Source organism: Mucilaginibacter pallidiroseus, assembly GCF_007846085.1.
In the GTDB taxonomy this organism is placed as follows: Bacteria; Bacteroidota; Bacteroidia; order Sphingobacteriales; family Sphingobacteriaceae; genus Mucilaginibacter; species Mucilaginibacter pallidiroseus.
On sequence record NZ_VOEJ01000002.1, the window covers coordinates 461,373 to 519,043 of the forward strand.

General features: G+C 43.8%; 45 protein-coding genes (2 of these 45 cut by a window edge). 14 read left to right on the top strand and 31 right to left on the bottom strand.

The features are described 5' to 3' along the window. On the top strand, positions 1 to 280 hold the end of the coding sequence (locus tag FPZ43_RS06530) for an aspartyl protease family protein (RefSeq protein WP_146381048.1). 959 nt of this gene lie to the left of the window's left edge; the window shows 280 of its 1,239 coding nt (coding positions 960–1,239); its start codon lies beyond the left edge, outside the window; it ends in the stop codon at positions 278 to 280. Positions 281 to 368: 88 nt separating this feature from the next. Then, on the top strand, positions 369 to 2,969 hold the full coding sequence (locus FPZ43_RS06535; protein ID WP_146381049.1) for a zinc-dependent metalloprotease: 2,601 nt from the start codon (positions 369 to 371) through the stop codon (positions 2,967 to 2,969). Positions 2,970 to 3,043: 74 nt separating this feature from the next. Here the strand turns inward: FPZ43_RS06535 and FPZ43_RS06540 are convergent, their stop codons facing one another. Continuing rightward, complete coding sequence (locus tag FPZ43_RS06540; protein ID WP_146381050.1) at positions 3,044 to 3,316, bottom strand: hypothetical protein; 273 nt, start codon at positions 3,314 to 3,316, stop codon at positions 3,044 to 3,046. Positions 3,317 to 3,513: 197 nt separating this feature from the next. On the opposite strand from FPZ43_RS06540, the gene FPZ43_RS19235 reads away from it, so the two are divergent. The 3 genes from FPZ43_RS19235 (at position 3,514) to FPZ43_RS06555 (ending at position 8,100) form a co-directional block, all read left to right on the top strand. Then, positions 3,514 to 4,227 (top strand): collagen-like domain-containing protein, encoded by a 714-nt coding sequence (locus tag FPZ43_RS19235; RefSeq protein WP_222430941.1) that lies wholly within the window; start codon positions 3,514 to 3,516, stop codon positions 4,225 to 4,227. Positions 4,228 to 4,433: 206 nt separating this feature from the next. Beyond that, positions 4,434 to 7,370, top strand: coding sequence for an outer membrane beta-barrel protein (locus FPZ43_RS06550; protein WP_146381051.1), 2,937 nt, complete (start codon positions 4,434 to 4,436; stop codon positions 7,368 to 7,370). A 172-nt stretch (positions 7,371 to 7,542) separates the two neighbouring features. Beyond that, positions 7,543 to 8,100: a hypothetical protein gene (locus FPZ43_RS06555; protein WP_146381052.1), complete on the top strand. Its 558-nt coding sequence runs from the start codon at positions 7,543 to 7,545 to the stop codon at positions 8,098 to 8,100. A gap of 56 nt (positions 8,101 to 8,156) precedes the next feature. On the opposite strand, the gene pgl is transcribed toward FPZ43_RS06555, so the two are convergent. From pgl to FPZ43_RS06600, 9 genes are all read right to left on the bottom strand, one after another. Continuing rightward, positions 8,157 to 8,885 carry a 6-phosphogluconolactonase gene (gene pgl, locus FPZ43_RS06560; RefSeq protein ID WP_146381053.1) on the bottom strand — a complete coding sequence of 243 codons (729 nt, stop codon included), beginning with the start codon at positions 8,883 to 8,885 and terminating at the stop codon, positions 8,157 to 8,159. A 5-nt stretch (positions 8,886 to 8,890) separates the two neighbouring features. Next, entirely contained in the window at positions 8,891 to 10,408 is a 1,518-nt protein-coding gene (zwf, locus tag FPZ43_RS06565; protein WP_146381054.1) for a glucose-6-phosphate dehydrogenase, read from the bottom strand. 82 nt (positions 10,409 to 10,490) lie between these two features. Continuing rightward, positions 10,491 to 11,915 carry an NADP-dependent phosphogluconate dehydrogenase gene (gene gndA / locus FPZ43_RS06570; protein ID WP_146381055.1) on the bottom strand — a complete coding sequence of 475 codons (1,425 nt, stop codon included), beginning with the start codon at positions 11,913 to 11,915 and terminating at the stop codon, positions 10,491 to 10,493. A 1-nt stretch (position 11,916) separates the two neighbouring features. After that, a complete protein-coding gene (locus FPZ43_RS06575) occupies positions 11,917 to 12,540 on the bottom strand; it encodes an HAD family hydrolase (RefSeq protein ID WP_146381056.1) in 624 nt (207 codons plus the stop codon). A 21-nt stretch (positions 12,541 to 12,561) separates the two neighbouring features. Beyond that, positions 12,562 to 13,656 carry a transaldolase gene (gene tal / locus FPZ43_RS06580; RefSeq protein WP_146381057.1) on the bottom strand — a complete coding sequence of 365 codons (1,095 nt, stop codon included), beginning with the start codon at positions 13,654 to 13,656 and terminating at the stop codon, positions 12,562 to 12,564. 93 nt (positions 13,657 to 13,749) lie between these two features. Beyond that, the gene (gene rpiA / locus FPZ43_RS06585; protein WP_146381058.1) at positions 13,750 to 14,445 is read right to left on the bottom strand and encodes a ribose 5-phosphate isomerase A; all 696 of its coding nucleotides are present in this window, start codon (positions 14,443 to 14,445) and stop codon (positions 13,750 to 13,752) included. 88 nt (positions 14,446 to 14,533) lie between these two features. Further along, positions 14,534 to 16,540, bottom strand: a complete 2,007-nt coding sequence (tkt, locus tag FPZ43_RS06590) for a transketolase (RefSeq protein WP_146381059.1) — start codon at positions 16,538 to 16,540, stop codon at positions 14,534 to 14,536. Between the two features lie 17 nt (positions 16,541 to 16,557). Then, complete coding sequence (locus FPZ43_RS06595; RefSeq protein ID WP_146381060.1) at positions 16,558 to 17,316, bottom strand: ROK family protein; 759 nt, start codon at positions 17,314 to 17,316, stop codon at positions 16,558 to 16,560. Positions 17,317 to 17,654: 338 nt separating this feature from the next. Further along, positions 17,655 to 19,862, bottom strand: a complete 2,208-nt coding sequence (locus FPZ43_RS06600) for an ATP-binding protein (protein ID WP_261381001.1) — start codon at positions 19,860 to 19,862, stop codon at positions 17,655 to 17,657. A 272-nt stretch (positions 19,863 to 20,134) separates the two neighbouring features. On the opposite strand from FPZ43_RS06600, the gene FPZ43_RS06605 reads away from it, so the two are divergent. The 3 genes from FPZ43_RS06605 to FPZ43_RS06615 all read left to right on the top strand — a co-directional run bounded on the left by FPZ43_RS06605 (position 20,135) and on the right by FPZ43_RS06615 (position 23,625). Then, complete coding sequence (locus FPZ43_RS06605) at positions 20,135 to 20,551, top strand: VOC family protein (protein ID WP_146381062.1); 417 nt, start codon at positions 20,135 to 20,137, stop codon at positions 20,549 to 20,551. A 6-nt stretch (positions 20,552 to 20,557) separates the two neighbouring features. Continuing rightward, positions 20,558 to 20,863, top strand: a complete 306-nt coding sequence (locus FPZ43_RS06610; RefSeq protein WP_222430942.1) for an iron chaperone — start codon at positions 20,558 to 20,560, stop codon at positions 20,861 to 20,863. Positions 20,864 to 21,009: 146 nt separating this feature from the next. Next, positions 21,010 to 23,625 carry a DUF3857 domain-containing protein gene (locus FPZ43_RS06615; protein WP_146381063.1) on the top strand — a complete coding sequence of 872 codons (2,616 nt, stop codon included), beginning with the start codon at positions 21,010 to 21,012 and terminating at the stop codon, positions 23,623 to 23,625. A 572-nt stretch (positions 23,626 to 24,197) separates the two neighbouring features. Here the strand turns inward: FPZ43_RS06615 and FPZ43_RS06620 are convergent. From FPZ43_RS06620 to FPZ43_RS06630, 3 genes are all read right to left on the bottom strand, one after another. After that, positions 24,198 to 26,177 carry a beta-galactosidase trimerization domain-containing protein gene (locus FPZ43_RS06620; RefSeq protein ID WP_146381064.1) on the bottom strand — a complete coding sequence of 660 codons (1,980 nt, stop codon included), beginning with the start codon at positions 26,175 to 26,177 and terminating at the stop codon, positions 24,198 to 24,200. A gap of 32 nt (positions 26,178 to 26,209) precedes the next feature. Continuing rightward, a complete protein-coding gene (locus tag FPZ43_RS06625) occupies positions 26,210 to 27,670 on the bottom strand; it encodes a TonB-dependent receptor (RefSeq protein WP_146381065.1) in 1,461 nt (486 codons plus the stop codon). A gap of 148 nt (positions 27,671 to 27,818) precedes the next feature. Further along, positions 27,819 to 28,796, bottom strand: a complete 978-nt coding sequence (locus FPZ43_RS06630) for an alpha/beta fold hydrolase (protein ID WP_146381066.1) — start codon at positions 28,794 to 28,796, stop codon at positions 27,819 to 27,821. A 100-nt stretch (positions 28,797 to 28,896) separates the two neighbouring features. On the opposite strand from FPZ43_RS06630, the gene FPZ43_RS06635 reads away from it, so the two are divergent. Then, positions 28,897 to 29,487: a hypothetical protein gene (locus tag FPZ43_RS06635; RefSeq protein ID WP_146381067.1), complete on the top strand. Its 591-nt coding sequence runs from the start codon at positions 28,897 to 28,899 to the stop codon at positions 29,485 to 29,487. Here FPZ43_RS06635 and FPZ43_RS06640 read toward each other — a convergent pair. Continuing rightward, positions 29,484 to 30,500: a dipeptide epimerase gene (locus FPZ43_RS06640; RefSeq protein WP_146381068.1), complete on the bottom strand. Its 1,017-nt coding sequence runs from the start codon at positions 30,498 to 30,500 to the stop codon at positions 29,484 to 29,486. The two genes, FPZ43_RS06635 and FPZ43_RS06640, sit on opposite strands and share 4 nt — an antisense overlap. 36 nt (positions 30,501 to 30,536) lie before the next feature. Between FPZ43_RS06640 and FPZ43_RS06645 the strand changes: the two genes are divergently transcribed. After that, complete coding sequence (locus tag FPZ43_RS06645) at positions 30,537 to 31,544, top strand: hypothetical protein (protein ID WP_261381002.1); 1,008 nt, start codon at positions 30,537 to 30,539, stop codon at positions 31,542 to 31,544. Here the strand turns inward: FPZ43_RS06645 and FPZ43_RS06650 are convergent. Genes FPZ43_RS06650 through FPZ43_RS06665 form a run of 4 tightly spaced genes read right to left on the bottom strand, consistent with a single transcriptional unit; the run spans position 31,537 to position 34,999 of the window. Beyond that, positions 31,537 to 32,148, bottom strand: coding sequence for a rhomboid family intramembrane serine protease (locus FPZ43_RS06650; RefSeq protein WP_315897960.1), 612 nt, complete (start codon positions 32,146 to 32,148; stop codon positions 31,537 to 31,539). The two genes, FPZ43_RS06645 and FPZ43_RS06650, sit on opposite strands and share 8 nt — an antisense overlap. Beyond that, complete coding sequence (locus tag FPZ43_RS06655) at positions 32,145 to 33,890, bottom strand: M14 family zinc carboxypeptidase (protein ID WP_146381069.1); 1,746 nt, start codon at positions 33,888 to 33,890, stop codon at positions 32,145 to 32,147. The genes FPZ43_RS06650 and FPZ43_RS06655 overlap by 4 nt, the downstream gene beginning before the upstream one ends. A gap of 36 nt (positions 33,891 to 33,926) precedes the next feature. After that, positions 33,927 to 34,283, bottom strand: coding sequence for an MmcQ/YjbR family DNA-binding protein (locus FPZ43_RS06660; RefSeq protein WP_315897961.1), 357 nt, complete (start codon positions 34,281 to 34,283; stop codon positions 33,927 to 33,929). Next, on the bottom strand, positions 34,283 to 34,999 hold the full coding sequence (locus tag FPZ43_RS06665; RefSeq protein WP_146381070.1) for a hypothetical protein: 717 nt from the start codon (positions 34,997 to 34,999) through the stop codon (positions 34,283 to 34,285). The genes FPZ43_RS06660 and FPZ43_RS06665 overlap by 1 nt, the downstream gene beginning before the upstream one ends. 91 nt (positions 35,000 to 35,090) lie before the next feature. Here FPZ43_RS06665 and pepT point away from each other — a divergent pair, with 91 nt between their 5' ends. Further along, positions 35,091 to 36,344, top strand: coding sequence for a peptidase T (pepT, locus tag FPZ43_RS06670; protein WP_146381071.1), 1,254 nt, complete (start codon positions 35,091 to 35,093; stop codon positions 36,342 to 36,344). Here the strand turns inward: pepT and FPZ43_RS06675 are convergent. From FPZ43_RS06675 to FPZ43_RS06690, 4 genes are all read right to left on the bottom strand, one after another. Then, positions 36,341 to 37,579 carry a GAF domain-containing SpoIIE family protein phosphatase gene (locus FPZ43_RS06675; RefSeq protein ID WP_146381072.1) on the bottom strand — a complete coding sequence of 413 codons (1,239 nt, stop codon included), beginning with the start codon at positions 37,577 to 37,579 and terminating at the stop codon, positions 36,341 to 36,343. The genes pepT and FPZ43_RS06675 overlap by 4 nt on opposite strands. 72 nt (positions 37,580 to 37,651) lie before the next feature. Next, the gene (locus tag FPZ43_RS06680) at positions 37,652 to 38,782 is read right to left on the bottom strand and encodes a glycosyltransferase (protein ID WP_146381073.1); all 1,131 of its coding nucleotides are present in this window, start codon (positions 38,780 to 38,782) and stop codon (positions 37,652 to 37,654) included. Then, positions 38,766 to 39,740 carry a lysylphosphatidylglycerol synthase transmembrane domain-containing protein gene (locus FPZ43_RS06685; protein ID WP_146381074.1) on the bottom strand — a complete coding sequence of 325 codons (975 nt, stop codon included), beginning with the start codon at positions 39,738 to 39,740 and terminating at the stop codon, positions 38,766 to 38,768. Before FPZ43_RS06685 ends, FPZ43_RS06680 begins: the two co-directional genes overlap by 17 nt. Positions 39,741 to 39,774: 34 nt before the next feature. Then, the gene (locus FPZ43_RS06690) at positions 39,775 to 40,614 is read right to left on the bottom strand and encodes a dienelactone hydrolase family protein (RefSeq protein ID WP_146381075.1); all 840 of its coding nucleotides are present in this window, start codon (positions 40,612 to 40,614) and stop codon (positions 39,775 to 39,777) included. A gap of 124 nt (positions 40,615 to 40,738) precedes the next feature. Here FPZ43_RS06690 and FPZ43_RS06695 point away from each other — a divergent pair, with 124 nt between their 5' ends. Continuing rightward, a complete protein-coding gene (locus FPZ43_RS06695; protein ID WP_146381076.1) occupies positions 40,739 to 41,965 on the top strand; it encodes a PQQ-dependent sugar dehydrogenase in 1,227 nt (408 codons plus the stop codon). A gap of 46 nt (positions 41,966 to 42,011) precedes the next feature. Here FPZ43_RS06695 and FPZ43_RS06700 read toward each other — a convergent pair whose 3' ends face one another. The 3 genes from FPZ43_RS06700 to dapF form a co-directional block, all read right to left on the bottom strand. Then, positions 42,012 to 44,912, bottom strand: a complete 2,901-nt coding sequence (locus FPZ43_RS06700) for a DEAD/DEAH box helicase (protein WP_146381077.1) — start codon at positions 44,910 to 44,912, stop codon at positions 42,012 to 42,014. 136 nt (positions 44,913 to 45,048) lie between these two features. Beyond that, positions 45,049 to 46,029, bottom strand: coding sequence for an acyltransferase family protein (locus FPZ43_RS06705; protein ID WP_146381078.1), 981 nt, complete (start codon positions 46,027 to 46,029; stop codon positions 45,049 to 45,051). 2 nt (positions 46,030 to 46,031) lie between these two features. Continuing rightward, entirely contained in the window at positions 46,032 to 46,829 is a 798-nt protein-coding gene (gene dapF, locus FPZ43_RS06710; RefSeq protein WP_146381079.1) for a diaminopimelate epimerase, read from the bottom strand. A gap of 183 nt (positions 46,830 to 47,012) precedes the next feature. Between dapF and FPZ43_RS06715 the strand changes: the two genes are divergently transcribed. After that, positions 47,013 to 48,545, top strand: a complete 1,533-nt coding sequence (locus FPZ43_RS06715; RefSeq protein WP_146381080.1) for a Do family serine endopeptidase — start codon at positions 47,013 to 47,015, stop codon at positions 48,543 to 48,545. A gap of 374 nt (positions 48,546 to 48,919) precedes the next feature. Here the strand turns inward: FPZ43_RS06715 and infB are convergent, their stop codons facing one another. The 5 genes from infB to FPZ43_RS06740 form a co-directional block, all read right to left on the bottom strand. Then, positions 48,920 to 51,865: a translation initiation factor IF-2 gene (gene infB, locus FPZ43_RS06720; RefSeq protein ID WP_146381081.1), complete on the bottom strand. Its 2,946-nt coding sequence runs from the start codon at positions 51,863 to 51,865 to the stop codon at positions 48,920 to 48,922. Positions 51,866 to 51,925: 60 nt separating this feature from the next. Beyond that, positions 51,926 to 53,161 (bottom strand): transcription termination factor NusA, encoded by a 1,236-nt coding sequence (gene nusA, locus FPZ43_RS06725; protein WP_146381082.1) that lies wholly within the window; start codon positions 53,159 to 53,161, stop codon positions 51,926 to 51,928. A 4-nt stretch (positions 53,162 to 53,165) separates the two neighbouring features. After that, complete coding sequence (gene rimP, locus FPZ43_RS06730; RefSeq protein ID WP_146381083.1) at positions 53,166 to 53,630, bottom strand: ribosome assembly cofactor RimP; 465 nt, start codon at positions 53,628 to 53,630, stop codon at positions 53,166 to 53,168. A 105-nt stretch (positions 53,631 to 53,735) separates the two neighbouring features. After that, positions 53,736 to 54,155: a hypothetical protein gene (locus tag FPZ43_RS06735; RefSeq protein WP_146381084.1), complete on the bottom strand. Its 420-nt coding sequence runs from the start codon at positions 54,153 to 54,155 to the stop codon at positions 53,736 to 53,738. After that, positions 54,152 to 54,646 carry an Lrp/AsnC family transcriptional regulator gene (locus tag FPZ43_RS06740; RefSeq protein ID WP_146381085.1) on the bottom strand — a complete coding sequence of 165 codons (495 nt, stop codon included), beginning with the start codon at positions 54,644 to 54,646 and terminating at the stop codon, positions 54,152 to 54,154. The genes FPZ43_RS06735 and FPZ43_RS06740 overlap by 4 nt, the downstream gene beginning before the upstream one ends. Positions 54,647 to 54,728: 82 nt before the next feature. Here FPZ43_RS06740 and FPZ43_RS06745 point away from each other — a divergent pair, with 82 nt between their 5' ends. Then, positions 54,729 to 55,634 (top strand): DMT family transporter, encoded by a 906-nt coding sequence (locus tag FPZ43_RS06745; RefSeq protein ID WP_146381086.1) that lies wholly within the window; start codon positions 54,729 to 54,731, stop codon positions 55,632 to 55,634. Positions 55,635 to 55,686: 52 nt separating this feature from the next. On the opposite strand, the gene FPZ43_RS06750 is transcribed toward FPZ43_RS06745, so the two are convergent. Then, positions 55,687 to 57,671, bottom strand: partial view of a S9 family peptidase gene (locus tag FPZ43_RS06750; protein WP_146381087.1) — the 3' portion only. 388 nt of this gene lie beyond the right edge of the window; the window shows 1,985 of its 2,373 coding nt (coding positions 389–2,373); its start codon lies off the right edge, out of view — the gene reads right to left on this strand; it ends in the stop codon at positions 55,687 to 55,689.

Below are 57,671 nucleotides of genomic sequence, written 5' to 3' on the forward strand. Positions count from 1 at the left end.
AGCCTATGAGTATGATATGAGCGGGCTTGAATACTTTGCTACGGGCAAAGATTACAGTCATGTAGTAATTAGCCGGGTTGCTCCGGGCTCTCCAGCTTTTGACGCCGGGCTCGAAAAAGGCGACGAGATCATGTCGATCAATCTTAAACCTGTTTCAAAGATGAGTATTGAGGAGATTGACAATTTTTTCAAGTCTCGGAACGAACGCACCTTATTGCTGGATATATTTCACGATAACCGCTACGACAAAGTTATAATCACTTTAAAGCGCAGGATATAAGGTGGCTGTAACAGAAATATTGCATTGGGCAATACTGTAATTTTCCATATTTTTAGCCTTTACTAATTAATTTAATAACTAACCCAAAATGACTAAAAACACACGGGTAAGCAAATGCTTACACGCGGCGCTTTTTTCGCTTGCTGTTTTAGCGGCAAGTTCATGCGCAACCAAAAAACAAACCGCCCAAACGGTTACCTTAAAAACAACCAACACCGCCACCGGTACCACATCAACCGCTACTGTGGGCCCGTCAAAAAAAGAAGGCATCAAGAAGTTTAGCGACCTGGTTGGCAAAACCAAAGCCGATGAGGGCCTTTTTAACACTTACAAGGTTGATGGTAAATATTACTTTGAGATACCGGATAGCTTGCTTAACCGCGAAATGCTGGTGGTTACACGTTTTGTAAAAACACCGGCCGGCTTAAAATCATTTGGGCAACAATATGGCGGCGAGCAAATAAATGACCAGGTTTGGAAATGGCAGCGCCGCGACAAACAGGTTTTTGTACGCGTGCCAAGCTACTCGGTTATTGCCGACAGCACAAGCGACATGTATCAATCGGTTAAAAACTCCAACCTTGATGCAGTACTGGCTTCTTTTGATATCAAGGCTTACAACAAAGATACCACAGGCGTATTGGTAGATGTTACCGACCTTTACAACGGTGACTTGGCTGCGCTCAGCATCCCGGATAACATAAAAAAGATGTACAAGGTATCATCTATTGATGCCAGCCGGTCATACATTGATACCATTAAAAGCTTCCCCGTAAATGTTGAAACCCGTACTTTAAAAACATACCGTGCAGGCGAGTCGCCAACCGATAATACTAATGCGGCGTTAACATTCGAGTTAAATACATCGATGGTGCTATTGCCGAAAACGCCAATGAAGGCCCGCATTATGGATAACCGTGTTGGCTTTTTTGGGCAGGGCCAAACCGATTATGGCACAGACGCACAAAAAGCCGAGCAAACTGCTTACATACACCGTTGGAGGCTCGAGCCAAAAGACGAAGCGGCTTATGCACGCGGCGAGCTGGTTGAGCCTAAAAAACAAATTGTTTACTACGTTGACCCCGCCACCCCTAAAAAATGGATACCTTATCTTATTGCAGGTATAAATGATTGGAACAAGGCTTTTGAAGCTGCCGGCTTTAAAAATGCAATTGTTGGTAAAGAAGCACCTACAGCAAAGCAAGATCCGGAGTTTAGCACAGAGGACGCCCGGTACAGCGTTGTCAGATACTTTGCATCTGATGTACAGAACGCTTATGGCCCGCATATATCTGACCCACGCAGCGGCGAAATCATTGAAAGCCACGTAGGCTGGTACCACAACGTAATGACACTGTTGCGCAACTGGTACTTTATACAAACTGCTGCTGTTAACCCTAACGTACGCATGGCGAAGTTTACAGATGCGCAAATGGGCGAATTGATTCGTTTTGTGTCATCACATGAAATTGGCCACACACTTGGTTTACCGCATAACTTCGGTTCGAGCTACGCTTACCCGGTAGATTCGTTACGTTCAAAGTCATTTACCGACAAGCACGGTACAGCACCATCTATAATGGACTATGCTCGTTTTAACTACATTGCACAACCCGGCGATAACGTAACCCGCTTGTACCCGCAAATTGGTGAGTACGATGAGTGGTCGGTTAAATGGGGCTATAGTTATTTCCCTGGTAACAAAACAGCCAAACAGGAAAAAGAAATGCTTGATGTTTGGACAAAAGCAAAAGCCGGCAACCCGCTTTATTACTTTGGCCGTCAGGGTACCTCAATTGATCCGCGCCTGCAAAATGAAGACTTAGGCGATAACGCGATGAAGGCAAGCACTTATGGCATTGCTAATCTGAAGAGAATATTGCCGAACATCGAAAAATGGACGTACCAAAAAGGTGAAGATTTTGATGATCTGCGCGATTTATACAACGAAGTTATAGGCCAGTACAACCGTTACATAGGCCATGTTACCATGAATATTGGTGGCATGAACGAGAACTATAAAACATACGACCAAAAAGGCCCTGTTTATGGTTTTGTAAGCAAGTCGTTACAGCACGATGCCGTTGAGTTTTTAAACAAGCAGGTGTTTACTACACCTTATTGGCTAATAAACAATAACGAGTTAAGCAAATTTGATAATGGTGTTGTGATAAATCGTATCAAGGCTTTGCAAGTGTCTGCTTTAGGTAACGTACTGAACGCATCTCGCATGGCACGTATGTTTGATAACGAAACGCGTAACGGCGCTAGTGCCTACACCGTTGCAAACATGTTTAATGATTTGCGCAGCGGTATTTTTGGAGCAGGTAAGGCAGATCAGTTTAAACGTAACTTGCAGCGCGGTTATGTTGACAACCTGAAGAGTTTGTTGAATGATGATTTTACCCGCGCGTTCCCGGGTGCAACATCTGCTCAACTGGCAAACATGGGTTTAACGCCAATGAATATTGCGCTGTCTGATATTCGCCCGATGGTACGCACCGAATTGAGCAAAATAAGCGCGAGCCTGCCAAAAGGTGGTGATGCTATAACAGCTGCACATTATGCTGATTTGCGTTTACGCATCAAAGAAGCTTTGTATCCAACAAGGCCTGTTATAAATGTAGCTGCCGGTATGCCTGGGCGTTTAGCCGATGGCGCAGCAGATACGCAGGATATCAATTACTAAAATAAAAAAGCATCAAACTAAAGGGCTCAGTAATCATTTACGGGGCCTTTTCTTTTAAACAACCAGCCGGTTTATTATTTTAATTGGCTGATATTTTCAAAAAAAGCTGACTGTAAATCGAGCAGGCTTTTCACATTCATTTTTTCGCCATAGGTATCAAAGCATAAAAATGTGCTTTTACCGGTATCATTATTTTTAATTTTCTCGAAAAAATTAAAGGTTTCAAAAAAATAGTGCTTTGTAGTGATTTTACTACGACCATTTGTTTGTGAAGTATTGAGCCTGAAGCCAATAGCATCAATCCACTTGTGCACTTTCGAGTGGAGATTTACAGTTATATTATCCATAGGTTAATTGTTTTTAATTTTTAACGAAATAATGGCAACAAAAGTTATGCCTTATTTTAAGTTAACTTTTAACGAATGTTAACGACTTGCGCCGAATGTATCGCCGTCTCCCTTATAATATAATTGCCTTGTGCGAAAAAAAATTGCAACCAAATGGTTTCGCCCTCGTAAAAGCAAGCAAAACACACAACTACTATATGCTAAAATTTAGACATTTACCTATACTTTTATTGGCTGCTGCTTTAACAGCATCATCATGCGGTAAAAAAGGCGACCCGGGTCCGCAAGGCGTTCAGGGCGAACAAGGTGTTAAAGGAGATACCGGTGCAACAGGTGCAACCGGCGCTACCGGGCCGCAAGGTCCACAGGGTGCAACCGGCGCTACTGGTGCAAATGGCGCCACGGGTGCCACAGGAGCAACCGGTGCTACCGGCCAAACTGGTGCAACCGGCGCTACAGGTGCACAAGGCCCGCAGGGACCAGCAGGGCCGGCAGGTGCTAACGGAAAAGATGGCCAGAACGGCCAAAATGGGAAAGACGGTGAGTCAACCAACATCAGCAGCTACATATTTACCAATAAGAACGTACTGCTTACCGGTTTTACAACTTTTGCAGTGCCTGCCATTACACAGGATATTGTTAACAAAGGTATTGTGCTGGCTTACTTCCGCACCACGGGCTCAACAGCAAGCTACTACTCGTTACCATATTTCGAAAATGATCGCAGTATGTACCTGTCATCATACGGTGTAGGTTATGTTAATATTAAATCCAACTTTAATGAAAGCGGCCTCGATTTCAGGATAGTTGTTATTCCGGGCACATCATTAGGATCATTGGGAGCGGCACACCCGGGACTTGACCTTAAAAACTATAGCCAGGTTGCTGCTGCTTTGCACCTAAGCAATTAATACAGCAATACAACATATTGATTTATTAAACAAGTAAGCCCCGCTTTTGCGGGGCTTACTTGTTTAATATGTAACAATCACATTGAGGCAACGGCTAAATAATGTAACAATGATATGATTAATAAATATTTAACAATCATAAGTTGAACATTTGCACAACATATGTGTCTTACTACTCAACATAATACACATACCCCAAAAAAATTATGAAATATATACTTTTACTTATCGCACTGGTATCATTTGGTGCGCTTGATGCAAAAGCTCAGAATGGGCGCATTGTACGAGGCACTATAGTTGATACCACGAACCTATCGCTGCCGGGCAGCAACATCAAACTAACTTCAGACAAAGGCGACAGTGTTATTACCATTGCCGATGTGAACGGCAAGTTTACCTTCCCTACAGTTAAAGGCACCAAAATTAATCTGGCTATAACTTCAATAGGTTTTCAGGCTATTATAAGGCACTATACCTTACCTGCAGGAAATGATGCCGTGCAGCTTGACCCGATAGCCCTTAAATCTGACACCCGCCAATTGGCACAGGTAACCATTGTTGGCGTTAATCCCGTGGTGTTTAAGGAAGACACTGTTCAATACAGTGTATCGGCCTATAAGGTGCGTGAAAACGCCCCGGTAGAAGATGTACTGAAGAAAATTCCTGGGATTGACGTTGCCCGCGATGGTACAGTGACGGCGCAAGGTAAGCAGGTTACGAAAGTGCGTGTAAACGGTAAAGACTTTTTTGGAGGCGACGTACAAAGCGCCACCAAGAACCTCCCTGCCGATGTTATTGAAAGCGTACAGGTAATCGACGATTATGGCGACCAGGCCAACCTTACAGGCGTTAAAACCGGCGAGCCAAATAAGATATTGAACTTTACCATCCGCAAGGATAAAAACTACGGATACTTTGGCCAGGCAACTGCAGGCGACGGATCGGATTTGCTACCGAAAGACCCGGGTGTAAATAATGATAACCGCTACCTGGGCGATGTTAAGTTCTTTAAATTTAATAACGATCAGCAGATCTCAGTTTTAGGAACCCTAAATAACACGAACGTTAACACCTTTTCGTTTGGTACTACAGGTGGTGCTGCAGGTGGCGGCGGCTTTGGCAGAGGCGGCGGTGGTGGCCGCGGCAATGCTTTACGTGGCGGCAATTCCGGGTCGACAGTTGTGCAGGATGGTATTACAAACGCCCGTTCAATAGGGCTTAACTACCGCGATCAATGGGGAAAAAACCTTGCAGTATACGGTAACTACAGCTTTAGAGACAATACCACATATACAAACTCAACTACGCTGCAAACAAATAACTTTCAAACACCCAGCATAAGTAACCAGCAAAGCAATGAAACCAGCGAGGCACGCAACCACCGTTTTGAGTTTAATGCAGAGTGGAAACCAGATACGCTTAATTATTTAAAGGTTACGCCATCGTTTTCATACGCAGGCACGGATGTAAATAGCCAGGACGTTGTAAGCTCATCAAGGGGAGGCGTACCAAATCTTGCTTATACTTCAACATCAATAAGCAACTCAACTTCTCCAAACTTTGGCTTAACCGGTTTCTACAATCATAAATTTGGCAACACTCGTCGAAATTTAAACATTGGCTTCAATGCCAACACATCAAAAAATTCGACGTTTGATAATCCGATATACACCTATACAACCGGATCTGGTACAGCGCCGGCCAACCAAGTAATTAATACTGATAGCCGTACCACAACTTACGGCATCAACGGGTCGTTTTTGGAGCCGCTTGGTAAAATATCTTTTCTGGATATCAACTACGCATTTAACCGTTCATACACTACAAGCGATAAACTCACCGATACACTTAACACTAATGGAGCTTATGACAGGTATAACTTGCTAAGTAATCAGTACAATTATACGTTTACAACAAACAGGTTCGGATTGAACTATAAAGTTGTTGCATCAAAATATAATTATACCTTGGGTGTTGCCGGCCAACCGGCAGTATTATCGGGAACCAATGTTATAAACCAGGTATCTACCCGCAATACAACATTTAACGTAATACCTACCGCGACGTTTAATTACAATTTTTCGCGTAGCCAGTCTATCAGGTTTAATTATAACGGTAGTGCAAACCAACCGGCATTTAACCAGCTACAGCCGGTTACAGATTTCTCTAACGCGCTGTACCCTGTGCAGGGTAACCCAAACTTAAGGCCGGAATTTGCTAATAATGTTACGCTGCGTTACAATGCTTTTAGTTTCCAAACCGGCAACATCTTCTTCATTGGCTTAAACTATAATCAAACCAACAACAAAATCGTTTCAAACACAGTAACTTATCCAACACGCTTCTCTGCAGCGGTGTTGGCCAACGCTACAGAAGATTTAACCCGTTTACAAAATACCAATTTAACGAAGTACTTAAATGCCGACGGTTACTACACTGCGGGAGCATTCTTTACTTACTCAAAGCCATGGGCCGAGCGTAAGTACACTTTAACATTGGGTGGAAATGTAAACTATACCAACAACATAGGTTTCTCTCAGTCTGTTGACGAAAATAATGTAGAATCGGCAATTGCAAAAAACATTGCCAAAACACTCAGCCTTGCGCCAAATGTGAGGTTCCGTACCAATATCACTGATATCATCGACGCAGAGCTTTCCGCAAAATACACGGTCAATAAAACCGACAACTCATTAAACACTCCCCTGTACTCGGCTAATACAAATATCCGCGTGCTTGAGCTTGGCGTAAATGGTAAAAACTACTTTTGGAAGGATTGGACCCTTTATTACGATTACCTTAAAACCTTTAACTACGGTTATGCAAGCAGCGTAAACATCAAAAATCCAAACCTTGTAAACGTTTATGTGGAGCGCCGTTTCCTGAAAGATCATCGTGGTACCATTCGCCTGGCAGCATATGACTTATTAAACGAGAATACTGGATTCTCTACATCAACAAATGGTAGCATTGTAACACAAAGCAACGTGAACAGGCTTGGCCGTTATTTCCTGGCCACATTTACATTCCGTTTGCAAAAATTTTCGGGCAAGAGCCCATCCGGTAACCCTGACAGGTTTAGAGGCGGCCCTGGTGGTGATGGCGGTGGCAGGCCAGGTGGTGGCCCCGGCGGCCCAATGTAATAACTTCCTTGAAAAGAGGCCGCTTGCTTAAGCGGCCTCTTTTTGTTTAAAAGGAGATATTTTATCGCTTCAACATATAGCTAAAATTTTAATGCTTGATTAATTGCATTTAAGTGCAACCTATTTGCTACTTTGAGCATCTACCTTTAAACATCATCACACAAAATCATATATGACCTCACATTTATCAAATTTAAAATCTGTTTTATTTACAGCAGCGTTCTCTATGCTGATAATACTTTCGGCACAGGCGCAAGACAAAATAAAACGCATTGGTAATAAGCCTCGTACGGGCTCATCAAACTCAAGCTATGCTGTTGTAAAAGGCCAGCAGATAGGCATTAAAATGAATGCCGGTAAAAAGCCGGTGCAATTGCTAAGCCTTAATTTTACTGTAGAAAACCGCCGCACAGATACTATTGATTTTAAGGTAAACGTGTACGAGTTTGCAAAAGAGATAGCCGGAGAAAATTATGTAAAGCAGGATATCATAGGGCATATTGCACCGGGCAAAAGCGTTGCGACAGTAAATCTTGAGCCTTACAACATACAGGTAAAAGGAGATGTATTGGCGGCAATTGAATGGGTAAAAACATTAAGAGGTGCTAACCCTTATTTTTCTATAGGCATACTTAACGGCGGCACTTACACCTACGCAAACGACGAATGGAAAAAGATGGGCTACTTTGGCGCCGATTTCAATATGATGGTTAAGGTGCTTAAAAAATAACAGTACTTATTTATAAAAAAACGAAAGGCCTCTGCTATCAGAGGCCTTTCGTTTTTTTATTTGTTGCTTAAGGCGCTGGCTGCGGCTGCGTCTAAAAACCAAAGCAGCTTGCCATTATTGGTCGGCTTGATAAGCTGAGCCGGGTAAAGCTCAATATTGCGTTCATCTTCCAGTATATGTTTTACGGCTTCAGCTTTGCCTTTTCCGTAAACCAGGAAAGCAATATTGTGCGCAATATTTATCAGCGGGGCTGTAAACGTAATACGATTCATTTTTACTTCGTCAATGTACAAGGCCTCTACAGCAGCACTTTCCTCCTGCAAAACTGGTGTGTATGGAAATAAAGATGCGGTATGTGAATTGTCGCCCAACCCAAGGATGATCAGATCAAACGCTGCGCTGTGGCCGTTAAAATAGGTTGCAATACTTTCTGTATAAGCCTGTGCTGCTTTATCGGCACCCAGTGCAGTCTGCACCGGGAATACATGTTCCGGGTCTATCCCCAATGGGTCCAACAGCGTTTGTTTGGCCATCAGATAATTGCTTTGCGCATCATCTAATGGTACATCACGCTCGTCCCCAAAAAAGAAATAAACCTTGTCCCAATCTATTTTATCAGCGTATTTGCTAACCAATAATTCATGCAATTTTTTAGGCGAACTGCCACCGCTTAACGCAACCGAAAAACGGCCATGGTCGGCAATGGCCTTTTGTGCCGCCTCGGCAAAAAAAGCTGCCAGGTTTTCTAATACTTCGCTTTCGGTACTTGATATTTTAAGTTCCATAACCTTTATTTTTTACCATTAACAGGCAGCGTAAACCAATTGTAACCATCGCGGGCTATCAAAGCCTCTGCAGACTCTGGTCCCCATGAATCGGCACTGTAGTTAGGGAAGTTCAGGCTCTTTTTATTTTGCCACGTATTCAATATAGGCATCACAAGTTCCCAGGCGGCCTCTACCTGGTCGCCACGCATAAACAGCGTTTGGTCGCCCAGCATGGTATCCAGTATCAATGTTTCGTAAGCCTCTGGCGCCTGGTTGGTGTAAGTGCCTTTATAATCAAACACCATATCAACCACATTAAGTACCATATTTATACCCGGGCGCTTGGCCTGTACCTGCAAACGGATGCTCATCTCTGGCTGTATGCTGATGATAAGCCTGTTTTGCTGCCAGCTTTCGGCCGCCTCTGTAGGGAATATCAAATGCGGCACATCCTTAAACTGAATAGTTATTACAGATGACGATTGGTGCATGCGTTTACCGGTACGAACATAGAATGGTACGCCCTGCCAGCGCCAGTTATCCACAAAAAACTTAAATGCAGCAAATGTTTCGGTATTTGAGTCAGGTGCTACTTTAGCCTCCTCGCGGTAGCCTGGCACTTCCTTGCCTTTCATCCAGCCGCTGCCGTATTGGCCCCTAACCGCCGAGTTGCGAACATCCTCGGGCGTAAAGCGGCGCATGGCTTTTAATACATCAACCTTGCGGTCGCGCACTTCATCGGCACTAAAGCTTACAGGCGGCTCCATGGCAATGTGGCAAAGCAGTTGCAGGAGGTGATTCTGGATCATATCACGCATAGCGCCAGATCCGTCGTAGTAATCGCCCCGGTCCTCAACACCCAGTTGCTCGGTTACCGAGATCTGTACATGTTCGATATAATTACGGTTCCACAAAGGCTCCATTATGGAGTTGGCAAAGCGGAAAGCCATAATGTTCTGCACAGTTTCTTTACCCAGGTAATGATCTATACGGTATATCTGGCATTCATCAAAAATGCCCTTCAACAACTCGTTAAGCTCTTTGGCCGTTTCAAGATCATGCCCGAAAGGCTTTTCGATGATGATGCGCACACGGTTTTTATCTTCAGCAAGCTTTGCTTTTGATATGTTAGATGCGATAATAGGGAAGAAGTTAGGCGCAACAGCAAGGTAAAATAATACGTTTGCTTTAGTGTTCCACTCTGCGTTATGTTGCTCTATACGTTTGCCAAACTCGCTGTAAGTTTCGGCATTGGTAGCGTCAGATACCTGGTAATGTATGTTTGCAGCAAATTCTTCCCATTTCTTGTCGTCGGTTTTTCCGCTTCGCGAAAACTGGTCAATGTCTTTATGCAGATTATCTTTAAACTGTTCATCAGTAAGCTGCGTGCGGCCGGTACCGATTATAGAAAATTGCTTAGGCAACCAACCGTCCAAAAACAGGTTATAAAGTGCCGGGGCAATTTTACGCGAATTTAAATCTCCGGTGCCGCCAAATATGATAAATATGGTTGGTTCGGCTTTTATGGTATTACTGCTCATTTCGTTTTTGTTTGGAGTGAGAATTTGGAGCGGGTGTGAGAGAAAAACTCTGGAAACTCGCTCTGGCTTCCGGCACTTTAATTTACTCTTTTACTGGTGCCCACTGTGTATGGAATGTACCCTCTTTGCCAATTAACTCATAGGTGTGTGCGCCAAAAAAGTCGCGCTGTGCCTGGGTTAGGTTTGATGGCATACGCTCACTACGGAAAGCATCAAAGTAGCTCAACGCAGACGCGTAGCCCGGCGTAGCTACACCCGCAGCAATGGTTGCCGACAATACCTTGCGGATGCCAGGCAATGTTTCGCTTACCAATGCCTGGATGCTGCTATCAAGCAACAAGTGCGGCAATTGCTGATCCTTACTGTAAGCGTTATATATATCGTTCAAAAACTCCGAACGAATGATACATCCACCTCTCCATATCTTGGCAATTTCGCCAAGGTGTAAATCATATTTATACTCTTCAGATGCTTTGGTAAGCAGGTGCATACCTTGCGCATAAGTAAGGATGCTTGTGAAATAAAATGCTTGCTCAAGCGCCGCGATCAATTCGTCCTTGTCGCCTTTTAATTCAATAGGGTCGCTGTACAATTTAGCTGCCTTTTCGCGCAGGGATTTGTATTTAGATAAGTCGCGCATTGATACTGATGTATCAATAGTTGGAATAGGTGTTACCAAATCCATAGCTACCTGCGATGTCCACTTACCGGTACCCTTAGCTTTAGCCTCGTCTTTGATATCATCTAACAAAAGATGATCGGTGCCCGGAGCTTTGTATTTAAAAATATCTTTGGTAATATCTAATAAAAACGACTGTAAACGGCCTTCGTTCCATTTGGCAAAAAGGTCACCAATCTCTTCATTCTCCAGCTTAAGGCCTTTTTTAAGAATTTCATAGGTTTCTGCAATCACCTGCATAATACCGTACTCGATACCGTTGTGCACCATTTTAACAAAGTGTCCGGATGCACCCGGGCCAATGTAAGTAACACAAGGCTCGCCGTTTACTTTAGCGGCAATAGCCTCAAATATTGGCTGCATTACGGCATAAGCGTCTTTATCGCCGCCCGGCATCATGCTTGGGCCGCGGCGGGCACCTTCTTCGCCACCAGATACACCCATACCGAAGAAGTGCAGGCCTTTAGCCTCCAGCTCTTCCACACGGCGGTTGGTATCGGTAAAGTGCGAATTACCACCATCAATTAAAATATCGCCCTTATCCAACAACGGCGAAAGTTCGGCAATCACGCTATCAACCGGTTTGCCTGCAGGCACCAGCATCATAATGGCGCGCGGGGTGGTAAGGCTTTGTATAAACTCGTTTACATCCAAAAATCCTTTTACTTCCAAATCGCCTGATTCGGTGTTAAGCGAATCAACTTTACCCTGATCTTTATCGTGACCGGCTACGGCAAATCCATGGTCGGCCATGTTTAGCAGCAGGCTGCGGCCCATTACGCCTAAACCTATCATGCCAAATGCATATTTACTTGTTGTTGAGCTCATGTTAATTGAGTTTTTCTTTCTTAAGGTCGTTTAAAATTTTCTTGGTGGTTTCAAAATCTGTATGCTGGTAAGCACGTATGCCCAGCCTTTCGGCTGCTTTGGCAAACATGATCCTGTCATCAAAATATACGCACTGGCTTGGGGATGCCTGGGCTATACCCATGGCCAGTTGCCATATACCCGGATCGGGCTTGCGCATTTTTACCTCGCACGATGATACGAAGGCATCAAAGCACTCATGCAGTTTAAATTTTTTAACCCTGTAATCGTTAAGTTCTTTACCCTCGTTGTTTACAGATATAATACGAAAACCACAGTCTTTTTTCCACTCCTTAAGCCAAGCCAGCATTTCCGGCAGCTCTATTGATTGCGAATAAATAAATTCTTTGAAATCCTCGCGTACAAATTCGCGCGGCTCATTAAATATTACGCGATCAAGGTATTCATCCAACGTGATGCTGCCAATTTCATAAACATTGAATATGAAGTTGTGCAGGGCATTTACTTCTTCATAATCCAGCCCGAACTTCTCGCAGGCCAGCTTGCGTGATTGGTGTCCCCATCCATTGGAGAGCAAGATGCCCCCAATGTCAAAAAAGAGTATCTTAAGATCTGTGTGTTTCATTGGTAGATGACGCGGTATCAGTTAAACTTTAGCTTTTTGATCTTCAATCGCTTTAAGCAATTTTTCAAAAGGCTTATTAAATTTATCTATACCCTCGTCTTCCAGTTTCTGTGTAATCTCGTCCAAATCGATACCCGCAGCTTTTACGCGTTGCAAAGTTTCAGTAGCTTGCTCAAGGCCGAGCATTAATGTATCTGCGGCAATACCATGATCGCGGAAAGCTTCAATAGTTTCCAATGGAACGGTATCAACAGTATCAGGACCAATAAGGGCCTCAACATATTTGGTATCTTTAAATGCAGGGTTTTTGCTGCTGGTACTTGCCCATAGCAAACGCTGCGGTTTTGCGCCTTTTGCTTCTAACGCTTTCCATCTGTCGGTGCTGAACACACGTTTGTAGATCTCGTAAGCTTTTTTAGCTGATGCAATTGCAACCTCGCCTTTTAAATCGCCAAGTCCTTTTTCATCTAACAATGGGTCAACCATTACATCTATACGGCTCAGGAAGAAGCTTGCAACAGATGAAATGTGGCCAATGTTATGGCCGGCAGCCAAATGATCTTCCAAACCTGAAATGTAAGCTTCGGTAACTTCTTCATAACGCTCCAAACCAAATAGCAGGGTTACGTTTACATTGATACCTTTTGCAATAGTTTCGCGGATAGCTTTCAAACCAGGTTTAGTACCTGGTATTTTGATCATCACGTTTTTGCGGTCAACCTGTTCCCAAAGTAGTTCGGCTTGTTTAGCAGTACCTTCGGCATCTAAAGCCAAAAACGGTGACACCTCTAAACTTACATAACCATCGGCACCTACTACGCCTTCGTTATATAACGGATCGAACAGATCGGCTGCTGCCTGTATATCTTTGATGGCCAGCTTAAAGAAAAGCTCTTCTGTTGTGCCGCTTTCTTTACCATGCTCTGCAATGTCCTGATCGTAGTCAGAGCTGCTGGTGATAGCCTTTTCAAAAATTGCCGGGTTAGAGGTAACTCCCCTTACGCCATCTTCATCAATTAACTTTTGAAGCTTGCCAGATGAAATGATTTCACGGTCTATAAAGTCAAGCCAGATGCTCTGGCCGAATTCATGTATTTGTTTTACTTTGTTTGCCATAATGGTAAATGCTTTATATAAATGTCCTAATTAATTATTCTTTAAATGTAACAGCGATGTCGTAATAATGTTGCCATAGTGTCAAATAGACACCTACGCGTTGGAAGCCTTTAATATTTCCAGGTTATATCCCCAAAACAATCCACTTTCGATTACCCCGGTTATAGCTTTTATATCACGCTCAAGCGTATGGTTCACTTCGCTGAAGCGGCAATCTAAAATGAGGTTGTTATTCTCGGTTATTACAGGCCCGTCCTTACCGGCGGCAGGCCTTAGCTTTATTTCCGTTGCGCCGAGTTTTCTTAAACTAGCTTCCGCGAGTAGCAAAGCCTGTGGAAAAACTTCAACAGGTATTGGAAAATGGGTGCCTATCTTGTCAACTATTTTTGATTCGTCAACAATAATGTAGCTTACCGGGCTCGATGCAATCAGCAATTTCTCTTTAAACATTGCTCCGCCACGCCCTTTTATCAGGTTATTTTGAGGGTCTACCTCATCGGCACCGTCAAAAAGCCAGTCGGGTTGGTGTTCAAACAATGTTGTGGTTGGTATACCCAGCTTTGCGCAAAACATGGTTATCTCCAACGATGTGGGTATGGCCAGCACGTTTAGTTTTTCGGCTTTGATACGTTCGGCAATTGCCAGCAGCGCGATGTAAACCGTAGACCCCGAGCCAACACCAAGCACATCGCCATCTTTAACCTTTTGGGCAATAAGGCTTGCTACCTTTTGCTTACCCTCCGGGTTAGTAATGACTGATGACCATTGCAAACTGTTTATTAAACTCATAGGAATATATTTGAGATATGAGATGTGAGATGTGAGACCCAAAAGTTTGCTCCATCTCAAATCTCATATCTAACATCTCACATCTATATTAAAGAATTGCTTTTGCTTTAGCTACCACATTATCAACGGTGAAACCGAAGTGTTTGTAAAGATCATCTGCCGGGGCCGACTCACCGAAAGTTGTCATGCCCAGGATGTCGCCTTCGTCCGTAGTGTATTTATGCCATCCCATTGGTGATGCCATTTCAACGGCCAAACGTTTGCGGCTTGCTTTCGGCAATATTTCTTCTTTGTAAGCAGCATCCTGTGCCTCAAACAACTCCCATGATGGCATACTTACCACGCGGGTAGAAATTCCCTCAGCTTCTAATTTCTCTTGCGCCTGTAAAACAAGGGCAACTTCAGAACCTGTGGCTAGCAAGATTAAGTCGACACCTTTGCTTTCTTTTGATACAATGTATGCACCTTTTTCAACACCCGATGCTTTGCCGTATTTATCCTGATCAAGGATAGGCAGTGCCTGGCGGGTAAATACCAATACAGTCGGGCCGCCTTTTTTCTCAACAGCTATTTTCCAAGCGTATGAAGTTTCATTGGCATCAGCCGGGCGAATAACTGTTACGTTGGGTATAGAACGCAATGACGACAAATGCTCAACCGGCTGGTGGGTTGTACCATCTTCGCCCAAACCGATACTATCGTGCGTGTAAACAAATATCGGGCTTATCTTCATGATGGCTGCCAAACGGATTGGCGGGCGCATGTAATCTGCAAATTGCAGGAAGGTTGCGCCAAACGGAAGGATACCTTTGGTTAGCGACAAACCGTTTAAAGCCGAACCCATTGCATGCTCGCGGATACCAAAGTGGAAGTTGCGGCCCGCCCTGTTCTCTGACGTGAACGAGTCAAATTCTTTTAAGTTGGTCTCTGTTGATGGCGCTAAGTCGGCTGCACCACCTATTAAGTTTGGCAAGCTTGATGCAATTGCATTAAGTACTTTACCTGATGCCTGGCGGGTTGCCATTTTAGGATCAGAGCCTTTAAATACCGGCAATTTATCTGCCCAGCCTTGTGGCAGGCCTCCGGCAAAAGCATTCTCAAATTCGGCAGCTAATTCAGGAAACTTCTCTTTGTATTTGGCAAACAGCTCGTTCCATTTTTCCTCGGTTTTTATACCGCGTGCGCCTTTTTCATTGTAGTATTTTAGAACCTCATCAGGCACGTTAAATGATTTCTCCGGGTCGAAACCAAAGAATTCTTTAACCAGTTTAATTTCATCGGCACCCAGCGGCGAACCGTGAGAGCCTGCTGTACCTGATTTGTTAGGGCTACCGTAAGCAATTAATGAACGTACGCGAATTAATGAGGGCTTTTGCTTTTCAGACTTAGCGTTGATTAACGCCAGCTCTAACGCGTGGGTATCATTTACATCGGTAACTTCCTGTACATGCCAGCCGTATGAACGGAAACGTGCAGAAACATCCTCATTGAATGCGATATCTGTGCTGCCTTCGATAGAGATGTGGTTATCATCGTACAGATAAATAAGGTTACCCAGCTCAAGATGGCCCGCTAATGAGGCAGCCTCAGATGTAACACCTTCCATCATATCGCCATCGCTCACTATCGAGTAGATGTTGTAGTTAAAAAGGTCAAAACCAGGTTTATTATAGCGCGCCGCCAAATGTTTTTGACCGATGGCAAAGCCCACGCCATTTGCAAAACCTTGCCCAAGCGGGCCGGTAGTCACATCAACACCCGGAGCCAAACCATACTCGGGGTGGCCCGCCGTTTTGCTGTTTAACTGACGGAAATTCTTGATATCATCTAAAGACAGATCGTAACCTGTTAAATACAAAAAGTTATACTGTAAAATACAAGCGTGACCGGCAGAAAGGATAAACCTGTCGCGATTTGCAAAATCAGGGTTTTGGGGGTTATAGTTTAAAAACTTTGTCCAAAGTACATGGCCCATTGGCGCCAGCGCCATTGCTGTACCAGGGTGTCCCGAATTTGCTTTCTGCACTGCATCGGCAGATAAGATCCTTACCGTGTTTATCGCTAAGTTTTCCAGTTCTAAGTTCTGTTTTTCCATTGTTGTGTGTGGTAAATTTATTGTTTGGTTGGCGTGGCCATGGCTGTACGGGTTACGGTGTGTTTTTCATCCTGCCATAATCTAGCCCCGCCTTTTATACCGTCGGCATTGGTAACAATTTTCATATTCTTATCCAGCTTAAAGTCAAGCAGGTCAGAGTTGCCGCCGCCTATGTATAAATAATCGTAATTGAATACAAGCTTTAAAATTTTGAATACCTTTTTTATCCGGCGGTTCCATTTCTTCTCGCCTATTTCATCAAGCGCCTTGTCGCCTATATATTGGTCATAATCGCGGCCCTTTGATACAGGGTGGTGTGATACTTCGAGGTGAGGCAGCAAATGGCCGTCCATCAGCAAAGCTGTACCAAAACCGGTACCCAATGTAATAACCATTTCCAGGCCCTTGCCTGCTACAACGCCCAGGCCCTGCATGTCGGCATCATTTACTACCTGTGCTTCCTGCCCAAATGTCTCTTCAAGCTTTTTGCTGAAGTTTACATCCTTCCAAAAATCGTTACCCAGATTAGGTGCCGTCTTAACAATACCATTGCGCACATAGCCCGGGAAACCAACAGATATTTTATCAAACGGTGGGTAATCCTTCACAAGTATTTTTATAGACTCTATAACCGCCTCCGGAGTGGCCGGCTTAGGGGTTACCACTTTTTTGTAGTCCATTGTAAGCGCGCCTTTACTGTCCAGGATAGTACCTTTTATGCTTGAGCCACCAATATCGATTGAAAGAATTTTTAACTGGGCAGGTGTAGTTTTCATGCTACCGGTTTTGTGATTATAAGATATCTATCAGGTTACGCTGGTAAATATCACATTTTAAATATTAAATAGCCAAATATACAGTGGCAAATAAACAAGCCGCCCTTGATATTATTGTAACGGCGATGTTATATTTCATCTGTTAAACTAACCTGTATTCCATTAAAAGGTTTGCGTGCGTTACTGATTGGCCCTTTTATGACATTCAAAAAACTATAACCGGTAAATTCGCCAACGTATGAATTATTATAAAACTTATGAATGGCAGCGATGTAAAACAACAAAGCCGCCATCATTTTACGACGGCGGCTTTGTTTTGCGCTATTAGCGACTTTTATTTATTGCTTTGGAAATGCGATATGGAAAGTTGAGCCCATACCCAATTCGCTATCCACCCAAATTTTGCCTTTGTGCTTTTCAATAATACGTTTAACAATGGCAAGGCCCACGCCCGAGCCTTCAATATCGCCAACGTTATCCATACGGTTAAATAGTTCAAAAATGCGGGGCAGGTGCTTAATGTCTATACCAAGCCCGTTATCGGTTATTGTATAAACAACTTCGCTTCCGGTGTCCTTCCCTTCAATAAGCACTTTTTGCGGGCTGGCTTTCGCCGAGTATTTTACAGCATTGCTGATGATGTTTGCAAACACCTGTGATAGCATAACTGCATCACCCTGTATTTTTGGAGTATCACCAATGATTACTGCACCCGGCTGCACATCATAAACAAGTTGTAATTCGTTTACATGATCGATGATAATTGGTTTTACATCCACCTCGTTAAGTACAAGGTCCGACCGGCCAATGCGCGAATAATCCAAAACCTCGTTTATCATGTTGTTCATCCTGTTGGCACCATTGTTTATGCGTTCAAGCACTTTTAATGTTTGCGGCTTCAAGTCAGGATCGCGCATCAATATCTGCGCAAAGCTTTTTATTGACGACAATGGGTTTTTAAGATCGTGAGATATGGTAAAGCTAAAAGTATCCAGTTCTTCATAGGCTTGCTTCAACTTCTCGTTAAGCATACGTATGGCACCGGCCTTCTGGTTAATAGCATACATAATCTCGCTCTTAAGGCGCACAACAGATTTTACTTCCTCATTGCTCCATTTAAGCGATGTGCCGGTAACCGTTTGCGACCACGCTTCAAAAGAGTGTCGCGGCGACAAGGTAATTGTACCGTCAGACTCGATCTTGCCCGTTTTCTCCGGGTTACCAGCCCAGGTAACCGTTTGTAACTGTTCTGCTTTGAACCAAATTACATATTCGCCCATCTCTCGTGAGAGGGTTGTAACCATTATACCCGACGCCACATCTTTAAAAAATGCCGCATCGTGGTATGCCGACGGCAACTTACTGGTATAATAAAAACTGTCGGTAATGTTTGTTTTAAGCCAATGCAATAAGCCGGTTAGCTGCACATCATTGGGTACTCTGCCAAGTTTAAATATTTGGTTTTCAAATACTAGCACGGCACCGGTAGCACTTACGGCATCAAGCAGCGTTATTTGATGGCCCGTTAAGGCATCTTCAATGCTGTTATCCTTAAGCATTAGCTTTGTAAGCTCATCAACGGCGCTTTTAAACTTATCATGCAATTGCTGGTCTTCTTCATCCTGTTTAAATTCGAGCGATGATGATAGTACCTTCCCTATCAATTTAGCCGACTCGCGCGAGCGATAATCTATAAACATTGGAGAATAACTGTGGCAGGCAATAAGTCCCCATAATTCGTTTTTGTAAAACAACGATATGCTGAAACTGGAAGCCACACCCATATTTTTTAAATACTGGATATGGATTGGCGATACCGCACGCAGTTGCAGGCATGACATATCAAACGGCGTTTCGTTGTCGGCCTCGGTCAGCACGTTGGCAGGCTCGGCGTTAACATCAGCTATGAGGCGCGTGTGGTTAAGCTTATAAAGTTCCCGAGCTTGCTTAGGTATGTCAGACTCCGGGTAATGTAAACCGAGCCATGATTCAAGTTCCGGGTTATGGGCCTCGGCAACTACCTCGCCATGGCCATCCTCAGCAAAGCGGTAAACCATAACCCTGTCATAACCAATAACCTTTTTAACTTGTATTACCGTGTTATTCAGTATTTTTTGCAGGTTCCTGTCGGTCAGCATTTCAGATATCGAACGGCCAACCTGCCGCTGTATATCATTACCTGTGTCTGATTCTGAAGGTTCAAACTCAAGCGCGTAATATTTATCAAAAGATGATATAATAAGATGAAACGTTTTGGACCCTATATGTGCATTAAATGGGTTTGTTTGCTGAAAGCCGTTTGTCTTCCCTAAAACAATCAGGTTTGATATGTATTCGGGCGGTTCGTTACGATCAATCAGCGGCTGCAAACTGCTCACGGGCTGCCCTAAAATTACGTTGGGTAATCCCTTTAGATAATCTGAAAGGTTCTCGCTGTGATACCTTACAATAAAATCCTGGTCAATAACAATTAAAAAACCATGCGATTGGATCTTGCCAGGTATGTGTATTGGTTCGCGATCGCAATTAGTAAAGTCGATTTTCAACAGCAAAAAGATTTAATGTTTAATAAATGTGAAAATGATTATCACATTTATTAAAATGATTATTGTGCAATTTAATCAATAAGGACATAAACGCAAGCGCCCGCGATATGTTTTTACATAATTTCTGGCCGGCAAACAAGCAAGTTGTAATGCGTTTAAATTGGGGATAGCCAGCGGCGCATTTAACCCTGTAAAAGTCGCATTAACACCCGCGCTGCAAAATGTAGTTGTGTTAAATTTGTACATTAGTATAACCAATTATTAATCAGGACATGACTAAAGAACTTTGGATTAATTTGCCTGTAAAGGATGTGAAGCGCTCACGCAATTTTTTTACAGCCATTGGCTTTTCATTTAAAAACAGCCCGGGCGGCAATACAGAAACTTCGGCTGCATTGGTTGTTGGCAGCAAGGGCATAATTGTAATGCTTTTTGAAGAAAAACAAATAAGGCATTTTATGCAGAATGAGCTTACTGATACATCAACCTCTAACGAGGTAATGCTGTCTTTTGATGCCGAGAGCCCCGAAGAAGTTGATGAAGTTGCGCGCAAGGTAGAGGCAGCAGGCGGCGTTGTATTTGCCCAACCGGCCGATATACAGGGCTGGATGTATGGCTGTGCCTTTACCGACCCCGACGGCCACCGCTGGAATTCCCTGTATATGAACCCCGAAAAAATGCCTAAGTGATTGGTTATGGAGAAGGCAGAGAATGTTGATAGCTACATAGCCAAATTTGACCAGGAGATTCAAGTAATTCTGCAGCATGTGCGCGAGGCCATAAAAGAGGCCGCGCCACATGCTACAGAAATTATAAGCTATGGCATGCCGGCGTATAGGGTAAATATCAATATCATGTATTTTGCTGCAGCCAAAACCCATTTAGGCCTTTACCCTGCCGGTAGCGCTGCAATAAATCATTTTAAAGAGGAGCTTGCTGGTTATAAAACTTCAAAAGGCGCTATACAGTTCCATATGATAGGCCCGTGCCCGTTGAACTGATAAAGAAGATAACCAGGTATAAAGTGAGAATTGACGAGCAAGCCGTTAAAGCTAAAAAGCGGAAATAAATTTGGGCGTTAATTGCGCAAAATATTTATGAATAACCGCGGCATAATTTGCCGCGGTTTTTTTATTTTCATAGCCTTATGTTAACCCAAACCAAGTCGCTGTTAGTTTTTGCCCTGGTGCTGGCAGGTTCTATTCTTTTTTCTACAAGTAAAGCAGCGCAGCCTGTAGTACATTTTTTTGACAAGCCATCATGGCTGCTTAGTTACAAACAATACGACAAGAAAATACCTACCCGAGAGGTTGAGAACGGCTATTTTTTCCAGCTGTTTGAAGAGCAGATCCAAGTTGAAAAACAGGCCGACTACTCGCATGTTATTAAAGAAATTGTATCGGAAGCGGGCATACAAAATGGCTCATCTATATCTATTAATTTCGACCCGGCCTATGAGCGGCTTGATGTGCATCAAGTAATTGTGTGGCGTAACAACGTGCCGCAAAACCGAATATCTCCAAAGCTTTTTAAAGTTGTTGCAGACGAAAAGGAGCTTTCGCGCTTTATTTATCAGGGCAGCTATACGGCCTATTGTATGCTCGACGATATACGTAAAGGCGACCGCATTGAATATGCATATACCATTACAGGTCGTAACCCAATATTTAATAACAAGTTTTTCCGCACGCTTTACCTGCAAAGTTCCTCGCCCTTTGCGCAGATGTATAAATCTATACAGGTGCCTACCGACCGTAAGCTCAATATCAAGGAATTTAATAACCCGGTTAAAGCAACAATCAGCAACCGGGCCGGCACAACCTATTACGAATGGAATGCCTATCAGCTTAAGGCCCCGACATATTCAGAAAATCAGCCCTCATGGTTTAATAACTATGCTCACCTGCAAATAAGTGAGCTAAACAACTGGAAAGAGGTTACAAACTGGGCGCTAAGTATAAACCCGGTAGCTAAACATCTGAGCGGTGCACTTGCCTCGCAAGTAGCTTTATTGCTTAAAAATGCGGGGGCAGACAAAGAAAAGTTTTTCAGATCGGCAGTGCGGCTCGTGCAGGACGAAGTTAGATATATGGGCGTTGAGTTGGGCGAATACTCACACCGGGCAAACAATCCGGAACGCGTATTTAACCAACGATATGGCGATTGTAAGGATAAATCATTGTTGTTGATATCTGTTTTAAAAGCAGGTGGCATTGATGCACATATGGTGCTGGTTAACTCGAATGGGCATATTGATGATTTTCTACCATCTGCAAACGCTTTTGATCACGCTGTGATTGTTGCCGAAATTAAAGGCAAACAAGTATGGGTTGACCCTACCATATCGTACCAAAGAGGTAAGGGTACTGATATTTATTTCCCCAACTACGGACGGGGCCTTGTGCTTAAGGCTGGTAACGACGGCCTAACGTCTATCCCTGTTAGCGATGCCGGTAAAACTGTTATTGTAGAAGAATTTATTGTTCCTGATAAGCCGAAGGAAAAAGTTAAGCTCAAAGTAATATCTACATACACCCTATACGAGGCCGACCGTATGCGCGATAGGCTTGCATCAAATGGCCTCAGCGAAACTGAGAAGAATTACCTGAATTATTACACGCGTATTTATCCAAAAATACAATCGGCAGATTCGGTAAAGATCAGCGACAATGAAGATAATAATGAGCTTGTTACTGTTGAGCAGTACCTGCTACCCGACTTCCTTAAAAAAAGCAATGACGACGAAGGCAAGTTTGATGCATCGATTTATGCCAATGCCATAAACGATCAACTGCCCAATATTGGTAACAAAGTTTCAACACCTGTATATCTTCGCTACCCGTCGTCGCTGGAGTATACAGCAAAAATTGTATTGAAAAATGGCTGGAACATAGAGCCGGAAAACGAATCGGTAAACAGAGAAGAATATAGTTTCATCGGTTCAACTTCAACCGATTTAGATACGCTTAAGTTAAACTATCAGCTAAATTTCCTTAAAGATCACATACCCGTTAATAAAGCCGACGAAGCACGGGACGATTTTAAAAAAATATCTGATGAAGAACTGGGTTACAGCTTTAGCTATATGCCCGATGCGGGTAAACAACCTAAAAAGTTAAATTACTGGATACTTGCTGTGGCTATGGTATTAGTTGCCGGTGCAACAATTTTATACTTCAGGATATACCGAACCCATACCTTTAACGAGCATTATGATTTAGGGTACCCGGCACAACCTTTAGGCGGCTGGCTCATATTAGTTACTATAGGCGTGTTCATTTCAACTATCGCTTTGCTTATCAACTTATCTACAAATGGCTATTTCCTTGCATCGAAGTGGGGCAGACCTGTTGCCGGCGTTAATGTTACGGCCTTTAATATTGTATTCACTTTTGAGGCATTGGTAAATACACTGATATTGTCATATGCGGTGTTTTGCCTGGTTTTACTTTTACGCCAGCGCGATATTCTGCCCAAATACATAAAAGGCTTATATGCCGGTTACTTTGCTTACTTATTGATAGATATGATTGTTGGCGAAATTGCCTTTGGCAAATACACAAGCCATGATTACACCGGCTTGGTAAGGACTGCAATTGTGGCAACTATCTGGATCTTGTACTTTGAAAAATCGGAACGTGTTAAAAACACCTTCATTATACCATATCCGGGAGCAGTCCGCAAGATACCATTCAGGGGGTTTGAGCTTAAACAAAAAGAAGTGGTATATTATGAAGATGACCCAAGTATTGACAAAGGATAATCAACCCCTCACCGGAATTAATAAAGTGGCCCTAAGTTGGAAGACATGGAATATATTACGTTTAAGAGTTTTACTAAGAGAGAAGAGTATATCAAATTAGATTTCCGGATATTAATAAGAAGAAAACGTACTCGTATATTATTATTTTTAATTGTATACGTCATTTTAGTTGGAGTATTTGAGTTCATTAAGCAAAATAAATCTGATGCCTTAACTGGAATCGTTGTTTCGCTTTTGTTATTGATACTTGCGTTCTTGATGTTTTATTACGGTTTTCGTAGAAACTATTCTTATGGACCTTTAGATTACAAATGTTTGAATTTTACTATTGATAATGAGAAAATACAGCGCACATCACAATCTAATACATTAACAACCTACTGGAACTCGGTGAAAAAGGTATTTATCGTTGATAACGCATATTTTGTAAACACAAAAAAAGGAGAAACCTTTTTTATTAAATTACAGGATATGAATACGTCGGACCAGCGAGTCTTTCTTAATATTCTTGAATCGAAAGGTTTAAGAAAATAATATTAGCGATCATTTTTTGTTGCGAGCCTTTCCCCATGTTAAGCAACGCTTAAAAAATGCACAACAAGCGTTTCTTCCGCACCGATCTTAATATCGTTGCTGTCAATACTGCCACCTTTATCAGCAAAAATCAATTTGCCTGCGGTGTAACGGCTTGGCGTTAAAAGGCTTATTTGCTTAGCATCATTCGTTTTATTGATGATGACAGCTGCGGCCTGGTTTTCTTTAACGAGCGTACGCATCAAAAGCCCCGGCTGCGGTTTGCTAAACGTAAAACGCTGCGTGCTATCATCAAGCCGTAGGGAACTTTTTAAAAAATCATTTAATGAGCTATAATCATTAGCCAGCCTGCTGCCCAAACCGGCGAGGGTTGACAACCACCACGCTGTACCATTACCATATTTATTCTTTGTGGCGGTAATATGGCCGTCTGTAGTTGCTATAGCTTGCGCTGTTATGGAGTTTAAAATTGCTGTCCATCCACATGCGGGGAGGCAAATATCCTCGATATCAATAACCTTTTCCCCGGCTTGCCCTATTGCCTTATATTCCATCACGTCTGCCCCAAAAAGTTTGCGCAGCGGAAAGCCAAGTCGCGTTAGTGCTACGGCATTTTCGTCGTAGTAGGCGGTTAAGCCATCGGCTAATAAAGTGCCTCCTTTTTGAACAAAACGCTTCAGCTTTTCCCAATACCGGGATGGAATGGCTATCTGATGGGCTAAAATAATCGAGCTGCCGCTATAATTATCAAGTGTAAAATCAAACTCACTGATCTCTTTAAAATTGGCCTGCAAACCTGCCTCACTCAAGGCTTCAAAATAGGCAATGGCCGACTGCATTACGCTACCAACATCGCGGCCCGGATAACTGTCGCCGCCCATCTGCAGTTTTTTCTCCACCCATAATGATTCGCGGGTGTAAATAATGTTGATGCCTGATTCGACTACCTTAGCATTCTCAAAAAAATCAAGATGTGTGTTCACGCTATCAATAACCGCTTTGGCCGCCAGCAACCTGTCGCTTGGCTGGTTATGGTAGTTGAGCATGGCCCACTCGCCGGCCTCTATTCCGGATGATCTTGGGTTGAGGCACCAAAATATTGCTCCCTTACTTTCGGTAGCCAAAGCAATCCATAGCCATTGGGCTATTTCGTGGCTGGTAGGGCATAGCGGTGTAAAGCCGCTGTAGGTGTTGTTGCCCCCTTGCAGCTCCGTCATAAACCACGGGATTTCCCCAGCGCCCGAACGAAGTATCTCGCAATTGGCTGCAACAGCTAAAGCATACTGCGGGCGTTTAAAATACTCGAAGTGCCAGCTTGCATGTGCCGAACCGCCCAAGCTGGTTAAAAATCTTCGCCATGCGGGGAAATCATACTCGGCCACGTTCCTGAAAATAGCATGGTTGTTTACATGAATGGTGCTGCCTTTATCATAAAGGTGTATCTCGTCAGTAAGCCAGTTTAAAAACCAGGTATTATAATAAAGATGAAAGCGCTCGTCTGCAAAGTCAAAATGATCGTAACCGTTACTATCATATTCAACCTTTGCTTGCAGGGCTTTCCATTTAGCGTATTTACCCGCGGCAAAGGCCTCGGTTGGGAAACTGCCAACGCCGGGCTCATTTACAGGCACCCAGCCATAGTGCGATTCGAATTTGTTGAAATGCGGCACTACATTCACGATGTATTTTGCAATCGAGCCAAAATGCTCTTCATCCCGTGGAAACTTTAGGCCACCCAAGTCGGTAAAGGCGGTAGCGGGGAACAGGTTACCCCAAACTTTTATATTATATTTTTCGGCAGCGCGATAGGCAATATCAAATAGCGAGAAATCCCACTCTCCGGCGGCATTTCGCATATAACTTTCAAACAGGCGAATGCGCGTAACAGACATCCCTGCTTCCTGCAAACATCTAAACCAAAGGTCAATTTCTTCGGGCGTTTGGCCGGGTTCAATAAAAACTTCGGCCCCTATCATTAGGGATGTGCTTTGCTGATTTGTAGGTTGCTGCATACGCATAATTAACTTTTTTGCAGCTTAATGGTTTGCCTTCAGCTCTCCTGTGCTTCTATTTTAACATCCGTTGCAGCGATATTACCATAGCCAAACAGGCTTCGTTCCTTTATAATTGTAGCTACGGCAGGTGGCACAAAATCCTCCCAGCCGGGCTTGTGCTCCTTTATCAGGCGCAGCACGCTATCGGTTTCTACCTGCAGATTTTTTTCATTGTAATTGCGGATATCCTCAATCTTGTCATTAGCTACAAGATATTCGTACAAATCGATAAGTTTTGGGGGTAATGAAAACTTGGCACCGTTCCAGATCACGCCATCGCGAAGGGTAGGATAGATGAACAATTTAACTTTACGGCTAAACAAGGTAGAGAAAGACTCCAGGATGCCGCCCGGCAAATCAGTATAATGCTCTTCGCCAAAGATGTACTCCAGGTTTGGATAACCAAGCACCACGCCAATTTTAAGCTTGGTAATTTTTGAAAGGTAGGCCACTAGTTTATAATACTCGTGAAAATTAGATATCATAACTGTTTGCCCTAATGAGCAAAGGATATCTACCCTGTCCAAAAAGTCCTTTTCATCTATCTGGCCGCTTTCATCGGCATCGCGTTCTTTAAGTGCCTGCAGCGTAAGCTCGGTAAGTACAACGATGTTTTCCTTGTCCACATCTGGCTCCTCGGTAAACTGTTCCATGCCGCGTAACAGCATATCAACATGCACATTAATAAGCGGGCGGAAACGTCCACGCACTACCACAATGTGCTTTTTATACAATATCTCTGATGGTTGCTGGTTTTTGCCATTTGGCCCGAATAGCGCTGCATCAGAAAAGCCATGCTTAACCAGGTAAAGGCTCATTAAACGATTATCAACATCCTTAAAGCTTTCTCCCTCAAAGTGGATCATATCTATTTGAATTCGATCGCGATTAAGGTTGTGCATCAGCGACAACAGGAAATCAACTGCCGATTTACGGTAGTAAAAGCAGGCATATAAAAGGTTAACACCTAAAATACCTACAGCCTGCTGTTGCAGCACGTTATCATTATCCAGCAATTTTACGTGGAGTATAACATCATGCTGAGGCCCGTTGGGCTCGGTTTGGAAACGTACGCCTATCCAACCATGCCCCTCGTTTGTTTTGTGAAAGTTAAGTGCCGAAAAAGTACCGGAAAGTGCAAAGAATGTAGTGCGGTCGCCGCGTTGTGCAGCAAGGCGTTCTATCAACAAATTATATTCATGATCGAGCATTGCTGATAGCCGCTGCCGGCTCACATATCTTTTTATTTGCTGGGTGCCGTAAATAGCGTCAGAAAAAGTCATGTCATAGGCCGACATGGTTTTGGCTACCGTACCGGCTGCCCCTCCTGCTTTAAAAAAGTGGGCCGCAATATCCTGCCCGGCGCCAATTTCGGCAAATGAGCCATATATCTGCGGGTCGAGGTTTATGGCCAGTGCCTTTTGTTTGGTAGCAATATCTTTATTAAAGTTTTCCATAAATGGTAAATTAAGATAGTTTTTACGGGGGCTTTGTAAAGATAATCCTTTGGTATGCGGCAAGAGACAGAAACTTACACACTTAACATTAGGGCGCAAAAATCAGCTCATCCTGCTAATTTTATTAATTATAATTCAAGAACTCACACTACAAGTTAGCCGTTAACGCCTTCAAAAACTTTTCCGGAACTTCCACATGTGGTATGTGGCCTACGTTATCAAACTCAATTAATTTGCAGTTTGTTATTTTTTTAGCCGTTTCGGGTCCCAACAATTTATAGTTTCCGTGCTTGGCCTTTTCTGCATCACTTAACAGGGCTTTGCCCACTATGGTTTTATCTTCCTTGCCGATGAACAACACTACCGGCATTTTTAGCAGGCTAAATTCGTAACAAACCGGCTGCTCATATATCATCTCGAAAGTAAGGGCAGCTACCATAGCATAGCGCGGAAAGTCGGCACTTTTGGCAACACCTGCACCAATGTTAACCAGGTAATCATATTCCGGCTTCCATGTAGTAAAGTACGATGACTGGTAATATTTTTTTACGCTTTCATAGGTGGTTTTCAGTTCGCTTTTGTAATCGTCGGCAGCACTGTTGTAGGGCACAAAGGTGCGGTAATCCTCGAGGCCTATGGGGTCTTCCAACAAGAGCTTTTGCACCGCTGCCGGATACATCAAGCTAAAGCGTGTGGCCAGCATACCACCCATAGAGTGCCCCATCAAGGTAACTTGTTTTACGCCGAGCGTATCCAGCAATTGCTTGTTGAACCGCGCCAGAGCATGAAAGCTGTAATGAATAAACGGCTTTGATGATTTACCGAAGCCGATTTGGTCGGGCACTATAACGCGATACCCCTTTGCCGACAGGGCCTTTATCACACTTGTCCAGTAATAACCTCCGAAGTTTTTACCATGAAAAAGCATTATGGTTTTGCCGTTTGGACTGGTTGGCTTTACATCCATATAAGCCATCCTGACGTCCTGGTTTTCTACATGGATAGGAAGAAAACTTACAGGGTAAGGATACTTAACGTTTTCTAACGTGACGGAAAGTGTGTCTTGCGCATATGCGGCAACGGATAGTAAAAAAGCAAATAAGGTAATCGTAAGTATTCTACGCATGTATAAAATACAGGCTTTACGCTCAATGGTTTTGTTTTTTAAAAATTGTGCTAGTCGGTCAATAATTATAGTTCTTATTGATTAATTTACCCTATTAATTATGTTAATTAAAATACCCCGTTATAAATTTTTTAAGCACTATCCGGATTTCCCGAAATCTAACGACTATCACAACAAGTATTCATTCCCTGAGACGTATGATTATTATATATTTTCAACACCCCCAGCAAAGTCAACTGTAGGTTTGTCAAACAATATCTCATTGGGTTTAACAAAATTGGTTAAGGTTTTAGGCTACCATGGATTATATTTTATGGGCGATACCACAATTCCATGGCTTTACAAGAAACACCATTACAAACCGGTTCAAAAAGCGCTTGACTATATCGCTGATAGCAATATAAAATCTACGTTTAATGGTGCACTTTATGCAGACGTTAGTGAACTACCTATTTTTGTAAGACACCTCTTTTGGCTGGAAAGGTGTAATGGGGTCGTTTCTAATCCTTATTTTACCGATAGTGGTTTTAACATAATCGGAAATATCTGCAAATACGGCAATATTCACTTAAGCACAATAAACGAGCTTACTGATGATCTGTTAAATGACGTGTTAGCAGAAACACCACTAAGTATTTTTGAAGGAGAAAGCTGCGGTAGTAGCGCCATTCCCCACAGAATACTTGCTTAAATTTTGTACATCAATCCTAACCCCGGTTCATCGCTTAGCACCCATTTACCGTTTTCGAAAGCAGGCATTGTATAGGGATTGTTCGAGGTAAGGAAAGGGCCATCCAGATCGGCCCAGTCACATTGCGGGGCAAGGGCGGCGGCGGCTAGGGTAGCGCAGCTGGTTTCGCTCATGCAGCCTATCAATATCTTCAGGCCGAGTTGCCTGGCCCTGTCAACCATCTTTTTTGCCTCGTGCACCCCTGCCGATTTCATTAGTTTTATATTGATGCCATGATAAACGCCTGCGGCCTTGTCCACATCGGGCAGTCGTTGTATTGCTTCATCGCCAATAATTGGAATCGGGCTGTGTTCCGTTATCCAGGCGTTACCTGCTATATCAGTTTTTAGCATAGGCTGCTCTATCAGCAATACGCCTTGCTCCTGCAACCAGTAAATCAACTCGAGGCTTTTTTCCTTATCTGTCCAGCCCTGGTTGGCATCTACATACAACGGCACATTGCTAACCGAGCGGATGGTTGTTATCAGTTCCTTATCACTATCGCGCCCCAGCTTTACCTTTATTACTTTGTGGCCGCTTGCTTCCATTACTTTTTGGCGTATTACATCCTCGTTGTCAATACCAATAGTAAAGCTGGATACCGGCATTTGCGCGGGGTTGCTACCCATCAACCGCCAGCAGGGCTGCGATTGCAGCTTTCCGTCAAGATCATGCAAAGCAATATCAATAGCCGCCTTTATGGCCGGTTGCCCGGGTGCTATGCTATCCAGGTAATTAACTATTTCATCAAAATCAAAAGGGTACGTAAACCCGCTTACATCAACCTTACTTAAAAATACAGTGGCAGTTTCATGGCTTTCGCCCATGTAGGGTACCATTGATGCTTCGCCGTAGCCGGTATAACCGTCGTGGTGTAATTGCACCAGCATTAGCGGGGTAGAATTACGGGAAAACCTGGCTATGGTAAACGTATGCCTAAGCAGTAGCTCGAAAGGTTGGTAAGTAAGCTGCATGTCAAATATCAAAGCTAAAATTTTACATTTAAAATCATGCTTATCTTTGCGGCTATGCCGGTACAAATCTATTCGCCGTTTGAAAAGTTTAACTTTAGTAATACCAGCTGCTTCCTTACGGGCCAGCCGCTGCAAAGTACTGAAGAAAAAATACAGGTTTTTCCGCAGTGGTTAATGAGCCTCTACAAGCTGGAAGACCAGCCTTTTAAACTGCTAGACGAAAGCATTGCCACTTATAAAGATCTTAAAATACCATGCTCGGCGCAGGTAAATGATGCGTTTTTGGAACCGCTTGAAAACGAGATTGCTGAGGCTTTTGCAAAAGGCTACAAGGGTGTTAGAGCACTCAATGAACTCCGCCTTTTTCAGTGGGCGGCCAAGCTGATGTACGGTATAGTGTTTAACGAGATACAATCGGGCATAAAAATGCAGCATGCGCAGGGCGAGCAATTCAGCATGTCGCAATCTATTCTGCTAAAGTTTAGCCAACTGCACATGATGCTGCAAAGCATTAACCTGCCTTTATACTTTGAAGAATTTAAGCCGTTCAGCCTGTTCCTGTTCAAGGTAAATAACCGTGAGGAAGAGTTTGGCTACCGCGATGAAATCAACACCCAAACTTTTGCTTTACGCATAAAAGATTTTGGCCTGATACTGTGCCTGCAGGATAACCAGGCTAACCGTGGCTATCATCATGAGATTTATGAAAAGATAAAAGAAGACACACTGCACCCTATACAGTTTGAAGAATTTAGCGGCCGCGTGTTTTACTCCAATTACCTTTTTAACCGACTGCCCGAGTATAATATTTTGCCGGTAAACGATGAGATATTTATTGAGGATATGCCGCTGCGCGGAGTAAGCAGCAAGCCGGTTTTTGACCACTGGGTAAACAAAACCTACGGGCAGGTGCTGGAAAACTTCTGGAAAAATTGGGGATTCTTGCTGCTCGAGATCATTAAAGACCCGGAGCACCCGATGAGCTTTTTATTTGATGCAGAAGGCAACAAAATAAGCTCGCAAAGTATCTTACTCCCTATTTAAATTTGCTGATAAACTGATTTACCACATCATGGTTAAGCGCTATAGTGATAAATATGCCGCTGATGGCACCAAATAAGTGGGCGTCGTGGTTTACATTATCGCGTGCATGCTTTGATGCAAAGTGGCAATAAATTAAATATAGCCCGCCAAACACCCATGCCGGGAACTCCAACCCGGGAATGATCAACAGCCCCATTTTTGCCAATGGGTCAAACATGATGTAGCTAAATATAACCGCGCTGATAGCGCCCGAAGCGCCAAGGCTATTGTACCATATATCTTCTTTGTGTTTTTGGATAGACGGAAGGTCGCTTAAAATAAGGCTTAAAAAGTACAGCACCCCAAACTGCCAATGCCCAATCATAGTTTCTAATTGAAAGGCAAAGAAATAGTAAGAGAACATATTAAAGAACAGGTGGTTCCAATCCTTGTGTATAAAGCCGCTTGTTATAACGGTGTACACCCTGCCCCCGCGCGATACGGTATAGGGGTTAAGAATGAAGCGTACGTAAATGTTCTCATCATTAAAGGCCCATAATGTGCAGGCAATAGTTAATACAAATATTACGGATGCCACAGGGGCATACTGCAGGTATTCCATCATGGTTTTAGGTCGAGTTTAGGGTTGGCTAATAACCGGCCAATAGGGTAACGCATGGCGGTTTTTTCAAAATAGGGCGAATTACGGTAAACAAAGTTAAGTTGTGCCGCTGCGCTCTCAGCAAGCTGCGGGTTCCTGGCTTTTTCATCATCTAGCTTTTTACGCAACTCAGGATCGGTTTTTAGAAGATCGGCAGCAATGTCTTCAAACACGTAGTCAGAAAAATATTCCTTTTGGCCAAGCATGCTGTCAAAAAAGTTCCAGGCAAAAAACGAGTCGACGCCCTGCGGCTCAAGCGTTTCAACAATGTAGCGGTTAATGGGTTGGTTTACATAAACCACATAATCGCCTTCATAAAACTTTATTTTAGTATTAACCGGGTTCAGCTTAACGCCGCTATGCAGGTAGTGCCCCTCATAAGGGCGCGTGCCTGTTTTGTAATCGGCAATGTAATACATCTGCAAGTCAAGTGTAGTGTCGTGCGCAAGGCGGCTCATGGCAACCTTGTTCAGTTTAAACAAATCAATAACTTTACCCCAGGCCTGCGGTATAACGTAAGCAATGGGAGCATCAGCCGAAGCGCTGGTCTTATAGGTATTATAAAATTTAACGGTTTTTGAATACGGTTGGTTCCTGTCGTAATACAAACGTTTTAGGCCGCTTACCCCGCTGGTTTTGTATTGCGCGGCGTAACCTTTAAAGTTAATGGTATCTACCTTGCTGCGGTCAAGCTCCCAGCTCAGGGCAAATGTTTTTTGCCTGCTCACTTCTGCATCCACCCGCTTTTTCATTTCGCCAAGCAGTTTGGCATCCCGCTGGCAGATATTTATAAGCTGTTGCATAAAGTTATAGGTAGCATACAAACGCTTGTCGAAGGGCTTTAACATATGCGTCTCGGTCATGTAGCTGATGATATTATGCTGAGCCGCAAAACCTGTGGAAAAGCGCGGCGTTTCCATAAAGCTTACAATACCGGAGTCGGGCAAGCCGTTTTCGCCGGCACCGTAAGGAATCATTTCGTACCCGCTTTTTTTCATGCCGGTATACAGGTCATGCGTCATTACATCAGCTGTATACTTAGCTAATACAGGGTTTTGCTTATCCTTTTGGGTTTCGATCAGCGTCATCACGTACTGATAGTCGGCACCATCGCTAACGTGGTTGTCCAGCAGCACTTCGGGTTGCCAGGTATTTAAAATTTGGGTAAAAGCCAGGGCATTACGGCTGTCGGCTTTAATAAAATCGCGGTTAAGGTCCAGGTTTCGATAGTTCCCCCTAAAACCATATGCGCGCGGGCCGTTTTGGTTAGCGCGAGATGTTCCCCTGTTTTTGCTGCCATCTATATTGTATAGGGCTATAAAGCAAATTACCACATCTTTTGGCAACTGGTTTTTCACCAGCAGGTCGCGGGCAAGCATCATGCTGGCATCAACGCCTTCCGGTTCGCCGGGGTGTATGCCGTTGTTGATGAGCAATACGCGTTTGTTTTGCTTTTTAATAAGTGCAGGGTCAAAGACCTTATCGCACGACAATACCACCAGTGTCAAGGGAATTCCAACATCGGTACTACCATAATTAAACAGCTTCATTTGCGGCTGTTTAGCAGCAAGGTTTTTGTAATAGGCAAGTACCTCGGTATACGTTGCTGTGTAATTTTTATCCTTACTTAACTCAAAAGGAGTTAGCTGGGCATATGTCTGCAAAAAACAGGAAATAAATAAAAGCAGGAGAATGGGTCTTTTCATATCAATTACAGCAAATATAGGTTTGCCCTGCAATTATCAGGCGTTTGCGCCAATTTCCTGCTGTAACTTTTTAGGTAGGCTTTTCAAGATCAGATCGTAAGAATGGTCTATCATCTCATGTAACTGCTTGTTGGTAAGGCCGCCGTCCATTTGCACCGTGTTCCAGTGCTTTTTGTTCATGTGGTAGCCGGGCAGCACTTCGCTATGCTTTTCACGCAGCTCAACAGCCAATTCCGGGTCGCATTTAACATTAAAGGTATTGCTGCCTATGCCCGTAAGTAAAAAAATCTTTTCGCCTACCTTAAATACAAGCGTATCCTCTCCAAACGGCAAACCCTCCGTAACGGCTGGTTTAGCAAGGCAATAATCGCGCAGGTCGTCGGTATACATCATTAATAGCTTCTAATCGATCTGTCGTATGCCGACTCGGCACCAAAGTTAAACCTTATGCCCACAGTAATCTGGCGGTACTGGCTTAATGCATTGTTTTTAAACTTGCTCGATGGGTCGTTATACCCGTCCAGCCCTTCGCCAAATACAACGTTATGCCTGTAACCCAAATCAATATTGAAGATGGGCATATCGTACTCGTTATAAATCTTAAACTCGTAGCCAAATCGCAGCGGCAACGAAAAGTTGATGCCGCTGTTTTTTCCCGGGAACACATAGTTGGGATCATCTAAACTGGTTCGCTGCACGGTTAAGTTGTTCAGCACGAAACCCGCCCCGGTGCCTATGTAAAAGTTTTTTACAATATCCAACAGGAAGCTTCCCTGGTAGTCCATAACCTCGCCGGCCTGCAAATCGGCATGCAGGTAAACTGCTTTATAATTGTTTTTGTACTGACGGCGGTAAGGGTCACGATCAACCGTGAGGCCTCCTCCTGTAAGTGTTCCAAACTGAAACTCGGCCATTACCGGTACATAGGGGCTATAGTTGTAAACAAAATTGATATTGTAAGCCAGGTGATCGTAATTGCGGGCAACGTTTGTATAACCTTTTACACTGCTTACGCCAAAACCAATACCGTAGTTGTTGTAATTATACCCCTGTGCCTTTGCGCTGCAGGCTGCTGCAGTGATCAGGATAAGTAAAAAGTATTTTTTCAAACCAAATATTGTTTAGGATATTTACAATTTACGCCGCCGGATAAAAGACAACGGGCGGTCAACAGAATAAATTTTGCACTAATATAAGCTTATGCAGCTAAATGCCCAATTGCAGTATACGGTTACAGATAGATTTTTGCGGTACGTGGTTATCGACACACAATCTGACCCTGCCTCGAATAGCCAACCATCTACCGAAAAACAAAAAGACCTTGGCAGGCTATTCGTAGCCGAGTTGCTTGAGATAGGCATAACCGATGCACATTTGGACGACTACGGTTACGTTTATGCTACCGTGCCTGCTAATACAACCAAGTCTTACGTACCTGTCATCTGCTTTTGCTCGCACATGGATACCTCGCCCGATTGCAGCGGCTATGGTGTTAAACCTATCATCCACAAAAATTATGATGGCAGCGACATTATTTTACCAGTGGATAAAAGCCAGGTGTTACGGATGGCCCAACATCCCGATCTTAAAAACCAACTGGGAAATGATATTATTACGGCATCGGGCGATACTTTGCTTGGGGCAGACAACAAGGCGGGGGTGGCCGAGATAATGGACGCAGTTTATCATTTGGTTAATCACCCGGAAATTAAGCATGGCACCATAAAAATTTTGTTTACACCCGACGAAGAAATTGGCCGCGGGGTTGATAAAGTAGACATCGAAAAACTCGGCGCTTTTGCATGCTACACCATCGACGGTGAAAGTGCCGGCAATATGGAAAATGAAACCTTTAGCGCAGATGGCGCCAGGTTAATCATAAACGGCATTAGCGCACATCCCGGCTTTGCCAAAGGGCAAATGGAAAGCGCCATTAAAATAGCGGGACGAATTATTGCTGCCCTTCCGGAGGACTTATCGCCCGAAGGCACCGAAGGCATGCAGGGTTTTGTACACCCGGTTGATATAAGCGGTCATGTTGAAACTGCAGTAATTGATTTTATTATCCGGGATTTTGACGATGACAAATTAGCTGCTCATGCAGATGTGATAAGAGATGTGGCCGACAGTGTTTTAAAAAACTTCCCTAATGCATCATATACTCTCGATGTAAAACCACAGTACCGCAACATGAAAAACGTGCTTGCCCAGCACCCGCATATTGTGGAGTACGGCATGGAGGCCATCAGGCGTGCAGGTATGGAAGCTAAACTGTGCAGTATACGTGGCGGTACAGATGGCTCGCGCCTGTCATTTATGGGATTACCAAGCCCTAACATTTTTGCCGGCGAACATGCGTTTCATGGTAAGCAGGAGTGGGTGTCTGTACAGGATATGCAAAAGGCGGTTGATACCATACTAAACCTTTGCGCAATTTGGGAGGAGAAAGCTTAAACTATTTTTAGCGTAAGCAGGGTAATATCATCAATAGGTTTGGCTTTTGTAACCTCGGCAACGTGGCTCATAAGCTTCTCATTAAATTCGTCAGGAGTTAGCGTTCCGTTATCGGCAACAAAATCCAGCAGCTTTTCTTCGCTCCAAACTTTAAAATTATGATTTTCATGATCCATTAGGCCGTCGGTATAATTTACCAAAAGGCTTCCCGGATCAATATCTACCTCGCCCTGGTTTAAAAAAGGCAGCTCATCAAAAGCGCCTATCATGGTAGTACCTAATTTAAGTGATATGGCATCCCCATCAGAGTAGAGTATTGTGGGGTTATGCCCTGCATTTACGTAACACAGCTTGCGGGTATGCTGGTTATACTTTGCCAGGAACAGTGTTATAAATTTTTCACCCTTGGTGTTGTTTATCACCAGGCGGTTAAGGCGCTCAACTATGCAGGTGAGATCTTCTTCGGTATTTGCTAGTCCCTGCAAACTTGCCTGGAAATTGGCCATCAGCAGCGCTGCCGAAATACCTTTGCCAGATACATCAGCAATGCACCACATAAACTCATTTTCGTTGAGACGGAAAAAGTCGAAATAATCGCCACCTATATTTTGATGCGGTAAATATTTCGACCCTATTTCTACACCGGGCTCCTTTGCAATGCGTAATGGTATCAGCATGTTCTGCACCTCGGCAGCCAGTTCCATTTCCCTTTGCATACGCTCAGATTCCAGGCGCTCCCTAAAAAGGCGCTTGTTTTCAAGAGCAACCACAATTACGTTTGTAAGGGTTTGGATGAAGGTAAGGTCGTTATTAAGCATCTCTCCCGACGAACCAAAATCGCCGATTAAAGCAAACGCAAGCGCTTTTTGCTTATGGTAGATCGGGATAAAATAGTCAAACCGGCTAAGGAGTTGATTTTTGTGCCCTGTAATAGCTGTAGGCGTTTGCAAGCTGCTTAAGTGCATCCACGCCATATTAAGTTCATGTACCGTTTCGGAGGTTCCGCCAAAACTTGCAATGGAGCTGTAAATGTTATCTTTTTCGATCAGGAACCTGAAACTTCCAATCTGCAGCTGGCCCTTCAGGATCGTTTCCAGCATCTTTAACAGTTCCGCCGTTGTCGAATTTTTGTTGATAGCCTGGGTAATTTCAAGCAGTGCGTTCAACTCCTGTTGCCTTTTTAGCAACAGCCGTATCAATTCATCTTCGCCCGAACTACCCTGATTGTTTTGCATGTACTATAAAGACAGACTAAAATAGTCAATTAATCGTTTTTGCCAAGGCAAATTTCAGCTTAATAACCCGGCTTATCTAACTACACGGCCTTTCCAGGCATACTTGCGCGTGTTGCCCATAAAACCTACATATATGATGTAAATGATATGCAGCGGCTCAAGCAATATAGTTAGCGCCGATAAACCTGAACGTTTAAAAAAGCTCATGATAGGGGTAATAAACATGGCTTCGGCTATAAACTTAAGAAAAAACTGTACTAAAAACAGTTTTAAATAAAATACATCGTAAAATCCCATAAAGGCGTTTATCACCAGTACCACGTTAAACAACCAGATACTTACAGCAAGTGCCACAATGCGCTTATCCTTGTACCGTGTCGACTTGGAAGCCCAACGGCGGCGCTGCTGTAAAAACTCATCAAGCGTGTGTTTGGCATGTGTATAAACTATAGCTTTACTATTTTTTAAAAAGCCAATGCGGCCCGGGTATTTCACTGCTACTTTTTGCAACAGCATCTCATCATCGCCTGATGCAAGGTCATCAATACCCTTAAAGCCACCAACTTCATAAAATACATCTTTGCGATAGGCCAGGTTGGCACCATTACAGGTTGAGGCCCGCTTGTTGCCGATAAAAGAAGCACCTATGCCAATTAAAAAAGAAAACTCGAGTGTTTGCAAACGCTCGAATAATGAGCGCTCTTCAAAATAGGTAACCGGCGACGATATCATTACCGGATTGTGGGTTTCAAAATAACCAACAACGGATGATAGCCACTGCGGCCCCATGCGGCAATCGGCATCAGTAGCCACCATAAGATCGCCGGTTGATAGGGCAATTGCCTCGGCTATGGCCTTTTTCTTGTAGGAGTTTAGCGGCTTATCAGCCTGCAATTGCATCAGCTTAACACCCTGATCGGCATAGCTACGAATAATATTAGCGGTATCATCTGTAGAGTGATCGTCAACGATTATGATTTCAGTTAAATGGCGGGGATATTCCTGAGCCAGCAGGTCGTCGATAGTGTAGCGAATACGTTCCTCTTCGTCGCGAGCGGCAATAAGAATAGTGACCTTGGTTTGCAATGGCGCAGCTGTGGTATCAGCGCATTTTAACGAGGCCCAGCCTTTAATAAGGTAAGCAAATACAAACAGGTAAAAGCCTGTGAGCAATACGGACAAGGTACTAAGCAGTGCGATCAAAAAACTTAAGTTTAAAAACAAATACAGATCCTAATACGGCGGGGATAATTAAATTGATGAGCCATATTGATGATACTGCTGCAATTATAGCTATTTGTTGGTTGGTTATGTACAAAAACAAATGGGCGGCGGTAAAGCTGCGAACGCCAATATCCAGCAGGTCAAGCGATGGCAGGGCCGATTGGATAAAAATAAATACGATCACTGTCATCACCATATTAAAAAACGGAATATTGGGCAGCAAAAGGTGTATTACCAGATAATACTGAAAAGTAAACACAAAAAAGCGAGCAAGGCTATAAGCAATCACAATAAAAAGCTCATGCACTTTGTATCGGCCCATTATTTCGAAAAAGCGGTGATACTTACGCAGGAACTTTACCCTGTCTAACAACCAAACCAACCATTTGATATGGAAGTAAAACACCAGTAACAAACCAAGGAACACAGCCACCAGTACAAATATGCCCAGGTAAAGCCAGGTATCCATATTTAGGTAGTGGTAAATAAACCAAAGCCCTGCCAGCAGCCCGGTAACATTGGTAATTACGTTTTGTGCAAATGAGCCTACTGCCATGGCAAAAACGCCATGTATGCGTTTACGGTTGGGCAAAAACATTACACGGCCACCATATTCGCCAATGCGGTTAGGCGTAATTATGGCCCAGGTAAGCCCGCAAAACACAGCCTCGATTGCCTGCCATACAGATATCGCTGTAAGTTTTTTTGAAAGGTACTGCCACTTTAAACTTTCAAGGAGCCAGTTTAGCCCCATCAGTAATACTACCGATGTCATGGTGGTAACCACCTGCCCGCGGCTTATCTGGCTTATAAGTAATTGAAATTGCCGTAAGTTGTCGTTTTTGTTTAAGAACTGGTGGTAGATAAACGCAAAGGCAAGTAACAGTATAGCAACCTTAAGCAGGTACGAAAATATTTTTTTGGCCGACGCTGTCAATACAATAGTTTGTGCAATGTTACAAAAAGCAAGCTTATTTAAGCCTTGCTTTCAGAAATGTAAGTGTATTGGCGTAAGCATTTTTTGTTGCAGCACTATCGTAAATAGGATTGCTTGGGTTGGCAAAGCCATGATCCGCATTGTATTGGTGCAGGTAAAGTTTTTTTCCGGCTGCTTTCATATCAGCCACAAATTTGGCCACTACCTTGGTATTAATAAACTGATCCTTATTGGCAAAGTTACCTAGCACATCTGTTGTCAGGGTTTTCAATTTGGCAACATCCTGCTCAGGCATACCGTAATACATAACGCAGCCCGCCGCCTGCTTGCCAAGCAATAAGGTTGCCTGCAGGCTCCAGCCACCGCCAAAGCACCAGCCAAGGGTAGCTATACGGGCTTTAGTGCCTGCATAAGCTATGGCACCTTTTATAATAGCCTTTGCACGGGCATCGCTCACGGCCTGCATGTATTTACCTGCATCTTCGCGGTTATCTGCAACTTTACCATCGTATAAGTCAAGCGCAATTACATTTACATTGCCAACATCGTTATATAGCTTTTCGGCTTCGCGCTTTACATAGTCGTTAAGGCCGTACCACTCGTGTATTATAAATAAATAATTATTGGTAGGTTTTTTCGCCTTTAACATCCACGCCGATGCCGTTTTACCATCGGGCGTTTTATAATTTACCTGCGAGCCAATGGCACTTTGAAAGTGCATTTTTACCGGGTTTTTGTGCGATGAACGAAACTTTGCATCAGAAGCGAGCATAGCAAATTGTTGCGTTGCCGATTTCTTGCAGCAGGCCATTTGTTGGGCAAAAGCCATAGCGCCGCATATTAACAATGCTGCTAAAAGGAAAAGTTTTTTCATACCATGGGGATTTAATTAAGCTAATACAATATTCGGTTTTATTTGTTTGTATCTCAACCTTTACAAAACAAATTTTAGCGGGCAATGATTATTGGTTAGGTTTATAAACTATCAAAACAACACTATGAAATTCCAACTAAAACATATTGCACTGGCAAGCGCATGCCTGTTACTGACACCATTAGCAAGCAGTGCCGACGGTATCAAGTTACCGGCAGATACGACACTTGCTCCTGTAGAAACCAAAAGCCCAAACTCGCAATACAAATCTGCTTTTAAAGGGCAAACCCGTATTGGCGGCGTTAAAACAAAAACGCCTTATGGGGCCGCTGTTATTAACAGCCAGCTAAAATCACCCTGGGGTATACATGTACTGCCTGATGGCCGCTTTATAGTGACCGAGAAAGGTGGCACGATGCGCATACTTAAGGCAAACGGCAGTTTTGATAAGGAAATTGGCGGTTTACCTGCTGTACTGTTTCGCGGGCAGGGCGGCTTGCTTGATTTGACTATCGACCCGGCCTTTGCCCAAAACAAAATGATTTACTGGAGCTATACTGAGCCAACTGCCGACGGATCGGCATTGGCCATAGCCAAGGGCAAGTTATCTGCCAACGAAACCAAACTGGAGAACGTAACGGTAATTTATCGTGCAACGCCAACACACAATGGCAGCCTGCAATTTGGGTCGCGCATTGTGTTCGATAAACAAGGCAACTTATTTATAAGTACCGGCGACCGTGGCGCTAACGATATCCGCATGAAAGCGCAGGATTTAAGCGCATCGCTCGGCAAAATCATCCACATAACTACTTCCGGCAAACCTGTGGCTGGTGGTCCGTTTGCAAAAACAGCAAATGCACGGCCCGAGATTTATGCCTACGGTTTGCGTAACCCCGACGGCCTTGCCTGGAACCCTGCAACGGGCGAGCTTTGGGAAGCTGAATTTGGCCCGCGTGGCGGCGATGAGGTAAATATTATCCGTGCAGGTAAAAATTATGGATGGCCTGTAGTTACTTACGGTATTGAATACAGCGGCGAAAAAGTGGGCGATGGCATACAGCAAAAAGAAGGCGTTGCACAGCCTGTTTATTATTGGGACCCAACCGTATCGCCGGGTGGCATTGCTTTTTATACCGGCAACATTGCCGAATGGAAAAACAACCTGATGGTAGGCGGCTTAAGCGGTGCACACATTGCACGTTTGGTAATCAGGAACAATAAGGTAGTTGGCGAAGAACGCCTGCTGGCTGATAAGAATGAACGCTGGCGTGCACTTACCACCGGTAAAGACGGCGCTTTGTATGGCTTAACAGATAGTGGAAAACTATACAGGATAGCGAAGAAATAAAACAGAAACGCCCGACGAAAGCCGGGCGTTTTTTATTGCAGAACAATTATCCTAATATCTCCTTAATATCATCTGCCGAGAGCGATTTAATGAAGCTTTCCTCGGTTGTGATGAGCGAGCGGGCTACGCTGAGTTTGCGTTGCTGCAGGGCCAGTATCTTTTCTTCAACGGTGTCTTTTGTTATGAACTTATAGATAAACACATTTTTGGTTTGCCCGATGCGGTGCGTGCGGTCAATAGCCTGCTGCTCAACGGCCGGGTTCCACCATGGGTCGAGTATAAATACGTAGTCGGCCTCGGTTAAGTTAAGGCCTACGCCACCTGCCTTAATCGAAATCAGGAAAACTCTGGTTTTTTTATCTTCCTGGAATTTTTTAACCACATCGCCCCGGTTTTGCGTGCTGCCATCAAGGTAAACGTAATTTATGCCCTCCTTATCAAAATGGTCACGGTAAATAGCCAGTTGCTTTACAAACTGCGAAAATATCAGCACCTTATGCCCGCCATCCAGCACGCTCTTCAGGGTGTGGGTGACGTTCTCAAACTTGCCCGAGTCGCCCTCATACTCTTCATCTATCATGGCAGGATGGTTGGCAATCTGCCTAAGCTTTATTAAGCCCTGTAATACCTGTATCTGCGTTTTGGCATAAGTGCCATCTTCCAGGCTACGCAATAGCTCGTTTCGATATTCAGATTTTACCTTGTCGTAAACTTCGGCCTGCTCTTCGCTCATCTGGCAATAAAACAAGTTCTCGGTTTTAGGCGGTAGCTCGGTAGCAACCTGCTCTTTGGTGCGGCGCAATACAAACGGCTTGATAATAGCCTGTAATTTATGGGCCTTGTCCTCGTCCTTCTTTTTCTCGATAGGGGTTACAAATTCATTCAGGAAGAACTGCTGTGCGCCCAGTAACCCGGGGTTAACAAAGGACATCTGTGTCCATAAATCATTTACCGAATTTTCTACAGGCGTGCCACTCAATATCAACTTAAACCGTGATTTAAGCTGCCTTACGGCCTGGTAGGATTTTGATGCCGGGTTTTTAATGTTCTGGCTCTCATCTAATATCACGTAGTCGAAATAATAGCCTTTAAACATTTCAATATCAATACGGCTTATGCCATATGTGGTGATGATCACATCATAGTTCTTAAACACATCGGCCGATTTGTAACGCAATGCTCCGGTATGTACCATCAACCTTAATTGCGGTGCAAACTTATGCGCCTCGTTAAGCCAGTTATATATCAGTGATGTTGGCATAATAACCAGCGATGTTGCATGGTTACCGGCAGCTTCGGTATCTTCCTTGTGTTTTTGCAGCAAGGCAAGTGTTTGAATGGTTTTACCCAAGCCCATGTCATCGGCCAGGCAGCCACCAAAATGATAGTTCTTTAAAAAGTGAAACCAGTTGTACCCAGCCTTTTGATACGGGCGCAGACTGCCCAAAAAGTTTTCGGGCATGGCAACGTCATCGGTCTCTTCAAAATCGGTAAGCTTTTGCAGCTTACGGCTCATAGCTACCTCGGCCATTTCGCCATCGCTTAAATCATTTACCAGGCCAATGTGGTGGCGGCGTAGTTTAAGGCCGTCCTGCCCTTCGCTAAAATGCAACAGGTTACCGTACTGCGAAAACCACTGCTCCGGGATCACCGCAATTTCGCCAGATGGCAGTATAAATTCCTTTTTATGGGCCAGGATATGGTTCTTGAGCTGAATAAATGGGATACGGTATGGCCCAAAACATACTACTGCATTAATGTCGAACCAGTCGTTATTTTCAGTTATCTCAAGGTCTATCTTGGTGTTGCCAAACAGGTAGCGCTTTTGGCCCTCGGGTTGTTCAATTTCAAAGCCCAACTCGGTAAGTTGATCATGATGCTGGTTGAGCCACTCAAACACCGGGAAAGAGCGGTCACCATCTTCGGTTGTAGTGGCCACCTCAAGATTTTGAAATAGGCTCGACGCCACTTTAAGCCCCATACCTTCCAATACCGCCAGCTTGCCTTTTTCCCAACTTACCGACCTTTTTATACGATGAAAAAGATAATCGTCTCCGGTTTTTTCCATACGCACAGATACGTGCCTGCCATCGCCATAAGGGAAAATATATCCTGCGTATTTGAATGCTAATTGTAGCTGCGATGTACCGCCTTCTACGTAAATAGGCTTCAACACCGGCCTTGCGTCATACTTTTCGGTATTAATGGTAAAACCCTCGGCATAAACGTTATGCTTTTCGATAAGCGGGGCAACAAATTTTTCGAAGTACGAATGTTCCGAAGACTTTGGAATGGCTATGTAGCGCTTATTTAAAAACGGGGCAAGCTTTTTCCCCTCTATTTCCTTGTCAAAATAATATAGGGTATCATCAAGCAGCATCCATGCAGGATGATTACAGATGATCTCGGCGTTTTTAAACATAAATTCAATACGCATTCCATGAAACTTGATGGTTGGGAAGTAGCGTATTTCCTCCTCGTTACGGCGAAAGTGAAAAAGCACAGAGGCAGGCTCATCGGCAATATGCAACTTTCGGCCGGCAGGGTACCCCTCTTTGCTCATCAGGTAAATTTCCTTATTGCCCTGGCCCAATAAGCCCAATGCTTCAGTTAGCTTCTTTTCAATTTTTGGGCGGATGGTATCAAAAAACTGCTCGTTAAAAACTTTCGCAAAAAACTCGAACGGCCTGATTGGCTTTTTGTAGTATTTTTTGATGATGTTGCCCTGCTCAATATCTTCCAGGATCTTAATCAGCTTACGATCGGTTTCATCAATGCAGTGTGTAAATTCTTCAGCTGTGTTTGAAAATAAACGTTGATGCGTAAATGAAAATTCGCCGTTTGGATTTAGCTGAACAATATGTGGTTCAATAACGTACGACAGGTAATCGTGCCGGGCAATGGCATAAATAATTTGGCAAGGCTTGGAACTGTCTACGCGTAACATTAATTTTCTCAGGTAAAAAATTAATGTAAGCTACGTCAGGAAAAAATTCAAACGTAAATTAAAAAAACCAAACTCTGAAATTTTACAGCGTGATTTTTTTAATGAAAATAAAGAAAGCGGCTTTTATTATTCAGGTTTAGCTTGATAGCTTGTTGCCTAAATCAATAAAAGGACGTTCCACATATTTATAAATAAGTTTGGATAAAAGTGCAACAAACAGCAGAGTAAGAAGGTCGACCAGGATATTTAAATACAAGTACTTGTACACAAAAATGTTAACGAAGTCTTTGGCAACATATACCCCCAGCGGTACATGAATAAGATAAATCGCGTATGAGTAATTTCCTAAAACAGAAAGTGAATTTTTTTTTATCGGATAATATTCTCCTGCAATTATTAATAACCCGGTTGTGATACATACGCCAAGGTATATCATGTCCCTATGCATCAATATATGAGCCATGCTTAAAGCTGCAATTATTATTGGGATTAAGCTTCTATGTTTTTGGTAAACCAAATAGTATATGGCAATGCCGAAAGCAAATGCGGGCCAATGATCCAGGAAAAACAGGTATCCAGAATTTTGAAAAGGTAACAACACGCTTAAAACACAAATTGTACTTATAGCCGGTAGGCGAAATTTAACTGGCAAAAATGCAATGCAATAAATTATGAAGTAAAAAAACAACTCGCACGTTAAAGACCAATACACCCAATTTACAGTGAGTATTTCACTAAATGGAGTAGTGGTTAAAGTAAGTGTGGCAATAATATCTTTGATAGTTTTAGGTAGTACGGCAACGTCATTTTCGCCATGTGCAATTTTAGCATAAATAACTACCACGCCAACTATTACAAGGCTAAGCCAATAAGCCGGAAATATTCTAAAAAGTCTCCTTATAATAAAATTATTAGGAGTTTTTGATTGATTTAGTGAAATGGAAATGCAATACCCGCTAATTACAAAAAACACGGGTACGCCTAATCTAAGCTCATGGCAAAAAGCGCGGTAAAAATCGTCTAAATGTTTCACTGGCTGTTGAAAGTGAAACAGCGCAACACCACAGGCGGCAAAAAAACGTAAAATGTCGATAACACGGTTTTGTTTTACAGGCATGATTAAACATCAACGCTTATATCTCCCTGAAAAACCAACTCGGCGGGGCCCTCTAAAAATATGTTGTTAAACTTTTCGCCATCATAATTAAAGCGGATGTTTAAGTTTCCGCCAAGCACTTTTATAGGTGTGCTTATGCTTCCAAATTGCTCGTTGTGCTTTGCCATGGCCAATGCAACCGCAGTAACTCCTGTACCGCAGGCATAAGTCTCGTTTTCTACACCGCGCTCAAACGTGCGCACGAAAAAGCCCTCTTCATCACGAACAGGTTCAACAAAGTTAACGTTGATGCCATTGGCTTTGTAAGTTGCGTTGTTACGTATGGCGTAACCATCGTTATAAACATCTTTAACGTCCAGATCAGAGGTTAATTTCACATAATGCGGAGAGCCAGTATTAAGCACATATGCTTCACCATCGCGATTAATCGTATCTACATCAATCATTTGCAGGCTTACCCAATTGCCCTCTGCTGAAATTTTGGCATGATGGGTACCGTCTGTAGCCAGAAATTTTGTCGTATCCGTAATAACACCTAAATGCTTCGCAAAGGCGACAATGCAACGGCCACCATTGCCACACATGCTGCCTTCGTTTCCATCGGCATTGTAATACACCATCTTAAAATCGTACCCGGCCTCATTTTCAAGCAGCATAAGGCCGTCGCCGCCTATACCAAAGCGCCTATCGCAAAGTGTTGCAACCGTTTGTTTATCAAGCGATTTTAATTCGTTATTACGGTTGTCGATTAAAACAAAATCGTTGCCTGCGCCTTGGTATTTGTAGAATGTTATCTGCACGTGTTATAATGAGTATTTTACACAAAGATATAGATAAGCTGCCGTAACATTTATATGCCGAAGTTCATTTTAATTTAACAAATTTTAACAAAACATCATATAACTTATTGTTGATAATATCGTCTATATGGTATTAAATTTGAAGTGCATACAGTATAACAGAAAAGAAGATTGAGAGAAAATATGAAAAAAGTAGGTTTAACATTATTGACTGCCTTTGTGGGCGGGGCTATGGCGTTAGGCGTGTACAAAGTGATGGAAAACAAGTACGACGACAGCCTTAGTATTGAAGATAAACAAAAAGTATATTTTGCAAGTAACAAGTCGGCTGCGGCATCAAACATGGTTTCATCGGCCGGCTCGGTAGATTTTACGCAGGCAGCTGCTGATGTAACACCTGCTGTGGTTTACATCCGTACTACTTACTCGTCGAAATCTAACGACAACCAGGACCAGTTTGAGCAGATGTTCGGCCAGATGTTTGGCCAGCGCATGCAGCCAAGAGGCCCGCAAATGGCATCAGGCTCGGGTGTTATCATCTCGCCGGATGGCTACATTGTTACCAATAACCACGTTGTAGCTAAAGCCGAAAAGATCCAGATCACAACTAATGATCACCGAAGCTTTGAAGCTAAAGTAATTGGTACCGACCCTAACACCGACCTTGCCCTGATCAAGATCAATGCTACTAACATGCCTATTGTAAAATTAGGTAACTCCGATGCGGTACGTGTTGGCGAGTGGGTATTGGCAGTGGGCAATCCTTTTAAACTCAACTCAACCGTTACAGCGGGCATTGTAAGTGCAAAAGGTCGTAACCTTGGTATTATTGGCCGTAACGAAGACGAGGACAATCCTTTCCCGGTAAGCCAGCGTGAGCCATCTCTGAAAAAAGGTATTGAATCATTTATCCAGACTGATGCGGCCATTAACCCTGGTAACAGCGGTGGTGCATTAGTAAATACTGCAGGCGAATTGATCGGTATCAACGCAGCTATTGCATCGCACACAGGTTCATACGAAGGTTATGGCTTTGCTATTCCTATCAACCTTGCCAAAAAGGTATTGAATGATATCAAAAAATATGGCGCCGTTAAACGTGGTTATGTGGGTATAAACTTTGCCGACCTTAGCGAGCCGGAAGCAGCAAAATCTGTTGGCAGCGATAAAACCAACGGTTTATACGTAAACAGCCTTGTTGACGGTGGTGGTGCTAAGCAAGCAGGTATATTGCCAGGCGATATCATCGTTAAAGTTGAAGGTAACCCTGTTTACGAATCATCTGACTTGCAGGAACGTGTTGCACGTTTACAGCCAGGCGATAAAATCAACCTGACAGTTTTACGAAACGGCAGCGAAAAATCTTTTGACGTAACGTTAAAAGCTGATGCCCCGGTAGAACGTACTGCTGCTGTATCAAAATCAGCAACAGAGTTGTTCAACAAATTGGGCGCAAGCTTCCAGCCTTTGACTGCTGCACAAAAAAGCAAGTTCCGTGTAAACTCTGGTGTATTGGTTACCCAAGTTCGCCCGGGCGGCATATTTGCCGATACTGAAATACCTGTAGGATCTGTTATCACATCGATAAACAGGCAACCAGTTAACAGCATTAGCGATATGGATAAAGTAATCACCAGCATGCGTAACGGCCGTTTGGTAATAAGCGGTAACTATCCGGATGGTGGCAGCTTTAACAACGTGTTTCAGTTACAATAACCGAATACAAATGATTGATGAAAACCCTGGCCTAATTGGCCGGGGTTTTTTATTTAAAATTGGCAAAGTTAATCCTTATAGTACATGAAGTAAATCGATAAAACCTATCTAAAGCGCTCAATTGGAAACGGTCATGCCGAAGTATTTCGGCATCTCACAGATAGGTAACGATATTACAGGAAGTCACTTTACGAAACTCACAAATTATGTGTTCGGCTGCGTTTGACTTATGTTGCTCTCTATCTTGCTAATGAGATGCTGATATAAATCCAACATGACCATGAAAGCCTGAATACATGTGATAGTATTAAAGTCTCCACAAACAAAAAGGACGGCTAATTAGCCGTCCTTTAATATTATAGCATAAGTAAGTATTAAGCTAACTTACGTTTAACTTCAACGTTTTCGTAAGCTTCAACAATGTCACCTACTTCGATGTTGTTGTAGTTGGCTATATTCAACCCACACTCGTAACCCTGGTTAACCTCTTTCACGTCATCTTTAAAGCGTTTCAGTGAAGCAAGTTCGCCGGTATGAATCACAACACCATCACGGATGATGCGGATCTTGCTGTTGCGGTTAATTTTACCATCAAGTACCATACAGCCAGCAATAGTACCCACCTTGCTAATCTTGAATGTTTCACGTATCTCCACGTTGGCAACAATCTTCTCTTCAAAGGTTGGTGCAAGCATACCTTCCATCGCCGCTTTTATCTCGTTGATCGCATCGTAAATGATCGAGTAAAGCCTGATATCAATCTGCTCTGCTTCGGCCAGTTTACGGGCACCACCTGAAGGGCGTACCTGGAAACCGATGATGATCGCATCAGATGCAGAAGCCAGCAATACGTCCGACTCGGAGATCTGACCAACAGCTTTTGATATGATATTAACCTGTATCTGCTCGGTTGAAAGTTTAAGTAATGAATCGGACAATGCCTCGATTGAACCATCCACGTCACCTTTAACAATAATGTTAAGCTCCTTAAAGTTACCAACTGCCAAACGGCGGCCAATTTCATCAAGTGTGATGTGTTTCTGGGTACGTAAGCCTTGCTCGCGCTGTAACTGTAAACGTTTGTTTGCAATTTCGCGTGCTTCCGGTTCGGTATCAAGCGCGTTAAACTTATCGCCCGCGGTTGGTGCACCCTGCATACCCAACACCTGTACCGGTGTTGACGGGCCTGCCGATTCAACTCTTTGTCCGCGTTCGTTTGTTAATGCTTTAACACGGCCGCTATAGCAACCTGCTAATATCGCATCACCCACTTTAAGGCGGCCTGCCTGTACCAATATGGTAGTAACAATACCACGGCCCTTATCTAAAGCAGCCTCAATAACGGTACCTACAGCACGTTTGTTAGGATTAGCTTTAAGTTCGAGCAACTCGGCCTCAAGCAATACTTTCTCTAACAACAGGTCAACATTCAGGCCGCTTTTGGCTGATATTTCCTGTGTTTGATATTTACCGCCCCATTCCTCAACCAATATGTTCATGGCAGACAACTGCTCACGCACCTTATCGGCATTGGCGCCCGGTTTGTCCATTTTATTGAATGCAAATATGATTGGGGCACCTGCAGCCTGCGCGTGGTTTATGGCCTCGCGAGTTTGCGGCATCACGCTATCGTCTGCAGCAATAACAATGATAACAATATCTGTTACCTGTGCACCCCTTGCACGCATAGCAGTAAACGCTTCGTGACCCGGTGTATCCAGGAAGGTAATTTTACCCTTGTTCTCTGGCAATGTTACTTCATAAGCACCGATGTGCTGGGTTATACCACCAGCTTCGCCGCCTATTACATTTGTTTTGCGTATAAAATCCAGCAATGATGTTTTACCGTGGTCAACGTGGCCCATAATGGTCACGATAGGTGCACGTGGTATCAGGTCTGCAGGATCATCAGGCTGATCAAGGTTGGCCTCTTCATCCTGTGGCTTAACAAACTCTACCTGGAAACCAAACTCATCAGCAACAATGCTTAAAGTTTCGGCATCCAACCGCTGGTTGATGGATACGAACATGCCCAGGCTCATACATGTAGAGATAATCTGCGTAACAGATACATCCATCATGAGCGCAAGTTCATTCGCGGTCACAAACTCGGTTACCTTAAGTACCCTTGATTGTGCATCCTGCTCCATTGCCAATTCTTCGGCACTTGCTGCAACGTCATCACGTTTTTGACGACGGAATTTTGCACGTTGCGCAAATTTGCCAGACTTACCTGCACCGCTTAAGCGTGCAAGTGTAGCCTTTATCTGGTCTTGTATATCTTTTTCTGAAGGCTCTTCTTTAGGGCCTGTGCTTGGCGGTGCGTTGCGGTTGTTCCTGAAATCCGGACGGCCACCACCACCCTGCGGTGCAGGCGGACGGTTCCTGAAATCCGGACGGTTTGGATTGATGGTGCCGCTTGGCGGTTGCTGTTGTGGGCTACCACCTTCCTTGCGCTTGCGTTTACGCTTATGGTCGGCATTGTTACCGGCATTATTTGATGAAGACGCCACCGGACCACGTTTTTGCGGATCAACAGGCAGTTGTATCTTACCAATAATTTTAGGGCCGGATAAACGCTCGGCATTTGCACGTATAACCTCATCATCAGCAGCCGGGGTATTCTCTGGCGCTGCTGGTGTAGCCGCAGGCGTTGATGTTGCAGCAACAGGCTCTGCCGGGGCAGGCGTTGAAGCTACTGGCTCCGCTTTAGGTGCTTCAACCGGTTTTGCAGGCTCGGCAACGGGCTTTGGTGTTTCGGCAACCGGTGCAGCAGGAGCTGGCTCCGGTGCTTTAGGTGCCTCGGCAACAGGCTCGGGCTTTGGTGCCTCAACGGGAGCTGGCGCAGCAGCCGGTTTTGCCGGCTCGGCAGGCTTTTCGGCTGCCGGGTTTTTGCCCAGGTTGTTAAGGTCAATCTTTCCTACCACTTTTACACCAGGTAGCGCATCACTGCGGTCGTCAGTTTTTGGCTGTGCAGGCTCGGCAGGTTTAGGTGCCGGGTTGCTGTATCCGGTGTTCTTGATCAGGATCTCTTCGTTCTCAAAGTCCTTTGAACGCCTGTTCTCTACAGGTTTTTCAGGAGTTTGGCCCGCTTCGTCTTTTCTGATCTTTCCGATACTGATCTGCTTGGCTTCCTCCTTAATAATCTTGTCGACAGCAAATTCCTTTAACAAGGCTGTGTACATGTCATTATCCAGCTTCGCCATTGGTTGCTTTTCAACTTTGTAACCTTTAGACGCGAGGAAATCGACAATGGTACCCATACCAATGTTCAATTCTTTTACCGCTTTAATTAATTTTATGGATTTGTCTTCTGACATTTAATAAGTTTTCTCCGCTAATTATCGCAAAAATACGATTTTTTATTTGTGTTGTGTTGTTTATTCAAACTCTGCTTGCAGAATTGACAGCACTTCTTTCACTGTTTCTTCTTCAAGGTCGGTACGCTTAACCAATTCACCAACGCTTAGTGCCAATACCGACTTCGCAGTATCTAAACCAACGCGTTTGAATTCGTCAATTATCCAGCCGTCAATCTCATCAGAGAATTCTTCGATGTCCACATCCTCATCATGCTCATCTGCTTCACGGTAAACATCAATTTCATAACCTGTCAATTTACCTGCCAGTTTAATGTTGTGACCACCACGACCGATAGCTAATGATACCTGATCGGGCTTTAAATATACCGCTGCCGTTTTTTTCTCGTCATCTAATTTAATAGATGTGATTTTAGCAGGCGATAATGCACGCTGAATGTATAGCTGAATGTTGTTTGTGTAGTTAATAACGTCGATATTCTCGTTTTTCAACTCACGCACAATACCATGAATACGTGATCCTTTCATACCTACGCAGGCACCAACCGGATCGATACGGTCATCATAAGATTCTACTGCAACTTTTGCACGCTCGCCCGGTTCACGAACAATTTTTTTGATGGTTATTAAACCGTCAAAAATCTCCGGAACCTCAAGCTCGAACAAACGCTGTAAAAACTCAGGAGCAGTACGCGAGATGATGATCTTAGGGTTGCTGTTCATCATATCAACCTTGCTAACCACCGCCCTTACGCTGTCGCCTTTTTTAAAGTAGTCGGCAGGTATTTGCTCGGTTTTAGGTAACAAAAGCTCATTGCCTTCATCATCAAGCACCAAAGTTTCTTTTTTCCAAACCTGGTAAACCTCGCCGGTAACAATCTCGCCAACGCGGTCTTTGTATTTTTTAAAGATCTCGTCTTTTTCCAGTTCAAGGATTTTTGATACTAGTGTTTGGCGTGCAGCCAGTATAGCACGGCGGCCAAAGCTCTCTAGAGTGATCTGCTCGATAAAGTCGTCACCAACTTCTAAATCCGGGTCAACTATGTGGGCCTCGGCAAGTTCAATTTCCAGGTCATCGTCTTCAGAGAAACCGTCTTCCATAACGGTACGTGTGCGCCAAATCTCCAAATCCCCGTTATCGGTGTTCACAATAACGTCGCAATTCTCATCAGTACCGTATTTCTTCCTGATCATGCTTCTGAAAACATCTTCCAGAACGCTCATCATGGTTGGGCGGTCAATGTTCTTAAAGTCCTTAAACTCCTGAAAAGAATCAATTAAATTAATATTGCTCATTTCTTTACTTGAATGATATTAAAACTTTTGTTTCTGCTATTTTATCTGTAGGTATAACGGCTTCAGCAATTTCGGCCTTTTTACCTTTTTGTTTTATAGTTTCTTCAATGGTGATGGAGTCGTCGCCGGCTAGTAACAGTTTGCCTTCGCGCTTTGTTCCGTCGTCCATCTTAATAGATAAAGTACGGCCAATGTTTTTGGTGTACTGCCTTGGTAAAGTAAGCGGCGTATCAATGCCCGGTGATGACACCTCTAAATTATAAGGCGTATCAATCAAGTTTTCTTCTTCCAGATGGAAACCCACATGGCGGCTTACGGCTACACAATCTGCAATACCTATCCCGTTATCTCCGTCAACAAGCACTATCAGCTTGCCGTTGCTATGCATAGTTGCGCTTACCAAAAACAGGTTAGGCATATCTGCAATCTTCTCGTTTACCAGTTCTGTAACTCTCTTTTCAATATTCATTACCGTTGCGATAATTTGATTGATAAAATAAAAGAGGGGGCAATTGCCCCCTCTTTTTCTCGATTATGATGCAAATATAGTTAAATAAATTAATTTTTCAAATGCTTATTGCTTAAAAATCAAATCGGTAAATGGTATTTGCCCTGCCTTTAACCGCCCGGTTACCAAATCGGCAAGGCGGCTATCCTGGTTATACCGGTATGCTCGTACAAAATAAACAGTGCCTATTACAAAAGGTGTATCAGGCTTAAATATAAGCACATTGTTTTTTACAGTGTACCGGCCCGGCTGCACAGGCTGCAGGCTTTTAAGCGTGGTGTCGGGAGGCATTTTGTAAACAGGCACAAGGCTTTGCCAAACCGCTTGCGATGAATCGCGGGCCATATCTGCAAGTATCTCATTATCGATACCGCTGATCTGCAAATGCTGTTTCTGATTTACGAGACTTATTGTGATAGCAGGCTGGTTTACACTGGTTGTGCAACCGGCAAACGCAAATAATATAAGCACTATATATTTCTTCATTTATTATTGACGGCTTTTACCACGGCATCCGGCATAGGCAAAGTAAGCCCGCTTTTAACGATATCCATACAGATGGATGATTTGAACCTTTGTATACCCGGATTATTAAAGAACAACTGGTGAGTAAGCGTTTCGTACTCTTTCATGGTATGTACAACAACAACCAGCATAAAGTCGGCCTCGCCCGTAACATAATAGCATTGCTGAACCTGCGGTGTTTGCCTAAACTTAAGCTTGGTTTTATTAACCAGTTCCACTTTATCGGTTTCCATTTCCACCTGCACAATTATTGTTATCAGGGGTCCTAAAAGCTCGGGATTTAACAAGGCCATATCGGCGCTGATCATGCCAAGCTCGCGCATACGCACTATGCGGCGCTGCACAGCCGGTGCCGATAGGCCAATAGCGTTACCTATATCGCGCTGCGAGGTGAGGTTATTTTTCTGTAATACTTCTAAAATGCGGTAATCTAACGTATCAAAGGCTTCCATCAAGCCCAATGTACGCAATAAACTTGCGCAATTGGGTCTAAAACGAGCAATAAATGCACAGTAAGCAATTTATTTTTGCGCCATGGCAACAAAGATCAATACAAGAGGTATAACAATGGCGCTTATAGCGGCTACGTTATGGGGCGTATCGGGCACATGCGGGCAATTTTTATTTCAACAACGTAACATAAGTGTGGAGTGGCTTATGTCGGTACGGATGCTTGGCGCTGGCGGCATTTTGCTTATTGCGGCTATTATAAAGCGTGATAAGGACGTATTAAACGTATGGACCGAAAGACAATACCGCAATAAACTACTTGGCTTTGGCATATTGGGGATGCTTACGGTACAATACACCTATTTTGCTGCCATAAAATATTCTAATGCGGCTACTGCAACCATCCTGCAGTTTTCGGCTCCGGTTATTATTGCTGTTTATCTTGCCTTAAGGCATAAGCAGCGCCTGGTGCTTCAGGAATACCTGGCCATATCGCTGGCGGTACTGGGCACCTTGCTATTGGTTACGCATGGCAACCTGCATTCGCTTAACCTTTCGCCGCTTGCATTTTTTTTTGGTATGGCATCAGCAATTAGCCTGGCTATTTATACGCTTTTACCGGTTACTTTGCTTAAAAAATACAGTGCCATGAGCGTTATAGGCTGGGGATTGTTTATTGGCGGTTTGGCCATATCACTTGTAAGGGCACCCTGGCATATTGATGGCATTTGCGATAACTACACCTATGGCTGCGTGGCCTTTGTGGTGATATTTGGCACCCTCATCCCTTTTTATTTGTATCTGAAAGCTGTACATCTTATTGGCGGGCAAAAGGCCAGTCTATTGACATCGGCCGAGCCGCTTTCGGCAACCTTTGTATCAGTTGTTTTACTTGGAATTTCATTTCAACTGATGGATTGGCTGGGCGCTTTGCTCATCATTGCCACGGTGTTTATCCTTTCGTTTAAAAAAGTTACCGCCGAAGCTTAATCCAGTACTTATAAACTAAAAAGGCTGCAATTGATGTTGCAGCCTTTTTTTGTTATTTGGTTTTGAGCGTTTCTTCAAACAGCTTAAATATGCGTTTGTACTCATCTGTCCAGCTGCTTGGCTGCACAAAGCCATGATCCTCTACCGGGTATGATGCAAGTTCCCAGTTCTCCTTATGCAGCTCGATAAGTTTTTGACTTAAGCGTACAATATCCTGATAGTTTACATTCTCGTCTACCATGCCATGCAGCATCAGCAGGCGGCCCTTTAACCCTTGGGCAAAGTAAATCGGCGAGCTTTGGCGATACGCCTTTTCATCGGTGTAAGGCTCGTTAAGTATGTTTGATGTATACCCGTGGTTATAGTGTGCCCAATCGGTAACTGAACGCAGTGCCGCACCCGATGCAAAAACATCCGGCTGGGTAAACAGCGCCATAAGGGTCATGAAACCACCATACGAGCCGCCATACATCCCTATGTGCTTTGGGTTAACACCATATTTGTCAACCAACAGTTTTGCACCGTCAACCTGGTCGTTAAGGTCGGCACGACCCATGTGGCGATAGATACCGGTACGGATATCGCGGCCATAGCCCGAGCTGGCAGTATAATCGATATCCATTACGGTGTAGCCATTATCAACCAGCATATTGTTGAACATATACTCGCGGAAATAACTGCTCCACCAGTAGTGCACATTTTGCAGGTAACCTGCACCATGTACAAATATTACAGCAGGCTTCGCTGGATCGGGATTTTTTGGCTGGTAAACGCGGGCATAAATATCCTTGCCGCTTCGGTTTTTAAAGCTGATCACCTCCGGTTCGCGCCATGCGTATGAGTTAAACTCGGCAGTGGTCGATGTAGTAACCTTAGTTGCCTTAGCTCCTGGCGTATTGGTCTGCAAATAAAGTTCCCATGGCTTATTGGAATACGAATAGCGTATAGCCAGCCATTTCTCGTCGGGCGACAGATCTATCTCGTTGCCGCCTTTCATCGAGGTAAGCTTTACGGGCGCACCACCGCTTGCCGGGATACGGTAAAAGTGGGTAATGCCCGGGTGCTCCATATTGGCGGTAAAGTAAAAAGACCTTTTATCATTAGACAAACGCAAAGTCTGCACTTCCCATTTGCCAGACGTTAGCTGTTTTTTATTGCCGTTGGTTACATCAACCAGATACAGGTGCGAATAGCCGCTGGCCTCGCTCTGGAAATAAAAGTGTGTTTTATCTGTCCAACCCAGGCTACCTGCAGAAAATGAGCTTGTGCCAGGGCCGCCAATCCAAGCCTCGTCGCGCTGACGGTCAAGCAATGACAGTTTACCGGTTACAGGGTTAAGTTTCATGATCCACCTATCCTTGTTGTCCTGCGATTCGGCTATTACCACGGCCTGGCTGCCGTCTTCGTTCCAAAATGTAGCGCTTATATCCACAGGGCGATCGGCGTTGGCTTTTTTAAGAGCAGCTTCCTGCTTAGGGTAATCCTTTACATAGTCGGGCAAGTCTTTTATACCCGGAATTTCCTTTGTACTGATGGCGTAAACGGTATCGCGCTGCTGATCGAAAATATAACTTACCGATGTGGTTTGCGGCGCGCCAACCTTTGTGCGATTTTGGATATCCTCGGTGAACCCCGTAGCTGTAACATAGTTTGGCACGATGCCATTTTTTGCACCATCGGCCGGCTGTGTTAAACGGTAAGTAATGTAACGGCCATCGGGGCTTAACTGAACAAGGTTTAAACGCTTATCGCCATAAGCAATCTCCTTTAATTTTGGTGGCTGCGTTTCGGCTCGTTCAATCGAATCGAGCCTGCTGTTCTTTTGCCTTACTTTAATAATATCGAACAGTTCCAGTTGTTGCCTTCTCAACCAGCGTTCCTGCTCATTACCGCCATTGTTGCCGCTGCGCTTGCTACTTGCCGTTTTTACAAAGTTTGTTAACTGGGTAACTTGGCCCTTGGCTAAGTTTATGATGTAAAGGTTATTATCGAGCGTGTAAACAACGCTGCTTTCATCGCCGGTAAAGGTTGGGCTGC

Bases quoted from the DNA above. Each gene is read 5' to 3' on its own strand.
- FPZ43_RS06610 (WP_222430942.1), top strand. From the start codon at position 20,558: ATGGAGAAGGCAGAGAATGTTGATAGCTACATAGCCAAATTTGACCAG.
- FPZ43_RS06695 (WP_146381076.1), top strand. From the start codon at position 40,739: ATGAAATTCCAACTAAAACATATTGCACTGGCAAGCGCATGCCTGTTA.
- FPZ43_RS06735 (WP_146381084.1), bottom strand. From the start codon at position 54,155: ATGAAGAAATATATAGTGCTTATATTATTTGCGTTTGCCGGTTGCACA.
- FPZ43_RS06575 (WP_146381056.1), bottom strand. From the start codon at position 12,540: ATGAAACACACAGATCTTAAGATACTCTTTTTTGACATTGGGGGCATC.
- pepT (WP_146381071.1), top strand. From the start codon at position 35,091: ATGCAGCTAAATGCCCAATTGCAGTATACGGTTACAGATAGATTTTTG.
- rimP (WP_146381083.1), bottom strand. From the start codon at position 53,630: ATGAATATTGAAAAGAGAGTTACAGAACTGGTAAACGAGAAGATTGCA.
- tkt (WP_146381059.1), bottom strand. From the start codon at position 16,540: ATGGAAAAACAGAACTTAGAACTGGAAAACTTAGCGATAAACACGGTA.
- FPZ43_RS06615 (WP_146381063.1), top strand. From the start codon at position 21,010: ATGTTAACCCAAACCAAGTCGCTGTTAGTTTTTGCCCTGGTGCTGGCA.
- gndA (WP_146381055.1), bottom strand. From the start codon at position 11,915: ATGAGCTCAACAACAAGTAAATATGCATTTGGCATGATAGGTTTAGGC.
- FPZ43_RS06555 (WP_146381052.1), top strand. From the start codon at position 7,543: ATGACCTCACATTTATCAAATTTAAAATCTGTTTTATTTACAGCAGCG.
- FPZ43_RS06655 (WP_146381069.1), bottom strand. From the start codon at position 33,890: ATGAAAAGACCCATTCTCCTGCTTTTATTTATTTCCTGTTTTTTGCAG.
- infB (WP_146381081.1), bottom strand. From the start codon at position 51,865: ATGTCAGAAGACAAATCCATAAAATTAATTAAAGCGGTAAAAGAATTG.
- tal (WP_146381057.1), bottom strand. From the start codon at position 13,656: ATGGCAAACAAAGTAAAACAAATACATGAATTCGGCCAGAGCATCTGG.
- FPZ43_RS06745 (WP_146381086.1), top strand. From the start codon at position 54,729: ATGGCAACAAAGATCAATACAAGAGGTATAACAATGGCGCTTATAGCG.
- zwf (WP_146381054.1), bottom strand. From the start codon at position 10,408: ATGAGCAGTAATACCATAAAAGCCGAACCAACCATATTTATCATATTT.
- FPZ43_RS06675 (WP_146381072.1), bottom strand. From the start codon at position 37,579: ATGCAAAACAATCAGGGTAGTTCGGGCGAAGATGAATTGATACGGCTG.
- FPZ43_RS06605 (WP_146381062.1), top strand. From the start codon at position 20,135: ATGACTAAAGAACTTTGGATTAATTTGCCTGTAAAGGATGTGAAGCGC.
- FPZ43_RS06535 (WP_146381049.1), top strand. From the start codon at position 369: ATGACTAAAAACACACGGGTAAGCAAATGCTTACACGCGGCGCTTTTT.
- FPZ43_RS06650 (WP_315897960.1), bottom strand. From the start codon at position 32,148: ATGATGGAATACCTGCAGTATGCCCCTGTGGCATCCGTAATATTTGTA.
- FPZ43_RS06635 (WP_146381067.1), top strand. From the start codon at position 28,897: ATGTTAATTAAAATACCCCGTTATAAATTTTTTAAGCACTATCCGGAT.
- pgl (WP_146381053.1), bottom strand. From the start codon at position 8,885: ATGGAACTTAAAATATCAAGTACCGAAAGCGAAGTATTAGAAAACCTG.
- FPZ43_RS06550 (WP_146381051.1), top strand. From the start codon at position 4,434: ATGAAATATATACTTTTACTTATCGCACTGGTATCATTTGGTGCGCTT.
- FPZ43_RS06540 (WP_146381050.1), bottom strand. From the start codon at position 3,316: ATGGATAATATAACTGTAAATCTCCACTCGAAAGTGCACAAGTGGATT.
- FPZ43_RS06705 (WP_146381078.1), bottom strand. From the start codon at position 46,029: ATGCCTGTAAAACAAAACCGTGTTATCGACATTTTACGTTTTTTTGCC.
- FPZ43_RS06620 (WP_146381064.1), bottom strand. From the start codon at position 26,177: ATGCGTATGCAGCAACCTACAAATCAGCAAAGCACATCCCTAATGATA.
- FPZ43_RS06690 (WP_146381075.1), bottom strand. From the start codon at position 40,614: ATGAAAAAACTTTTCCTTTTAGCAGCATTGTTAATATGCGGCGCTATG.
- FPZ43_RS06640 (WP_146381068.1), bottom strand. From the start codon at position 30,500: ATGCAGCTTACTTACCAACCTTTCGAGCTACTGCTTAGGCATACGTTT.
- rpiA (WP_146381058.1), bottom strand. From the start codon at position 14,445: ATGAGTTTAATAAACAGTTTGCAATGGTCATCAGTCATTACTAACCCG.
- FPZ43_RS06715 (WP_146381080.1), top strand. From the start codon at position 47,013: ATGAAAAAAGTAGGTTTAACATTATTGACTGCCTTTGTGGGCGGGGCT.
- FPZ43_RS06740 (WP_146381085.1), bottom strand. From the start codon at position 54,646: ATGGAAGCCTTTGATACGTTAGATTACCGCATTTTAGAAGTATTACAG.
- FPZ43_RS06660 (WP_315897961.1), bottom strand. From the start codon at position 34,283: ATGATGTATACCGACGACCTGCGCGATTATTGCCTTGCTAAACCAGCC.
- FPZ43_RS06625 (WP_146381065.1), bottom strand. From the start codon at position 27,670: ATGGAAAACTTTAATAAAGATATTGCTACCAAACAAAAGGCACTGGCC.
- FPZ43_RS19235 (WP_222430941.1), top strand. From the start codon at position 3,514: ATGCTAAAATTTAGACATTTACCTATACTTTTATTGGCTGCTGCTTTA.
- nusA (WP_146381082.1), bottom strand. From the start codon at position 53,161: ATGAGCAATATTAATTTAATTGATTCTTTTCAGGAGTTTAAGGACTTT.
- FPZ43_RS06645 (WP_261381002.1), top strand. From the start codon at position 30,537: ATGCTTATCTTTGCGGCTATGCCGGTACAAATCTATTCGCCGTTTGAA.
- FPZ43_RS06630 (WP_146381066.1), bottom strand. From the start codon at position 28,796: ATGCGTAGAATACTTACGATTACCTTATTTGCTTTTTTACTATCCGTT.
- FPZ43_RS06700 (WP_146381077.1), bottom strand. From the start codon at position 44,912: ATGTTACGCGTAGACAGTTCCAAGCCTTGCCAAATTATTTATGCCATT.
- FPZ43_RS06595 (WP_146381060.1), bottom strand. From the start codon at position 17,316: ATGAAAACTACACCTGCCCAGTTAAAAATTCTTTCAATCGATATTGGT.